The sequence below is a fragment of the Natrinema sp. 74 genome, assembly GCF_046097095.1.
Classification (GTDB): Archaea; Halobacteriota; Halobacteria; order Halobacteriales; family Natrialbaceae; genus Natrinema.
This window is the reverse complement of sequence record NZ_CP175698.1, coordinates 2,462,674-2,515,081: the sequence shown is the minus strand read 5'-3', so window position 1 is coordinate 2,515,081 and position 52,408 is coordinate 2,462,674. Positions and strand designations below refer to the sequence as shown.

Below are 52,408 nucleotides of genomic sequence, written 5' to 3'. Positions count from 1 at the left end.
CGACGGCCGACGGGACGCGCGCCGACGATCCCGTCGAACTGGCCGAAGCGATGGTCGACGGCGGCGCGGCGGCGATCTCGGTGCTTACGGAGCCGACCCACTTCGACGGCTCGCCCGAGGCGCTGACCCGGATTCGCGAGGCCGTCGACGTCCCCGTGTTGCGCAAGGACTTCGTCCTCGACGAAGCGGGGATGGACGTGGTTGACGCCGACCTTCTGTTGTTGATCGCGCGGTTCGTCGACGATCTCGAGGCACTCGTCACGGCGGCCCGCGAACGCGGCTTTCAGCCGCTGGTCGAGGTCCACGACCACGAAGAACTCGAGACCGCGCTCGAAGCCGGTGCCGAGATCATCGGGGTCAACAACCGGGACCTGGCACGACTCGAGGTCGACCTCGAAACCTTCGAGTCGGTGGCTCCCCACGTGCCGGACGACGTGACGCTGATCGCCGAGAGCGGGATCTCGTCGCCGGCCGACGTGCGGCGGATGCGCGAGGCGGACGCCGACGCGTTGCTGGTCGGCAGCGCCATCATGGACCACGGCGCGGGCGACAGCGACGTGACCGAGAACGCGCGTCGGCTCGTGCAAGCGGAATCGACCGACGCGACGGAGACGGAGCAGACATGAGCGACCACGACGGAGACACCCAGACATGAGCACGGAACGCGAACGCGACGACCACGACTCCGGGCGCACGGGCACGTTCGGCGACTACGGCGGCCAGTACGTCCCGGAGGCCCTGATGCCGGCTCTACAGGAACTCGAGGACGCCTACGAGCGATACGTCCTCGCAAACGAGGACGGCTTTATGGACGAGTTCCGCGAGCGGCTGCACGATTTCGGCGGCCGGCCGACGCCGCTTCAGCGCGCAGACCGGCTGAGCGAGCGCTACGACCGCGAGATCTACCTCAAACGCGAGGACCTCGTCCACGGCGGCGCACACAAGCTGAACAACGCACTCGGGCAGGTGCTGCTCGCAAAGTACATGGGCAAAGAGCGGGTCATCGCGGAAACCGGCGCGGGACAACACGGCACCGCGACCGCGATGGCCGCGGCCCACCTCGACATGCCCTGTGAGATCTACATGGGTCGGACGGACGTCAACCGCCAGCGGCCCAACGTCTACCGGATGCGGATGAACGGGGCCGAGGTAAACCCGGTTGAGGCCGGCAGCGGCACCCTGAAAGAGGCGATCAACGAAACGTTTCGCGACTGGGCGACCACCGTCGAGCGGACCCACTACGTGATCGGCTCGGTCGTCGGTCCCCACCCGTTCCCGAAGATGGTTCGGGACTTCCAGTCGGTCATCGGCGACGAGATCCGCGAGCAGGTTCGGGAGAAAGCCGACCGATTGCCCGATAGCGTCGTCGCCTGCGCGGGCGGCGGCTCGAACACGATGGGAACCTTCCACGCGTTCGTCGAGGACGAGGAGAGCGCGGAGCCACGCTCCGCGGATGACTCGAGCGGGCACAGCCCGCGAGAGCACGTGGATCTCTACGCGGTCGAAGCGGGCGGCTCGAGCCTCGAGATCGACGAGCAGGCCGGGGTCGCGCCGAACTCGGCGACGCTCTCGACGGGCACCGACGGCGTCCTCCACGGTGCGATGACGAAGCTCCTCCAGAGCGGCGACGGCCAGATCATGGAGTCCCACAGCGTCAGCGCGGGGCTCGACTACGCCGGCGTCGGCCCGGAGCTCTCGCATCTCGTCGAGACCGGCCGCGTGACGCCTGCGAGCGTCGACGACGAGGACGCGCTCGACGGCTTCCACCGGCTCTCCCGGCTCGAGGGGATCATTCCCGCGCTCGAGTCGAGTCACGCCTTAGGGTACCTAGAAGAGTCCCACGAGGAACTCGGCGACCTCGTCGTCGTCAACGTCTCCGGACGCGGTGACAAAGACCTCGAAACGGTGCTTGAGGAGACCGAGAAGCGCGATCTCGAGGCCGCACCCGAGGTAGAGGTGTTCGACCAGTGAGCGACGACGACCGACCGGCCAGCGGCGAAGCCGACGGATACGACAGTGACGTCGAAGCCGCCGTCCGCGAGAACCACCCCGCGCTGATCACCTACATCACGGCCGGCGACCCCTCTCTCGAGGACACGAAGGCCTACGTCGAGGCCCTCGACCGCGGCGGCTCGGACCTGATCGAACTCGGCCTCCCCTTCTCGGAACCGGTCGCCGAGGGATCGACGATTCAGGCTGCGATTACGCGCGCGCTCGAGGCCGGGACGACCCCCAAGGGCTTCTTCGAGATGGTCGACGACCTCGAGACCGAGGCACCGCTGCTGGTGATGACGTACTACAACATGATCCTGCAGTATGGATCGGAACCGGACGTGCGGCCGTTCGTCGAGCGCGCCGCCGAGGCCGGGCTCTCGGGGATCATCGTCCCCGACCTCCCCGCCGAGGAGGCCGACCCGCTGCGGGAGGCCTGCGACGACCACGGACTCGATCTCGTCTTCATCATCGCGCCGACGACCGAGGGCGAGCGCCTCGAGGCCATCATGTCGCAGGTCTCGGGCTTTGCCTACGTCCAGGCCCGCCTCGGAACGACGGGGGCGCGCGCGAACGTCTCGACGGCGACCCACGACAGCCTCGCGCGCCTCTCGGAGTACGACGTGCCCAAGGCCGTCGGCTTCGGCGTCAGCGAGGGCGATCATGCCGCCGAAATCGTCGAGGCGGGCGCGGACGGCGTCATCGTCGGCAGCGCGCTCGTGGATATCATCGCAGAGCACAGCTCAGCGGACTCCGGGACGGAGTCCCAGCACAGTGCCTCGAGCGACGAGCCGAGCGACGCGGTCGACGTGCTCGAGGCCAAAGCCCGCGAACTCAAACGCGGCGCGCGCCGCGGGGCCGCAGATGGGGGCGACGCCGACGCGGAAGACGCACCGGAACCAGAACAGCCATAACCGCAAGCTTGCTACACACCCGCAATGACTACAGGAATTGACGCACGACTCGAACGGATCGGGACAGACGGATCGTACGTAATCGTCCCAATGGATCACGGGATCACCATGGGTCCCGTCCAGGGGCTGAAAGACATCGAATCGACGATCGACGGCGTAACCAGCGGCGGGGCCGACGCGGTCCTCACGCAGAAGGGGATCGCGCCCCGCGTCCACGATAACAAAAACGAACAGGGCTACATCGTCCACCTCAACGGCTCGACGACGATCGGCCCCGACGAGAGCGATAAGCGCATGACCGGCACCGTCGAGGAGGCGATCCGGGTCGGCGCCGATGCCGTCTCCTTCCACATCAACGTCGGCTCCGACTACGAACCGGATCAGCTCACTCAGCTCTCGGAGGTCACCGAGAAAGCCACACGGTTCGGGATGCCGGTCCTCGCGATGGCCTACGCCCGCGGCCCCGGCGTCGACTCCGAGGACCCCGAGGCGCTCGGCCACGCGGTCCGGTTCGCCGAGGAACTGGGGGCAGACATCGTCAAGACGGGCTACAGCGGCGACGCCGACAGCTTCCAGCACGTCGTCGAATCAACCCGGCTGCCGGTGGTCATCGCCGGCGGCTCGAGAGGGTCCGACCGTGAGACCATCGAGATGGTCCGCGGCGTGATGGACGCCGGCGGTGCCGGTGTCTCGATGGGCCGGTCGATCTTCCAGCACGAAGACCCAGAAGCAATCGCGCGAGCGGTCTCCGGGGTCGTCCACGACGATCTCACGGTCGACGAGGCGCTGACCGAAGCCGGACTGGCACTCGAGGTCTAAGGTCGCCGCCGTCGGAGTTCCTGTTTCTCGAAAGATTCCGTCGCCCGTCAGCGCCACGTACCACCGCTCAGTGGCAGTGCGTATCGAGGTGTACGTCGCGGTCGGCGTAGCCGGGGCCGAGTTCGACGGTAGCGTGATCGACGCCGTGGCTCGCGAGTTCGTCGTGAACGCGCTGTAGGACTGCTTCTGCCTCCGCCATCGTCTCGACGCCGGTTTCGACGTGCATCGTCGCGACCGTGATCTGGCTACAGATCTGCCACGCGTGGAAGTCGTCGACTCGCTCGACACCCTCGATGTCGATCACGTGGTCCCGGATTGCGTCGCTCTCGAGGGGCGTCTTGAGGAAGAAGATCTCGCCGCTGCCGCGCAACACCGTCACCGCAGACCAGGCCACGACGGCGGCGATCAGCGCCGCAGTGAACGGGTCGATGACGCGGATTCCGGTCACCTCGATGGCGATCACGGAGACGATGACGGCGACCGAGCCGCCGGCGTCGCCCAGGAGGTGATAGAACGCGCCCTTCTCGTTGAGGCTCATCGCGTCGCCCTGCAGGACGAGCACCGAGACGACGTTGACCGCGAGCCCACCCGCCGCGATGGCGAGTGTCGGCCCCGTTCCGATGGAAATAGCGGCCGGCTCGAGGAACCGTTGGTACGATTCCCAGAGGATGAAGCCGACCATCGGCAGGAGCAGGAGGCCGTTGAGGAAGGCCGCGAAGGGCTCGAGGCGATGGAGGCCGTACGACCAGCGGTCGCCCTCGCCGTAGCGTTCGGCGACGTAGGAGGCGGCAAAGGCCATCACGTACGCGAGCGCGTCGAACAGCATGTGGACGGCGTCGCTGATGAGCGCGACCGAACCAAACGCCAGCCCGCCGGCCAGTTCCACGAAGAACCCGACGACGTTGATGAGCGAGACGGCGGCGAGCTTGCGGCTGCTCGTCGATCCGTCGCCGTGACCGTGACCGCCGTGGTCGTGGCCGTGGCCGTCGTGTGAGTCGTCGCGGGCGTGTGCCGACTCAGTGTGTCCCATCGTTGTTCGAACTCGGTGCGGCCTGCTTATTAATTCGGCTGCTACAAAACGGCATGTATACTAGCAACCTTAACAAAAATATCGAGTTAAATTGTTAATTTGTGTCGTGCAGTCAGGCATGGCATGTGAGCTGTCGGCCATCGGAAGACCTTCGGTCGCAGTCTCCCATCTCGAGTCCGTGACCGACGGCGAGGAGTACACGCTAGCGGACGAAATCACCGCCCGCGCGCGGATCCACGCCCGCGAGGTCGTCGACGAGTGCGAGTTGGTTGTCGATCTCGCGGCCCTCGAGTGGGAGGTCTCGACGCGGGCGCGCCGCCGGGCGGGGGCGTGTCGCTGGGACGCTGGCCGCGAGGTGGCGACGATCGTGCTCACCCGGCGGGCCTACGAGCGATACGAGTGGCCGACGTTCGCGGGCGTCGTCCGCCACGAACTTGTCCACGCCTGGGAGTTCCAGCGGTTCGGCGAGTCAGGCCACGGGGACCGATTTCGCGAGCGAGCCGCAGCGCTCGAGGCACCGCGGTACTGCGAGGCGTTCGCCGAGCCGCGGTACGTCCTCCGGTGTCTCGCCGACGACTGCGACTGGCGGGCGAAACGCCACCGCGCCTCGAGACCGGTGAAAGCGCCCGATCAGTACCGTTGCGGGGGATGTGGCGGCTCGTACGAGGTCGAACACGCGGCCAGCGGCCGGACGTGGACGACGGCGAGCGGCTACGGTGGGGTGAAGGCAGCACTCGGCGAGGAGTGGTAGCGAGACAGCACCGAGCAGATCGGAATTGAGTCGAGCGCGCAACACTTATTCGCCTTACCCTTCCTGTTTCGGGTATGGGAATACTCGATCAGATGCTGGGGACGTCGGGTCCCGGCGAGCAGGGGATCGAAGGACAATCGTACACGCTGCCAAAGGAGACACACGACTTCGTGTACCCCGTCGCGGTCCACCGGGAGGAACTCGAGGCGTTCGCCGAACTGCTCGAGGCGGAAGCGACCGCCCCGCCACTCGAGGAGGCAGGCGACCCGCGGGCGGTCTTCGACGGAATGGTGGACGGTCAGGCGGACGAGATCGATACCGACGACCTCACCGAGCGACTGCGACGGCCCAGACAGGCGGCCGAGCCGGTGATCGAGACTTGGCGCGACGGGTTCGACCAAGACATCGGCGTAGTGTACGCCCGCACTGACACCGCCGACCACTTGCTCGCGTTCGTCAAGCTCTGTCGGCAACGCGACGAGGACGACGACGATCCGTTCGAACTGCCCGAGAACGTCCCCCATGCGGCGGCGCTGCTCAAGCGAGTCACGGAAGCGACCGACAGCAAGTACCGCGCTGTCGTGCACACGGATATCCTGCCGAATAGGAGGTAACCGCGTCCGTACTCGATCGGCTCAGACGATCGTCTCGAAGGACTCGAGCGACGCGAGTTCGTAGGTCGGTTCGTGGTCGCGCGGGCCGTCGTCGCGCCCGGTGTCTACCCAGGCCGAGTCCAGCCCCATCGCGTTGGCCCCCGCGATATCGGCGTGTAAGGAATCGCCGACGTGGATGGCCGCGTCGGACGCGACTCCGAGGTCGGCGAGCGCGCGCTCGAACGGTGCCGCGCTGGGTTTCGGATGAATGCCGTCGCTCGGCTCGGTGAACACCCGCGCATCGAACGCATCGCCGATGCCGAGGGCCTCGAGTTTCTCCGTTTGCGTTTGCCGACCGCCGTTCGTGATGAGCCCGACTCGACCCAGGTCGCGGGCGCACTCGAGCGCCGCCTTCGCGCCGGGCCGGAACGCGACGGCGGTCGGATCCTGCCGCTCGAGATACTCCCGGGCGAGCGTCGGCGCGACACCTGCATCGACGCCGGCGCGGCCTGCGACCTCGGTAAAGAGGTGCTCGTAGAACTCGCGGTCCGTCTCGGCGGTCGGCAGGTCCGGCACGGCGGCCCGCAAATCGGCGGGCGTACAGAACGGCTCGCAGTCGGCACCGTCGAAGGTAGACGCGAGCAGCCCCGCGGCGTCCTGAGTCGATTCGCAGATCGTCATATCGAGATCGAAACAGATCGCGTCGTAGGCGGCCATCCGGTGTGCGTATGCGGGCAGGCGTTCTCAACGTTTCGCCGACTAGGTGAATGCTGTGTGGACGCGATCCGTATTAAAACCGTGAACGTCCCCGAAAGCCCCGACGTGCTCGGCGAGTTGCGGCTCGCCGAGCGCGTCGCCCCTTTCAGTCCCGCCCGGCGATGGTTCGACGAGCGGCCGATGTCCGGCGGTCGACCGGCCGAGGTAGAGTTCGACTCGAGCCGGCCCCGCCGATTCCACAGTAGTTATTTTCGTTGACACGCCTCTCGAGGTATGGACGTCGTCAAGCGAGTTCACGTCGTGCCGCTGGGCTACGAGTTCGATCGTATTCTCGAGCCGATTCGGGACCAGCGGGCCGACCTCGTGTATCTGCTCGAGGACGACAGCGCGAGCGGTCACAGACACGGCAAACGCGGGCAAAGCGAGGAGAGCGTCGACGGACACGAAACGCGAAACGCGACGGCGGCCGCCGACTACCACGCGGCGTTGCGCGACGAACTCGAGTCGATCGTTCCCGAGGTTCGGACGTGGGAGTGCGATCTGACGAACGTCTACGCGGTCCTCGGCGACGTGACGACGATCGCCGCCAGACACGGGGACGATCAGGTGTACGTCAATGTCTCCGGCGCGGGCACGATCCCGGCGATCGGCGCGACGATCGCGTGCATGGATGTTTCGACGAACGCACAGGCCTACTACGTCGAGCCGTCGTCGTACGCCCACGACGGGACGTCCGAACCCGTTTCTGTCGGCGTCGACGAGATCGAGGAGGTGCCGACCTATCCGATCGAGTCGCCGACGCGCGATCAGGTCGCTATCATGGAGTTTCTCGCCGACCCCGACGCGTGGGACGGCTACCACGAGGATCGGACCGCGCCGCCGAAGAAGAAAGACCTGATCGAGTACGCGCGGGACCGCGACCTCTCGTTTATGGCCGATCGCCGCTCGCCCGACGACCGCTCCGGCGAGGATAAGGGGGCGTTTCGCGTCCTCGATACGCACGTCCTCGAGCCGCTCTCCGAAGACGGCTACGTCACGATCGAGTCCGTCGGCCGCCGGCGCGTGGTCGAACTGACCGAGCGCGGCGAGAACGCCTACCGAGCGTTTCGCCACAAGCTCGGCGACGAGGCGAACTACGTCCGATAGACGGAGCGGGCAGTGTGGTAGACGGAGCGGGCGGTGTGGCGATCACTCCTCGATGCGGAGCGACGCGTACAGCCGCGTGCCCAGCCGCGCGAACTCGAGGTCGGCCTCGAGGCGCGCGACGTGATCGCGAAGTGCCGTCGCTTCCAGCCCCGGAAATGTGCGGTCTGTGCGGGAGTCGAGGTGGCTGCTCGCGCGAGCGAGCAGGAAGGGCGCGACGTCAGCGAGGCGCGAGCCCGGGAGCTGGGGGCCAGCGTTGCGGCCGCGCTCGACCGCAGCCAGGATCTCGCGGGCCACGACGAGCCGGCGTCGCAGCGAGCGAACGTCGGCGGCGTCGGCCGGCGAGCCCAGGTGTTCCGCCAGTAGCTCGTCAGCCGCGATGACGCGATCCGGTTCGACGTCGAACGCGGCCGCGAACTCCTCGCGGTCGGGCTCACCGATGCGGGTGCGACGACACGCGAGCCGAACGGCCCCGAGCACGGCCGCCGATCGACCGTACTCCAAGGTCGTCAGTTCGCCCGCGTGATCGAACGCCGCTCGAGCGACGTCGGCCGCGGAGTCCACCGCCAGCCGGCGAGTGGCACAGTCGATCGTCGGTTCACCATCGGTCTCGAGGTGACGCTGACCCATATCAGATGGATCGAACGGCAACATGTTATCAACTTCTGAGAAAGTATTGTTGCTATCGATACTATCGTGAGTATCATGGCCATCATTTCCACGGTGACGAGTCGGACGGGGAGCGATCGCCGGTGAGTCACAGCGGACGGCTACCCGCGCTTGCTCGGCCACCCCCTCCCCTGCCTGATCCGCCACGTTCAAGCCGGTTCCCTTCGACGGTCGATTTATGACGCGATCTGTCTGGGTAAAAGCCGACGACGCCGTCGGCGACTGGGACGACCGCCGGGCGCGAATCACCGCCGCGCTCGAGGCGGGTGCAGACTGGGTACTGGTCGACGAGGACGACGTTTCCCGCGTCCGGGAACTCGGCGATATCAACGTCGCGGCGTTTCGGACCGACGGCGACGTGACGCTAGTCGACGACATCGACGATGCCGAGGGCGGAAGCGACGACGGTGAGCCGGCCACACAGGCCGACGCGGTCGTCGTCGGCAAGGGCGGCGAGGGCGACGCGACGATCGATCTTCCGGATGACTTCTCCGGCTCGGCCGACCTCTCGACGCTGCGACGGGACGGCGACTTCGACCGCGGCGCGTACGTCCGCATCCTCGGCAAAGAGTACGAGCGCTTCGCCGAGACCGCCGCCGAGGACGCCGACCACACCATCGTCGTCGGCGAAGACTGGACGATCATCCCCCTCGAGAACCTGATCGCCCGAATCGGCGAGGAGACAGACCTCGTCGCGGGCGTTACCAGCGCCGACGAGGCCAAAACGGCGTTCGAGACCCTCGAGATCGGGGCCGACGCCGTCCTCCTCGATTCGGACGACCCCGACGAGATCCGCAAGACGGTCGAGGTCCGCGACGAGGCCGCACGCGAACGCCTCGACCTCGAGTACGCCGAGGTGCTCGACGTCGAACGAGCCGGCAGCGCCGACCGGGTCTGCGTCGATACGGGCAGCATGCTCGAACACGACGAGGGGATGCTCGTCGGCTCGATGAGCCGCGGGCTGGTCTTCGTCCACGCCGAGACCGCCGAATCGCCGTACGTCGCCTCCCGGCCGTTCCGGGTCAATGCGGGCGCGGTCCACGCCTACGTCCGCACGCCCGACGGCGGGACGAAGTACCTCGCCGAACTCCAGAGCGGCGACGAGGTCCAGATCGTCGACCTCGAGGGTACTACCCGCGAGGCCATCGTTGGCCGGGTCAAGATCGAACAGCGACCCATGTTCCGGATCGCCCTCGAGACCGAAAGCGGCGACCGCGTCGAGACGCTCCTCCAGAACGCCGAGACGATCAAGGTGGCGTCCGCGGAGGGACGCAAGGCGGTGACCGACTTAGAGGCCGGCGACGAGATCATGCTGTACTACGAGGACACGGCCCGGCACTTCGGCGAGGCCGTCGAAGAAAGCATCATCGAAAAGTAACGGCGGCGCTTCGTCGTTCCGTCAGACCTCGGTCGTCTCCGTCTCGGCGTCTTCTGCGGGTTCGAGGCGCGTCGTACACCAGTGACAGAACTCGAGGTCCTCGTCGACTTCCTTGCCACACTCGGGACAGGTCAGTCCCTCAGCGGCGTCGGCCCCGCGTGGTGGGTACCCGAGCGCGCGAACGGTCGAATCGACCGCGGCGAACAGAGCGATAAACGAGAGGAGAAACTGCGCCATCGCGTCGGTCTCCTCGGCCATGATCGTCGCCTGTTCTATGGCTTGCTCGTAGTTCGTTATCGGACCGGTGTTCGCGAGCTGCTCGAGCGGAAGAAAGAGGGCGCTTGCCAAAATGAAGAGGCCGGCGAAGGCGGCGGCACGGAGCCAGTCCCGGACGAGGACGTGTCCGGCACCCGGCATGATCACCGAAAGGCCGGCGGCAAGGAGCGCACGGATCCATGTCATTGTCTGTGGTGTTGGTAGGAGTCCCCTGCCCTTAACGTTCCGATTCTCGGTACTTTCGACTCAGTCGAGCGTCGCCACCAGCTCCGCGAGCGTCTCGAGGTCGTACTGTCCGGGCGCGGTCGCCTCGGCGGGGTCGACAGGCGCGTAGCCGATCTTCGAGCCATACACCGGCGCGACTGCGCGCGTGTGGCTGCCAACTTCGCCCATCGCCATCGTCGCGACGGTGTCGCCGTGGGCCGTCAGCCGTTCGGTCGCCGACAGCAGTGCGAGCGTGTCCGCCTTCGATTCCGCGGTCACCGCCAGCTTCGCCACGTCGGCGTACTTGCTCGCCTCGGTCAACGTGCGGACCAGTTCCGGCCGCGGCGGCGTCCCCTCAAAGTCGTGGGCCGACGCGACGATCGAGACGTCGCGCTCGCGAGCCGTTTCGAGCAGCCCCTCGGCCTCCCCCTCGAGGATCGACTCGAGTTCGACGTCGACCGCCTCGACGCCTTCGAGCGCGGTCGCGTCGGAAAGCGCCTCGAGCCGCCCCTCGTCGCTCGCTTCGCCGCCCTCCCAGTCGGCGCGATTCGTCGCGAGGATCGGGAGGTCGCCGTCGTAGGCCTCGAGCGCGGACAGGGGTTCGTCCGCCAGGTCCATTCGAAATTCGATCGCGTCGGCGTGCTCGCGGGCCGCGGGTTCGTCCGCGAGCGTAGCCGTCGCCGCCGCCAGCACGAACGAGTCGAAATGCAGTCCCATCGCTATCGACTGCGAACGAGCGCGGCAAAAACGATATCGTTTCGACGGGTAGTTGCGTGCTGATTGGGCGGTTACGCCATTCCGATGGTCTCCTCGGCCTCGAGGAGCTCGTGATACCGGTTGCGAATGGTGACTTCGGAGATGTCGGCCACGTCGGAGACGGCGGCCTGTGTGGTCTTCTCGTTGGTCAGCAAGGCGGCGGCGTAGACAGCGGCGGCCGCGAGGCCGACCGGCGATTTCCCGCTGTGAACGCCCTTCTCCTTTGCGTTCTGGAGTAGGCTTCGCGCGCGGTGTTCGGCCTCGTCGGAGAGTTCAAGTCCAGAGGCGAAACGAGGCACGTAGCTCTCGGGGTCGGCCGGCTGGACCTCGAGCCCGAGTTCCCGCACGACGTAGCGGTAGGTGCGTGCGATCTCGTTTTTCTCGACGCGGGAGACGTCGGCGATCTCGTCGAGCGAGCGGGGGACGCCGGCCTGACGGGCGGCGGCGTAGACACAGGAGGTCGAGACGCCCTCGATCGAGCGACCGGGGAGGAGGTCTTCGTCTAACGCGCGCCGGTAGATGACCGACGCGGTCTCGCGGACGTTCGTCGGGAGGCCGAGCGCGGAGGCCATCCGGTCGATCTCGCCCAGCGCCTGTTTGAGGTTGCGCTCCTTGGAGTCGCGGGTGCGGAACCGTTCGTTCCACTTACGCAGGCGCTGCATCTTCTCGCGCTGGCGCGAACCAAGCGAGTTGCCGTACGCGTCCTTGTTGCGCCAGTCGATGTTGGTCGAAAGCCCCTTGTCGTGCATCGTGTTGGTCGTGGGCGCTCCCACGCGGGACTTCTCGTTTTTCTCGGCGGCGTCGAACGCACGCCACTCGGGACCGCGATCAACCGAGTCCTCCTCAACGACGAGGCCACAGTCCTCACAGACCGTTTCGCCGTGTTCGTCATCGACGACAAGCTGGCCCGCGCACTCGGGGCAAACGAGATCCTGCTCCTCGCTCTCGGTTTCCTGTTCGCTCGTTTCGGGTTCGCTACGTCGTACTCTCGTGTTCGATGATGCGTTAGTCATGCGATGGCGAATGCTCCCGGCCGAACTGACCGCAAAAGCCCGGACGGAGTCGTTACCTTTCACGTTCAGACACTCGAGGTTTAATGGTTTCGAAATCGTGCCCAGAACGCCCTCGAAACCGGATAATTCGACCGAAAGAGTATGATAGATAGTACCAGTAACGCGCCGAAACTACTCCGAAACGGAGCCTCCAAATTTGCTCGGTTCAAACGGTCGACATGGAGATCGCAGTCGGAAGCACGAACCCGGTCAAGATCGAGGCGGTCGAACGGACGCTCGAGCGATACGAGCCGGCCGTGGTCGCCGTCGGCGTCGACTCCGGCGTGAGCGAGCAACCGCGGTCGGTCGCGGAGACCGTCTCCGGTGCCGAGAACCGCGCCCGCCGAGCACTCGCGGCAACGGACGCCGACTACGGCGTCGGCCTCGAGGGCGGTGTCGCCCGGCTCGAGGGCGTGCCGGGTCTATCCCTGATCATGTGGGGGGCCACGACCGACGGCGACCGCGTAGAGCGGGGCGGCGGGCCGACGCTTCGACTCCCCGACGAGGTCGCCGACCGGGTCGCCGACGGTGCGGAGCTGGGGCCGATGATGGACGACCTGCTCGGAACGGCGGGGGTCGCCGAGGCCGAAGGGGCCGCGGGCGTGCTCACGGCCGGTCTGACGGACCGAACACGAGCGCTCGGCGAAGCCGTCGCCTGTTCGTTCGGTCCGTTCGTAACGGACACATACGAGGGTGGGCCGTGATCCGTCCGAACTACCCCGATCGCGATCAGTTCGGAGAGGCCGGGTGTCCCCATGACCGTCAGCGGCTGGAAACGATCTCGTCCCACCGATTGTCAGCGCTTCGAACGTTTTAACCGCACGTACCAACGAATGCTTTCCGCTCGATTATTGGCCGATTACTTTCCACCGAAACCGCAAGCAGGAGTCGGGTTAACCGCGCGTACCAAACCCCCTAAGGGCGTTCCTGTCCACCAAATGAGCATGAGCACTGCAATGGCCCCCGACCTCACGAGCAAACAACAGCGGATTCTGCAGTACCTCCGCGAGAACGCGGCGACGAAGACGTACTTCAAATCCCGCCTCATCGGCCAGGAACTCGGGATGACGGCGAAAGAGGTCGGCTCGAATATCACCGCGCTTCAGGAGGGCGAATACGATGTCGAGATCGAAAAATGGGGTTACTCCTCGAGTACGACCTGGAAAGTCAACGTTTAGACCGAAGCGCAGTCAGCGACCTGTCTGGTCGGTTACCATCGTCTCGACAGTGCCGGCGATACGCAACGGACGCCAAACGCTCATTTCCTCGCAGCGCGATGAAAGCGATAGATGACGCCGCCAGTAGTCTTCGACATGGACGGAATCATCCTCGAGGGAGCGCGGACTCATCCGCAGGTCTACGCCGACGCCGCCGACGCCGCCCTCGCCGACCTCGGGGCCGAGCCGACCTCGTCCCAGCGTCGCGATTTCAGACGCCACGAGCACGACCTGATTCGAGAGCACTGTGACGACCTCGAAATCGATCTCTCGCAATTCTGGGAACTAAAAGAGACGTACGCCTCCGAGGGAACCCACGACCGGCTTCGGACCGGCGAACGCGAGACGTACGATGACGTCGAGGCGATCCACGACCTTGGCGAGCGGACGACGATCGGCCTCGTCACGAACAACCGCCACGAGACCGCAGCATTCGTCGCCGACCACTTCGGGTTCGACTTCGAGGTCGTCCGCGGCCGCGATCCCACGTTCGAGGGCTACGAGCGGCGCAAGCCCGACCCCTACTACATCGAGGACGCCCTCTCGGAACTCGGCACCAGCAACGGAATCTACGTCGGCGATTCCCCAAAAGACGTGACGGCCGGCGACGCGGCGGGCCTCGAGACCGCGTTCGTCCGGCGGCCCCACAACCGCGACCTCGAGCGGCCGGCCGACGCGACCTACGACCTCGAGTCGCTGTGGGAGCTATTGGACATCATCGAATCGGCCTGACTCGGCGAGTAATACGTTCTTGCCCACGGAAACAGGGGGTTACCCTTCGTAGGAGAGGAACCGGTCTGCGTTCCGCGCGAGCGTCCGCGCCCGGTCGCCGAAGGAGTCTGCGTGACGAACGACCAGCACGAGGACGGTCTCGGGGCGCTCGACCGCGTAGCCGTCATCGCGCGAGAGTAGGCCAGCCTCCTCGAGTTCGCCCGCGTACTTGCTGACCGTCGGCGGCGAGACGTCGAGCGCCGTCGCGAGGTCGCCCGCCGTCGCATCCGGCTCGAGGAGGAGTTCGATTAGCATTCCGCGGGGGGTCTCCCGGCGGAGATAGCCAAGCGCCCGTTTCTCGAACTCGTCGAAGCGGCCGGCCGTGACGAAGCGCTTGTAGTCGCCGTCGCGGTAGCGCTCGATGGCGTCGGCCTCCTCGAGCCGCCGGAGGTGATGTTGGGTCTCGCCGGTGCCGAGTTGGAGGTCGTCGCGGATCTTCGAGAAGTGGGCACCGGGTGTCGTCGAGAGATAGCCCGCGATCGCGTCGCGCGCGTCGCTTTCTCCCGCGTCAGCCGCGGCTGAATCCGAGAGGCCGACCAGCGGGGACGCAGTGCCGAGAGCGGCGAATCGGCGCAGCGTCGCTCGTTTATCATCGTCGACCCCATCGGGCGATGTCATAACTACCTACGGACCAAAGGGGACGACCCGTAAAACAGGTTTCGCTCCGCTTCGTTCATCGAAGGCCATCAGTTAAAAAACGACCATCTTCAGCGAGCGTCGGTAGTAACGATTCCCCGTGGCAAGGGCCAGCGCCCGCCGAACGTCGGTCGAAGTCGCGACGAGAAGCGGACAGCGGCTCTTCGACGCAGTCTCGAGACGGCAGCTCAGTCGCTCGAAGACGAGCCGTCCGCGTCGTCGGCCGGCATCTCGGTACCGCCGTCGGCCTGCCCCTGGAAGTCCTGATCCATCTCCTCAATGACCTCGTCGGGGTCGGAGATCTCAGCGGGGTCTTTGCCTTCCTTGATCGCCTGTGCCTCTTGTTCCATCGCTTCGACATCCATATCTGCCTCCTGATCGATCTCGCCGATGATCTCGGCGATGTCGTCCAGCCCGATCAGTTCGCGAGTCTCCTCGTCGAACTCGCGACTCTCGAGTTCCTGACCGTCCTCCTCAACATCGCTACCCGAGAGGTGCTTGCCGTAGCGGCCGACCAGCGAGGTAAGTTCCTGAGGCATGACGAACGTCGTCGAGTCGCCCTGCCCGATGTCGGCCAGCGTCTCCATCCCTTTGTCGATGACCGCGCGTTCGCCCATCGATTCGGCAGAGCGAGCACGCAGGACGGTCGAGATCGCGTCACCCTGTGCCTCTAAGATCTGGCTCTGCTTTTCACCCTGAGCGCGGATGATCTCACTCTGTTTGTCACCTTCCGCCTTCTCGACGGCGCTGCGGCGTTCACCCTGGGCCTCGAGGATCATGGCGCGGCGTTTCCGCTCGGCGGAGGTCTGTTGCTCCATCGCGCGCTGGACGTCCTTCGAGGGGTTGACCTCGCGGACTTCGACGGACTCGACGCGGATGCCCCACTCGTCGGTGGGCTCGTCGAGTTCCTGGCGGATGCGGGCGTTGATCTCCTGGCGTTTGTTGAGCGTGTCGTCGAGTTCCATGTCGCCCAGCACGGCCCGCAGGGTGGTCTGGGCGAGGTTCGAGACGGCGCGTTTGTAGTCGTCGACCTGCAGGAACGCCTTCTTGGCGTCCATCACCTTGATGTAGACGACGGCGTCGGCGGTCACCGGCGAGTTGTCCCGCGTGATCGCTTCCTGTCGGGGCACGTCTAGCGTCTGCGTTCGCATGTCGAAGGCGGCTGTATTCGAGACGAACGGCGGGACGAGATTGAACCCCGGCTCGAGCAGTTTGCGGTACTCGCCGAAGACGGTCAGGGCGCGTTTCTCGTAGGCGTCGACGATTTCGACTGCGCTGAGTAACGCGGCGACGACGACGACGAGGATGAGTGCACCGACGACCAGCAGGATGTCACCGGTGGATTGCAGTGGGAATAGTTGTGCGACCATATTTCGGGGTTACGGCGGTGGAGGGAAAAGCGTTCCCTTATTTCGCCAACATTTATGGCCGCTTGTAGACTCAGCCGGAGCGCTCCGTCTCGGTCTCGCGGTCGGTCCCCGGCGGCGGTTCGTCGAACTCGTCGCCCCCGTCCGCTGCCTCCCGGTCGGGGGTTTCGCCGGCCGCCTGCTCACGGGCGAGTGCACGATCGATTTCGTCCTCCCCGATCGAATCGAGCGATTCGACGGTGAGCACGTTGCCGCCGCCTGGATCGAGGACAATGATCTCCTCGCCCTCCTCGATCGTTCCGTCGGTCGTCCGCGCGCTGTAGTGAGGCGCGAAGCCGCCCTCGTCGAGTTTGACCTCGCCGTCGCGGGTCGTGACGGTCTCAGTGACGTAGCCCGTCACACCGGCGAGCGAGTCCGAGTCCGTGGTTCTGGCAGTGCCTTTCCCGCCGTAGAAGTCGAACTCCCGGTAGACGTAGGCCGCAGCGACCCCGATCGCGAGCGTCAGCGCTGCCAGCACGAACGGGCTCGCCGCGGGCGGAAAGAGTGCGCCGACGAGTCCGGCACCGACCAGCGCGATCCCAATAACGATGAGGTGTGCCCCGGGCGAAACGGCCTCGAGAACCATCAGTGCGAGTCCCACGACCAGCAACAGCAACGGCGCGTTCCCCACGAGGGATTCGACCATGTGCGGCGGTTGGGTCTCGTCCGAATTAAATGTTTACTGCGTACCAGAAACGGTCGGTTCGGAGGGGTGAGCGAATCGCGGGTCAACCGACCGGTGTGGTCACCCCAGCGGAATTGAAATCAGCCGGACGAAGACGAGCACCATCGCGATCGCGCCCAGGATGACGAACAGCACGTTCTCGAGGTCGGGATCGCCCGGTTCGATCGGCGTCGAGTTGGCTTCGGGAACGTACTCGTCGCCGTCGTCCGTCTCGGTTGGTTCGTCGGTCTCGCTCGAGTCGGAGAGATCGATCGGGATACGGTCCCAGCCGTCGTCGCGGCCCTCGGTGTCCACAGTCGGCCGGTCGGAGCCGCCCCACTCGTCGTCGCTCGAGTCGGCAACTGGGCCAGCGTCCGGGTCCGTCGCCGACGACGAACCCCATCGGTCGTCGGTGTCGTCGCGTCCGGACGAATCGTCTGCCATATCCGCCAGTAACGGCCCCGCCGTCAAAAATCCGTGGCTCGACGAGGCGGTCGGGCTCGTCTCGAATCAGGCTCGCTCGGGCCGGTCTCCGATGTCGCCGCCGTAGACGACGCCGCGTTCGGCATCGAGGGTGACGGTCTCGCCGTCCTCGAGCCCCGAGAAGGTCTCCAGAGCCGCGTCGCTGATCATCGGGAGCCCCAGTTCGCGGGCGACCAGCGCCGGATACCCGGTCATCCCCCGCTGGGCGTCGACGATGCCACCGAGTCGAGTGGCGTCGCCCGCGAACTCCTCGTCGAAGTCGGCCGGCAGCGCGACGATCGCGCCGTCGGGCACGCTCGAGAGGTCACCGTCGGCGAGCCGGACGATTGGGCCGGTCGTCCGACCTTCGACGACGACGCGGCCAGTCGTCAGCGCCTCCGCGGCGACGTGGACCTTCAACATGTTCGTCGTGTTCGCGCCCTCGAGGTCGGTCATCATGCCACAGAGAACGACGACGGTGTCACCGCTCTCGGCGACACCGGCGTCCAGCGCCGAGTGGACGGCTTTCTCGACGACTGCGTCGGCCCCTCGATCCGAGACGGGCGCGTACAGCGGCGTCACGCCCCACGTCAGTGCGAGCCGGCGGCGCACCGACTGACTCGGCGTCGAGGCGACGACCGGAACGCCAGGGCGGTACTTCGCCGTCTTCAACGCGGTGTAGCCGGACTCCGTCGCGGCGACGACGGCGTCGGCGTCGATGTCACGCGCCAGAAACCGCGCCGAGCGAGCCAGCGCGTCGGTCCGCGCCTCGCCCGACGCCGGGACGCGCTGCTCGAGCAACTCATCGTACTCCCCGGAGCGTTCGACCTCGCGGATGATACTGTCCATTGCGTCGACGACAGCGACGGGATGGTCGCCGACGGCGGTCTCGGCCGACAGCATGACCGCGTCGGTGCCGTCGAGGACGGCGTTGGCCACGTCGGACGCCTCGGCTCGAGTCGGTCGGCGGGCGTGGACCATCGAGTCAAGCATCTCCGTCGCCGTGATGACCGGTCGGCCGGCCTCGCGGCACTTGCGGATGATTCGCTTTTGAATCATCGGCACGTCCTCCATCGGGCACTCGACGCCCAGATCCCCGCGAGCGACCATCACGCCGTAGGCGGCGTCGATGAGTTCGTCCAAGTTCGCCACCGCGCCGGCGCGCTCAATCTTCGCGATGACCGGAATCTCCGCGCCCGCGTCCTCGATAACCTCGCTGACCTCGTAGACGTCCTCCGCATCGCGGACGAAACTCGCCGCGACGAAGTCGACATCTTTCTCGGCGGCTAACTCGAGGTTCCGGCGATCCGACTCGGTGACGACGTCGAGATCGAGATCGACGCCGGGGACGTTCACGCCCTTGCGGCCGCCCAGTTCGCCGCCGGTGTCGACACGCGCGCGAACCGCGTCGCCCTCGTTCTCGAGTACGGTGGTCTCGATCAGGCCGTCGTCGAGCAGGATTCGATCGCCCGCCTCGACGGCATCGATCGACAGGGAAAGGCCGATCGTCTCTGGCGTCGCCTCGTCGCCCTCGACGAACCGGATTTCCGAGTCCGTCTCCACGGAGACTGTCTCGCCCTCAGGCAGCGGCGCGGTCCGGATCTCCGGGCCCTGCAGGTCGAGCATGATCGCGACCGGCTCTGCGCGTTCCTCGTCGACCGCACGGACGCGATCGATCACGTCGGCCCGGTCCTCGCGGCTCCCGTGGCTCGCGTTCAGCCGCGCGACGGCCATTCCGGCGGCGGCGAGCTCTCGGATCGACTCCCGGTCGTTCGACGCCGGGCCCAGCGTACAGACGATCTTCGCGTTTCTCATGTCAGGGGATAGCGCCAGCACCGCCTAAAAGATAAGCACTCGCCCGCGCTCGAAGACCGGTCCCGAAGTATCGTCCGCGATCCCGTCCCGCGGTCGCGACCACCGACTGCCACCCGTCCTCCCGTCGCTTGCCACGCCAACCGTTTTGCCCGGGTCGATCTTTCCGTCCGACATGCCCACTTACGTAACGCTCGTCGACCTCGACGACCGCGACGTCCAGAACGCTCAGGAACTGGCGTCGATCTGGGGCGAGATCAAGACGGAGTTCGAACAGCACAATGCGGACCTGATCGACTCCTACGCCGCCCTCGGGCAACACGATTTTCTGATCCTCTTCGAGGCGGGCGACCGCGAGGCCGCGTTCAAATCGGCCCTGACGCTACGCCGCCACGGCCTCGAGGGCGAGACGATGGAGATCGTCGACACCGACGACTTCTCCGAGCTGGTCGACGAGGTCTGAGCCGCCCGCTCGTCACCACAGCCCGGCGGCGTTACCGAGCGCCACGACGGAGAACAGCGACAGGGCAAGGAGTAACAGCGCCATCACTTCCGGGGAGGCGAGGTCATCCCACAGCCGAACCAACGAGTCCAATTCGGGGTCTCGTCCGACGATACTACGAACGCGCCCATCACTCTGTGCCATGAGACAGTAACGCACGACTAGACTAATAGAAGTATCTGCGAGCGATTGACAGATCGCGTCGAACGGCGGGCGAGCGTCGACACCGCTTGCAGCGATTCGAGTCGCCGACAGTCCCGAGTGGGGTGCGGTTATCGAATCTTCTCGCCGACCGCGGCGTCGCCGTGGGTCGTCAGCAGATCGGCCTCCTCGCCGGCCGCGAGGATCATGCCGTTGGATTCGACGCCGAACAGTTCCGCTTTCTCCATGTTCGCGAGTAGCACGCACTTTTCGCCAGGCAGTTCGTCGAGATCGTGGAGTTGCTTGATCCCCGCGACGACCTGCCGGGTCTCGAAGCCGATGTCGACCTCGAGGCGCGCGAGGTCGTCCGCACCCTCGATGCCGTCGGCCGACTCGATCCGGCCGACGCGAACGTCGAGGTCCTGGAAATCGTCGAAGCTGATCCGCTCGTCGGAGAGCGACTCGAGGTCGTCGGTGTCCGTCATACCCTCGGCTTCGTCCGCGCCGGTGTCGTCGTTTTCGGTTTCGCCGTCGTCCGACTCGTCACCGTCGTCGGAGGCGGCTTCGACGCGCTCCTCGAGCTTTTCGGTGAGTTCCGCGACGCGCTCGTCCTCGATCTTCCCGAAGAGTTCGCCAGGTTCCTCGAAGGTCCGCGGCGGGGCCTCGAGTGCGTCCTCGAGGTGGGCGTCCGCGACCGCGCCGTCCTCGCCGAGTTGCTCCCAGAGGGCCTGTGCCTTGTCGGGCGTGATCGGCTCCAAGAGGACGCCGACGGCCTTGGCGATCTGGACGCAGTCGCGGATGACCTGTGCCGCTTTCTCGGGCTCGTCGTCGGTGAGCTTCCAGGGCTCGTTGCGCTGGATGTACTCGTTGCCGAACTGGGCCAGCTGGGTGGCGGCCTGCCCGATCCCGCGGAGATCGTAGTCGTTGACGCTCTCGCGGACGTCGCCGATCGCGCCCTCGATGCGCTCGCGGACCGCCGCGGAGACGTCCGCGTCCGGCGTCCCCTCGTAGTTGCGATAGGCAAAGAGCAGCGAGCGGTACCAGAAGTTGCCCACGGTGCCGACGAGTTCTCCGTTGACCCGCTCCTGGAAGGCCTCCCACGAGAAGTCGACGTCCTGTTGGAGGCCGCCGGTCGTCGTCAGGTAGTACCGCAAGAGATCTGGGTGAAAGCCCTCGTCTAAGTACTCCTTGGCCCAGATCGCGCGATTCCGGCTGGTCGACAGTCCCTTCCCGTTGATCGTGATGAAGCCGGTCGCGGCGATCCCGCGCGGTTTGTTATAGCCCGCGCCCTCGAGCATCGCCGGCCAGAAGATCGTGTGATGCTGGATGATGTCCCGGCCGATGATGTGCATGATCTCGCCGTCGCCCTTCCAGACCTGCTCCCAGTCGAACTCGTCGGTCCCGACGCGTTCGGAGTACTGCTTCGAACTCGCGATATACTCGATCGGTGCGTCGACCCAGACGTAGAGGACGAGATCGTCGCCATCACCGTCCTCGCCGGGGTAATCGATCCCCCAGTCCATGTCGCGGGTGATACACCAGTCCTGCAGGCCGTCCTCAATCCACTGGCGGGGCTGGTTGCGCGCGTTCGAGGTCCCCTCGAGGCCGTCCAAAAAGTCGGTGAGAAAGTCCGCAAATTCCGAGACCTCGAAGAACTTGTGGGTCCGCTCGCGGTACTCGGCGGAATTGCCCGTGATCGTGCTCGTCGGGTCCTCGACCTCGCCGGGCTCTAAGTGGCGCTGACAGCCTTCGTCGCATTCGTCGCCGCGGGCCTTCGCGCCGCAGTAGGGGCAAGTGCCCTCGACGTAGCGGTCGGGAAGGTACTGGTCGGCCTCGGGATCGTAGGCCACCTGAATCTCCTTTTCGTAAATATACCCTTCTTCGTCTAACGTGCGGACGATCTCCTGAGTCAGTTCGGTGTTGGTCTCGTCGTGAGTGTGGCCGTAGTTGTCGAACTCGACGTTAAACTGCGGGAACGTCTCTTCGTACTGCTCGTGCCACTCCAGTGCGAACTCTTCGGGATCGACGCCCTGCTGGTCGGCGTTGACGGCGACCGGGGTGCCGTGCATGTCCGATCCGCAGACGTAGGCCGTTTCTTGGCCGATCGTCTCGAGCGCTCGGCTGAAGGCGTCTGCACCGATGTACCCCCGCAGGTGACCGATGTGCAGGTCGCCGTTGGCGTATGGCAACCCGCAGGTCACGACGGCGGGATTCTCCGTCGGGAACTCGTCGTGGCTCATGATCGTCACGTTGCGCTCGCGGGCGTAAAACCCGCCGGTTTCGATCGTCCGACCGCGAGTATCCGATCGTCGCAACGAAAGCCAATCCGTGCGATGGCACGCGCGGCGACGCGCTGTCGCTGTCGAGACGATCTCCCGTGTCATCGCCGAGCAAAGAGCGGCAGTCAATCGACGGAGTCATCGAATTCGGGGATCGGCGCTGCCGAATCGCGTTCCGCCCCTCCCGTCGATACGCGGTCCGTAGTCAGTCCTGACTCGCCCGCTTGAAGAAGGCGATCGCGGCACCGAGAAGCGTCAGGTTCTGGAGGAACGAGGTGAGTTCCTCGTCACGCGAGTCCGAGTCGACGGCCCAGAAGTCGTGCATGACGGGCGTGACGCCGATAAAGAACGCGGCGATGCTGCCCGCGGACAGTTTCGGCCGTTTCCAGAATCCGATTCCGAGGCTTCCGCCGAGGAGGAGCCCGCTCGAGAGCGGGACGAGCCTGTCAGCGGCCGGAACGCCCTTGGCGTCTGCGTACGCGATACGACCATCGAGATTCGTCAGGTTACGGATGGCGAGTACCGCGAGGCCGCCCGCGAAGAGGACCCTCCCGAGCCGCGACGGCGTGCTCGTCTCCGTATCGTCGTCTTGTGACATCACTCGAGTCGAGGTTCCTCGGTGAATTAACCCTCACTCTTACCAACGGTCCTGCCGCTACCTCGGTCGGTACTATCGACGGCCACGTCGACTCGAGAGCGACGGCGTTGCTCGCTCTAATCGTCGCTTGCGACGGGCACGCTCGCACGTACCTCGAGCCGATCGAGATCGCCGATGAAGGAGGCCAGCATCTCGCGGGTGACGTGGGGCATACAGACGACGCGTAGTTCGCCGGTCGCGGTTCTCGAGATGCGCCAGCCCTCAGCCCGGAGCGCGTCGAACGTCGATCGGGGCACGTCGGCCGCGACCAGCGGCAGGGTCGGGTCGGCGACCCGATAGCCGCGCTTCTCGAAGGCGTCGGCGAGCCACTCGGCGTTGTTCTGCGAGCGGACGTACTGGCGGCGGTAGCCCTCGGACCACAGTTCTTCCATCGCCGCGACGGCACTCGCCACGCCCGCACCCGATCGCGTCCCGGTCAGGGTCGCCTGGGAGGTCGACTCGAGGTAGGGTGTATCGACGGCGAGTTCGTCGAGCAGGGACGGCTCGCGGACGAGCAGCCCGCCGGCGGGGACCGCGGCCTGGCCCATCTTGTGGGGGTCGATCGCCATCGTGTCGACCGCGGCGTGACCGAAGTGCCACTCGTAGTCGGTAAAGGGGAGGACGAAGCCGCCCCAGGCGGCGTCAACGTGGCACATCGCGCCGACCGACCGAGCGATCTCGCCGAGTTCCGGAATCGGATCGACGCGGCCGTACTCGGTCGTCCCCGCGACGCCGATTACCGCGGCGGTGTCGTCGTCGACCGACGCCCGAACGGCCTCGAGGTCCGCGCGATGGCGGTCGTCGGTCGGAACGATGCGCAGTTCGACGCCGAGCAGGTCGGCGGCCTTCTGGAAACTGAAGTGGCCCGATTCGGGCATGACGACGTTCGGCGTTCGGCTATCGGCCCGTTCGCGGGCGATCCGAACGGCCTGAATGTTGGCTTCCGTCCCGCCGCTCGTGATGTAGCCCGTAGGGTCGTCCATGCCAGCGATCTCGCCGAGGAGGGCGACGGCGTCGTCCTCGAGCGCTGATACGTTCGGGTAGGTGCCAGGGTCACCGGGGTTCGTCGCGAGAAACCGTTCGGCCGCGTCGCGCGCCGCCGGGTGGGGTTCCGTACACATCGACGAGAGAACCCGGTCGAACGCTTGCGGCTCGATTTGCATATCACGTATGTAAACGGTCAACGGTTTATTTGTTGCGTTTGACGATGTTTCTCGAGGGAGGGGTTTGGAGTCACGGATCGAACGTGACGTTCGGTGATGCCGAGCGGACCACCCGCGCTCCGTCGAAAGCGTGCCTTCAAGTCCGCCGCCGCGCAACGACGACGCATGAACCCAGGCGACCGCGTCCGCGTCGATCGCGCAGACCGCACGTACGAAGGCGTGTTGCTCCCCTCGAGCACGGGCGACCACCTCGTGGTGAAACTCGAGGGTGGCTACAACGTCGGCATCGACCGCGAGGAAGCCGACGTATCGGTCCTCGCAGAGGACGTCTACGAGATCGACGGGACGGACTCGACGGGGGCGGAGAACGAGGCAGCCAGTTCGGAGATCGAGTTCGACGACGACCTGCCGACGATCTCGCTGCTCTCGACCGGCGGGACGATCGCCTCGACGGTCGACTACCGCACGGGCGCGGTGACGGCCCAGTTCGATGCCGAGGACGTCCTGCGGGCGGTGCCGGATCTCGCTGGTCGGGCGAACTACCGCGGTCGCGTCGTCGCCAACATCCTCTCGGAGAACATGGAGCCACCGCTCTGGCAGGACCTCGCGCAGGCGGTGTACGAGGAGATCGAGGCCGGTGCCGACGGGGTCGTCGTCATGCACGGCACCGACACGATGCAGTTCTCCGCGTCGGCGCTTTCGTTCATGCTTGAGACGCCGGTGCCGGTCGTCTTCACCGGGTCCCAGCGCTCGGCTGACCGGCCGTCCTCGGACAACGTGATGAACGCCGTCTCGGCCGTCGAGGCCGCCAAAAGCGACTGCGCGGAAGTGCTGGTTTGTATGCACGCCTCCGAATCGGACGACCGCTGTGCGCTCCACCGCGGGACGCGCGTGCGAAAGAACCACACCTCTCGCCGCGACGCCTTCGAGACGGTCGGTGCGGAGCCGCTGGGCGAAGTCGACTACGAGACCAGCGGCGACGAGACGGTCTCGTTCCGGCGCGACTATCGAGAGCGCGGCGCGGTCGATCCGGCGATCGAATCCAACCTCGAGGCCGACGTGGAACTCCTGAAGTTCACGCCCGGGATGGACCCCGCGTTCCTCGAGACGGTCGAGGGCAGCGATGGCCTCGTCATCGAGGGTACCGGCCTCGGCCACGTCCACACCGACCTCATCCCACGGATCGCGGACCTGATCGAGGACGGGACGACGGTCGTGATGACCAGCCAGTGTCTCGAGGGCCGGGTCTGCGACCGGGTCTACGATACGGGTCGTGATCTGCTCGAGGCGGGCGTCGTCGAGGCCGGCGACACGCTGCCAGGGACGGCGAAGGTCAAGCTGATGTGGGCGCTCGCAAACAGCGAGAACGTCGAGGAGGCGATGGGGACGTCGCTGGCCGGCGAGATTCAGGAACGGTCGGTTCCCTGGGAGTAGGACGAATTCGTCTCGAGGAGATCGGCTGGACCTGAAACGGTGGCTCGGGTGTGAGTGGGGCGACGGTGTTCTGCTATCGTGGCGGCATGGGATTTCCACGCCCTCCCCAACCGATTTCTGCTCACGGGTGCTTCGCACCCGTCGCATGGTTCGCGGGACCGGCGGTCCCGCGCTAACACTCACGTCTCGCAGCGTTCGCTCATCCACCTGAAGACACGACGCGTCTTCTGAGCCATTCGCTCGCAGGCTCGCGAAAACCTCGCACGGCTTCGTCTTGTGATTCACTTTGGTCATCATTCGACAGCGCGCGCCACCGTATGGCTGTTCACCGGTCTGTAGCTGACGGCGTGTCTCCGTCTCGAGAGCCTGCGAAGTTCTTTCCCGCGCGGTCGTGTTACCAACGACCGTTCGACGAACGATGTCATCCGACGCCGATCCCGCCATCGAGATCCGCCGTGCCACCCACGACGATTACGAGGCCGTCGCCGACTTCACGAGCGACATCTGGCCCGAACGCGGCGGCGACTACATCCCGCGGATCTACCACGACTGGCTCGAGGACGAGCACAGGCAGGGAAAGAAAACGTTCCTCGCGGAAGTCGACGGCGACGCCGCGGGAATCGTGCAGGGGGTCATGCTCTCCGAGGACGAGGCCTGGTTTCAGGGGATGCGCGTCGCGGCCGACCACCGCCGGCAAGGCATTAGCAGCAGGCTGAACGAGGCGACCTTCGAGTGGGCCCGCGAGCAGGGCGCGACCGTCGGCCGGGTGATGATCTTTTCGTGGAACGCGGACTCGCTTGGCGCGGCGCGATCGAGCGGCTACGAGCCGATCACCGAGTTCCGCTTCGCCCACCGAGGGCCCGATGCGGCCGCTTCGGGGCCGTCTCGGGTCTCGAACGATCCCATCGCAGCCTGGCGATACTGGACCCACAGCAACGCGCGCGCCCACCTGACCGGACTGGGACTCGCCCCCGAGGAATCGTGGGCCGTCCGCGAACTCACCGGAGACGATTTCGAGCGGCTGGGCGAGAAGACGGCCGTCTTCGCGGTCGAACGCGACGACGGGCTCGCGGGCGTCGGCTACAGAACGCGAACCGTCGAGCGACCGGCCGACGAAACCGAGTCGGGCGAACCGGAAACGTGGGCCGAGTACGGCCTCGGCGCGTGGGACGACGTCGACGCCGCGCGCTCGCTGTTCGCCGCGGTCGCCAGGGACGCGGCCGCGCTCGAGGCCGACGCGACTCGCATCGCGATTCCCGAGACCGCCCGGTTCGTCACCGACGCCGCCGCGACGGGGGCCGCGATCGCCGAAGAGCCGGACATCGTACTCGGGATCGATCTCACCACGTACTGACGCACCTCACTCCGCGGCCAGTCGTCGCAGCCGCTCGAGGCGGCGCTCCGTCGCGGGGTGGGTCGCGAAGAGACCGCCACCGCCGTCGCGCTCCGGATCCAGCGTCGGCAGGACAGACATGGCGTCCACGGACTCGGCGTGTCTCCGCAGATCCTCCGGCGGGGGCTCCGCGGTTGACGAATCGAGTCGCTCGAGCGCGGCCGCGAGCGCGCCCGGATCGCCGGTCGCGGCGACGGCCGCCCGGTCGGCCGCGAACTCCCGCCCGCGAGAGAACAGCCCAACGCCGAGGCTCGAACTGAGAGTCAGCAGGTGGCCGACCGCCAGCCAGGGAAGGACGCGCGGGTCGAAGTCGTCATCGTCGTCCATCATCGCAACGAACTCCTCAGACGCGACCAGCGGGACGAGCACCCACGTCAGCAGCCGCAGGTCGTCGTTCGCGACGTGGGCGAGCTCGTGGGCGAGCACCGCCTCGAGTTCCGCGTCGGACACCGCCTTGAGCAGGCCCGCGGAGACGACGACGACCGGCTCGCCGCCGCTCGAGGTGGTACACGCGATCGGGGTGGCCGCAGGGTGGCGTCGCAGGTCTGGCACCGGCAGATCGAACTGCGCTGCGAGCCGCGACGCCGACGATTCGACGCGACCGCTCCCGTCGGAATCGATCGACACCGTCTCTCGGAGCAGCCGACGGCGGCTCCGACGGACCGCGCGCCGCATGCCGGCGGCCCACGTAAGCAACGTGAGAGCCGTTCCGAAGAGGAATGCACCGACGAGCGTCCACGGACCGGGATCGATCACAGCGCCGACCGCGGCAACGACGATGCCGCCGATCGCAGCGCCGCCGATGATCACCAGAACTAGCCCGAGAGCGGCCAGCGTTCCGAGCCCGATCACGCAGGCACCGATCGCCCGTCCCGCGAGTCCAATTGTGGTCCGTACTCGCACGGCTACCGGTTTCAATCGGAGACAGTTAATCGATTCGACGGCTCGTCGACGGACCGTCGGTCGAACCATCGCGGTGGTGCGCCGTGTTACCCGCCGCTGACCGGCGGAAACAGCGCCAGTTCGTCGCCCTCCTCGAGCACCGTCTCCATCCCCTCCTCTTCGACGAGCACGTTCGTGCCGTTGCGAAGCACGTTGATCTGCGATCGCAGTTCGCCGTCGCCGTCGAGGATTCGGCCCTCGAGGTCGGGTCGGTCCGCGACGAGTTGCTCGAGCGCGTCGCCGACGGTGTCGCCGGCCCCGGCGTCGACGGCCACGTGTTTGTTGCCCGCGCGTTCGGCGAGGTCGGCAAACAGTTTCCACTCCGTGGGCATACGTGGCGCTATCGGTGCCGACGGCAAGTAGCTACCGCTCCCGCGGCCGTTCCGGCTCGCGTTCGGAGTCGCGGTCGGCGTCCGACTCGCCGAGAGCGTTCGAACCCGGTCTCCGACCGGTCGTAGCGCCCTCATCCTCGGTTCGCGCCACGGCCAGCGTCCGCTCGGTTACCCGTCGCAGCGCATCGGGCCGCCCGAGAACGTATGCGGTGTCGCCGACCGCCAGTCGAACGTCGCCGGCCGGCAGCACCAGCGCCTCGTCGCCGTCGTCCCGGTGCTCGCGCTCGAGGGCCAGCACCAAGACCGGCAGCGCGTCGATCGCCACGCCGGTGAGCGGATCGTCTGCCTCGACGGCGACGGTCGTCACCGTCTCGTCGGCCGCCCAGAGCAGTGAAACGAGGGCACGTTCGGCATCGGGGCTATCCGGCAGCGTCACGAGCCGATACTCTCGATCGGGCTCGAGATTGCGGGCGTCGTCGGCGTCCAGCGCGACCGTCGCCACGTCGTCGGCGGTCGCGCGCAGTTCGCCGCTGGCGACTCGACGAGCGGTGCCGCCCTCCTCGTCGCGCGTCCAGACGCGCACCGCATCGCCCGGGCTGGCGTCGGCCGCGGGATCGGCCTCGAGCGCAACGGCAACGGTGCCCGGCGCGAGCGTCGGGCCGATCCCAGCCTGTCGGCCGCCGACGGCGAGGTAGTCGATCGTCCCGTCCGCCTGTAGATCCACGTCGACGTGGCCGATCCCGAAGTCGCGCTCGAGGCGGGCGATCAGCCGCTCGCGGAGCTGATCGACGGTGAGCCGGCGCGGGAAGAGCAGGGTTTGGCCGGCGATCTCCGCCTTGACCGTCTCGTCGACGGGGTCGTAGCCGTCGATATCGTCGATCTCCGCGGGGAGGTCGACGGTGATCATCCGGCCGGCAGACCGAACGAGCTGGCCGACTTCGGTGATCGTCCGCGGCGTCGCGACCATGAACACGTCCCGGGCGAGAAAGTCGCCCAGCCGCCGCCCGGCGTCGGCGGCGATCGCACTGGCGACGAACGTCCCGACGGTATAGACCGCGGTTTTCGGCTCGAGTAGCCCCGTATCATTGAGAATCGCCTGCTGTAGCGCGGTCTGGGTGTTCAACAGGAGCGCGACGACCGTGACTCCGACGAGAACGGCGACCCCGTCCGCGATTCCGGTGGCGCTGTACCAGCGGTACGTGACGGCCGCGACGGCCGCCGCGCCGGCCGAGAGCACGGCCAAGCCGACGATTCGGACGAGTGCCGCCACTGGCGTTTCCATCGGGAGCGCCTGTGCGAGAGCGAGAGCGGTCATCTCGCGATCGCCTCCGCAAATGTCTCGGTCGCTTCCTCCGGACCCACGACGAAGGCCTCGTCGCCGGCCTCGAGACGGCGCTCGATGCCGGGGCCGAACACCCAGCCGTGGCGGCGGCCGCCGGTCTCGCTGCCCTGGCGTCGCACCGCGAGGACCGTCACGTCGGCTGCCGCGGGCGCGGCGACATCGTCCGCCTCGGCGCTCGCGCTGGCCGCGCCGACGGTGAGCCGCCGAACGGCGTACCCCTCGCGTTTGACCAGCGAAAACGCCTCGAACTCGCGGCTCGTCCCGCGAGACCGGACGACGAGTCGCGGCGAGCTGGCCTCGAGCAGGGCCTTCACGTCCCGGCGCGCGACGGCGAGAGTGACCCGTCCAGACCCGCCAGCGGTCGCCGCGTTCGGTTTCGGCTCGGGGACGACGGCCTCGACGTCTTCACCGCCGTCGGTGGCCGCGCGGTCGTCGTCCGCGGGCGCTTCAAGGGTCGGCGCGGGCTGCTCGTCGTCGATCTCGCTTCGGACGCTCAGCACCGTGCCGGTGATCGAGCGTTCGTCGGTTCGAACGGTCACCTCGTCGCCACGGGCAAGCCCCGTCGGGACCAGCGTCGTGAGGGAGACGGCGCGCTGGCTTCCGGAAATGCGCCGCGAGAGGCTTCCCGACGGCGGTGCCGCCGCGATCGTCGCCCGAGCGCGCTCGTTGATCGTGACGTCGACGTCCGCGAGGTCGTGGTCGGTTCGCAGCCGCTCCTCGAGGCGGCCCTCGAGTTCCGAGAGCGGCAGATCGGCGGGGAATCGCCACGAACCGGCCGAGAGGCGGCCGCGGATGTCGGACGACAGCGGCGGATACCCCTCCATGTCGCGGATGTCTCCGGTCGGCCGGACGGTGACTTGACCGACCGCACCGACGAGTTCGACCACGTCGGCCGAGAGCGTCCGTTGTCGGAGGCGGGTAAAGGAGAGCCGGCGAGGGAGTTCGGCCCCGAGTTTGTCGCCCTGGTTGTGGGCGTAGAGCGCGAGCATAAGGACGACCAGCACGGCGACGAGCAGTCGTGGTGACTGGGAGATCGTGGGTTCGACAAGACCGAGCAGCCCGCCTTGCACGCTGGCGATCGACAGCGCGAGGACAACGACACCGAAGCCGGGCAGCGTGACGCCCGTGAAGTACCGCACGAGAAACCCGAGCGATCCGGCGACGAACGCGGGGACGATACCGGTCAAGAGGCCGAGATAGAGGCCGAGCAGTACTTCGACCGGGAGCGACGACATTGTCAGTCAGTGGCTGGGAATCGTTAAATGTGCACCGACGGACCGCCGCGGCGGACGCCGATCGGCGGGACGAGAAGCCGACCGCGGCGCGACGCGACACGTGCCGCCGGACGCCGGGGGCGAATTTTTGCTCGCTGGCGTCGTATAGTCCGGTATGGTGATCTCGATCCAGTACTACGACCTGGTCCTCCTCGGGATTCTGGCGAGCCTGGTACTTGGGTTTGCCGCCGGAGCCCTGACGACGATCTCGACGGCGATTACGGTGCCGGCGGCGGCGCTCATCGGCATCGCGCTGATTTACCAGACGATCTTCCTGCGCGGGCCGGTGAGCTCGACCAGCGACCTCTCCGAGGAGGCCCACGAGATCGAACTGCCGAAGTGATCACCCACACACCGTCGGTGCGCGAGCGACCGCCAGCCGAACCCGGTCGACGCACTGAGGTTTATGCGAACACTCGCCGTAGCGTCCGTATGCTCTCCCGTGTTCTCGTCCCGATGGACGGCTCCGAGCTGGCCGAGCACGCACTCGAGTACGCGCTCGAGAACCACCCCGACGCGTCGGTGACCGTCCTCACCGTCGTCGGCGAGCCGTCGGTCATGATGGGCGAGGCGATGAGTATCGCTTTCGAGGACGACATCGAGGCGGCCGCGGAGGACCGTGCCGAGTCGGTTCTCGAGCGCGCCAGCGAAGTGGCCGCCGAGCACGATGCCGAGATCGACACCGTCGTCGCGGTCGGCCGGCCCGCACGGGCGATCGTCCGCCGGGCCGACGACTACGACGCGGTCGTGATGGGGAGTCACGGCGGCGATATGGTCGATCGGCTGTTCGTCGGAAACGTCGCCGACACCGTGTTCAAACGGTCGTCCGTGCCGGTGACCGTCGTCCGCTGACCGCACTCGAGCGTGTCTCCGGCGGCCGGGGTAGTCCGGGGTGGACCGACGCGACACGGAGACGTTTAACTAACGCCGCCGCTCAGCGGAGTGTATGGTCGGCGGCCGGTCGCTTCGAGAACGACTGCCGGAGAACTGGCGACGAGTGTTTACGACGCGGGCCACCGTAATTCTCGTCTTGCTCGTCGCGCTCCTCTCGGTCGCAACCGCGATTCTCAATATCTGGACGCCCGACCCCGGTCCGCTGCACAAACACGTTCCCGAAGCGATTCAAAGCGCCGCCGCCTTCACCGGGGCACTCACCGGATTCGCGATGGTCGGCAGTGCGCTCGCCCTCCGACGCGGACTCCGCGCCGGGTGGTGGGCGACGTTACTGTTACTTCCGGTGACTGCGGGACAAGGACTCCTCCAGTCGAGTCGATACTCGCTACCGCTGGTCGTCCTCTCCGTCGTTTCGATCCCGGCACTCCTGTTGACGCGCGGTCGGTTCGACAAAGCGCTCTCGCTGACCACGACCCAGATCGCTGCCGGGACATCCCTCATCGGCGTTCAGCTCTACGGCACTATCGGCGGCTACGCCCTCCGGGAGCACTTCGACGAGATCGACACCATCCTCGACGCGTTCTACTTCACGCTGATCACCTCGAGCACGGTCGGATACGGCGACGTGACGCCGAACTCGGGGTCGGTCCAGGGGATGCTGTTTACGATGTCCGTGCTCGTGTTGGGCGTCGCCAGTTTCGGTATCGCCATCGGGGCGCTCGTCGGCCCGCTGATCCAAGACCGCATCTCGCGAACCCTCGGAAAGATGACCGAATCACAGCTCCACCTGCTCGACGAGCACATTCTCGTGCTCGGCTACGGCGAACTGACGGAACCGATCGTCGACGAACTCGCGGACAGCGGCCGCTCGTTCGTCGTCGTCACCACCGACCGCGAGGCCGCGACGGCGTTGTCCGACCGCGACGTACAGGTCATCACCGCCGATCCGAGCGACGAAGAACCGCTCAAGCGCGCGAAGATCGACCGCGCAGCCGCGATCCTCGTCGCGACGAACCACGACGCCGAAGACGCGCTGACGGTCCTCACCGCGCGCGAACTCGCACCGACGACTCGCATCGTCGCGGCCGCGACCGACCGCGAGAACAGCAAGAAACTCGAGCGCGCCGGCGCGGACTCGGTGATCAGCCCGGCGCAACTCGGGGGGCACCTGCTCGTCCAGTCGGCGCTTGGCAGCGACGAGACCGCGCTGGTCGACCGCATCCTCGAGAGCGAGTGATCGCGGCTACCGGTGGCGGCCCCGGTGGACGATCGCCACGTCGGTCTCGAGGTCCCGAAGCTTGTGAAACGTCGGCGGCGAGACGAATCGCGAGGCGGCCGACCGATCGGTGCTCGAGCCGACGAAACAGACGTCGTGCCGGGGCGCGGCCCGCGAAAGGTATGCCTCGACCGACGCGGTGGCGACGTGGGTCTCGAAGGGACCCGAGAAGGCGTCGACGAGGGCGGTCAGTGTGTTCTCGGCCCGCCGGCGCTGAGATTCGCTGTCGATACAGGTACAGACGCTGACCGCGCGGCCAGGCTCGGTCACTCGGATGGCGAAATCGAGCATCGCGCGGGCGGTGTCGCCGGCACCCCGAACCGCGACGAGGCCGTGTCGCCACCGCCGGCGCTCCTCGCTCGAGCGAAACGCGATGACGTCGATCTCGCTCTCGAAGAGCCCCCTGATGAACGACGAGAGCGCGCCGCGGTCGTCCTCGGCGTAGGGAGTGACGATGAGATCGCAGTTCTGTTGACGCGCGGTCTGGAGGACCAACCCGGCCGAGAGCCCGCCATCGGAGCGCCGTTCCGATGAGGACCGCGAACCGAACGGTCGCTCACCGCCGTCGGCGGCGACGACGACCTCGCAGGGGACGTCGTATGCCGACTCGAGGTCAGTCGCGAGTGACTCGAGGCGGTCGGCGGCGTCGCTCGCCGCGCGTTCGGCGGCGGCCGCGACGTCCTCACCGCCGTCGGTGCTGGCCTGTGCGTCGACCGCGTCGCCGGCCTGTTCCGAGGAGGCGTCCGCAGCAGACCCACCACCATCCTGTCCGACGGCCGCCTCGTCGATGGCGTCGACGAGGACGACCTTCCCGGCGTCGTGTGCGCCGGCGATCGACGCGGCGAAGCGAGCGACCGTCTCGTCGCCGTTGCCCATCGGCACGAGGACGTGGTCGTCGCTGCTGGTCGTCCCGTAGAGATAGCGGGCGCGCTGCTCGTAGAAGTGACGCCGCCAGAGGACGAACGCGGCCGCGACGAACGAACTCGAGACGACGATCCCGAGAACGTAGGCGAACTGTGCGTTACCGGTCACGAGCACAAGCAGCGCGGTCGAAAATGCCGTCGGCTCCTCGAGATCGAGCGCCCAGGTGCAGGCCCCGGTGAGGAAGACGCCGAGGGCGGCACTGGACGCCCCGATCGTCTCGGCGGGGAGCCCGATCATGGTCGTAAACGCAAGCGCGAGCCAGCCACAGAGCGCCCCGACGGTCATCCCGCCGACGAACGTCCCCGGCGTCGAGTACTTCCCCTCGGGATCGGCAAAGAGCGTGTATGTCCCAGAGGCCAGCGGGGGAAACAGCAGGAACGAGACCGCCGTCGTCACGTCCGCAAACCACGTCACCGCCCCGATCAAAAGCGGCACGAACACCAATACCGAGAGGTGCAGGAGGTTGCCCGTGTGCTCGATCCATCGGCGGAAGGCGTCGAGTTCGCGTCGCTCCAGTCGTCGGAGCCGTCTCACGAGCGCGCGAACGCGCGCCCGTACTTCCTCGCGCATCTCTCTTCCTCAACGGAGGTCCAGCGCACCCAAAACTGTTCGGCTTTGCAGGGGGCGTCGGCACGCTCCCGAGACTACTCCGGCGTGCCCTCGAGGATGTCGACCCCGCTCGAGGCCCCGATCCGGTCGGCTCCCGCCTCGAGCATGGCCACGGCGTCGTCGTAGCTCCTGATGCCGCCGCTGGCCTTGACCGGGAGGTACTCGCACAGGAGTTCGACGTCGTCGACGGTCGCGCCCCTGTTGGCGAAGCCGGTTGACGTCTTCACCATCGCGGCGTCGGCCGCGACGGCGGCCTCACAGGCCCGGCGCTTTTCCTCGTCGGAAAGCAGTGCGGTCTCGAGGATGACCTTCACCGGGATCGGCACCGCGGCGACCAGTTCGGCGAGTTCGGCCCTGACGACGTCGTCTTCGCCGGCCTGCAGGCGGCCGACGTTGATCACGACGTCGAGTTCGTCCGCGCCGGCCTGCCAGGCGGTCACGCCCTCGCGGCGCTTGATCTCGTGGCTGTGCTGGCCGTGAGGGAAGCCGACGACGGTCGCGAGGGTCACGTCGGGGGCGTAGTCGGCCGCCTCCGCGACGGCAGAGGGCGGGATGCAGGCGTTCATCCCGTACTCCCGGGCCTCGTCGAGGACCGTCCGCACGTCGGCCGGGGTCGTCTCGGGTCCGAGGACGGTGTGGTCGATCAGGGGAGCGAGTTCGCTGCGGTCCATACGCGGGCCGACTCGGCGACGGGTGAAAAGCCGCCCGGTCAGTTCACGACTCGGCGGCCGAGACTCGAGGCACGATCGACGGACCCCCGCTTTTGTTCAGTTCCCCGCCGCTAGCTGTCAATCACGGTCCAGCAGGTATCCGGTACATCGAGTCGAATTATCGTCTGGAAGTCGGCTCCAGCGAGGCGTACGAAATCGACCGGGTGCAGGACCACTCGAGCGTGGCCACCAAACGCGGACCCATTTGCGAGCCATGTTTCGCCTACTGCCACCGAGAGATAACCATCTCACACGACGACAGTAGCGCGTCCGACTATCGATAGCGCCCACGCTCGAGTCGGTCCGCCACCGGAAGACTCACGCTCGGCGGAAACGATGAGCGACGACGTAGTCGTCTTCGACCTCACATCGTCGCCGACGGTCGACTTTGGAGTCGCGCAACTGTTGGAGGCCCTCCAGCGAAAACTCGAGTCGTGCGGAACGGACCTCCGGGTTGCGGGAGCGGACGCCGAGGTCATGAACCTGTTCGAGGCGACGGGACTTGCAGCGAACGTTGGCGGTGTGACGCCCGAGGGCCGGTCGACGACGTCATCGACCGCTGGAGAGCGGAGCGATCGTCCTAACGAGTGGAATCGAGATTCGCATCGATACCGCGGTGGTCAGCATGGACTGCCGGCGTATTGGTGATCACCGCGGTACCGAGCAACCGAAGATGTCGATAGTCCAACTCTACCCTCTTGTATGCCTGTTGACGGTGACTGTGTCATAAACGACAAAAAGAGAGGCCGGAATAAGGAGAACCCACCCAGCGTAAGAGAGAGGCGGAGACTCGAGCAACGCAAGAGACCCCCCAACGAAGAGCGCAACACCGGAGATGATGCGTGTGACGATTCGTGTGAGCGTCAGGCCGTGATAAAAGTATTCGAATAACGGATCAACGAAGACATTCCTAAGAATATATGACAGGATGGATTCCATATGACGACCTATTTGAGTTAGAAAATAAAAGTTTGACGGTTAGCCAAAAATACTACTGCATTAGGTCCTGGTAGAAATTATCAGAATTTCTTACCTATTCTAGATTGTTCCGACCGAGCCTTCGTCTTGGTGCAGGCGTAGAGGTCAACTGCACGCACAATAGCGTCTCTTCGGTAGGGCTCTTTCAACCGCGCTTGGACGTTCTCGACGTCACATAGTCGAAACATCACCCGCGCTTCCCACCGGTCGTCGACGCCATATTTCGCACACATGCGACCAGCGCGCTCGTTGCTCGCCGATTCCACGCTCCGCTGCCTCAAGGCCTTTGCTCCAGCTTCGACTGTGCGGCGAGTCACATCATATGCTTCCTGTACGGCGTCGTAGACCATCTCGGCGACGTGGTTCGATCGAAGCGAGACGGACCCGTACTCAGACACAACTAACTTGAGAATCCGCTTCAGCGCTTGTCGCACGCTATCGACATGACGGCCGTGTTCCTCGGCGATATTCTGAGGCGATAACTGCCCACCGACAGTGACCAGCGTCTCGAGAACCTCCCACTCGACGAGCGATAACCCATCTGAGAGGTGTTTCACGATCACGCTTTCCTGCGCAACGATGGTCTGGGCTTCCTCGAGAATGACGTTCTCAGACAGATTATCCTACGGAACGTTGTTGCAGTGGTGAACGTCGAACTCGTCGCTGAATACTTTCTGCGGATCGTTCTCGACGCAGGCAACCGGCTGGTGGATGTAGGCGGTCAAATCGTCGTCACCGACGCGACATCGAACGACTCGTAGCCGAGCCTGGTGTGGTGAACGGCGACCGTCATACCGACTCTCCCCGTCACGATCAGTATCCGTACATAACGACCGAGTACAGTCTACTGGCCGCCCATTTGTTTTTATACGAGAACGTGTAATTTCTTGCGTATGTCATTGACTGCTGCTGCTCTGCTTGGGGCATTGATCGCATTATCAGCCGCTTTTGGAGGGATAAGCGGGTTTGTTGGAGTACGCCGAGCACTCTCGACATAACGTACAAGCAAATGCTCAGTACCGTTTGAGGGTGTACCACCGTCGGTAGAACCTCCCACTTCTTGAGCGCGCGGCGAACCTCGTCATCGTCATCGGTTGCCTGATGGGCTGGCTGGGCGTCTGAGTCTCGACATCGTACAGCCGGTTCGCACGGACGAATCCGTCCGTCATCGTTCCACCTCTCCACCGTCGGTGCGTACTGGCGCAACCCGCTCTGCACCAGTCCGCTGTATTCGACGGGGACACCCGCATTCGTAACCTGCTTCGGAGTGGCCGTCAGTGAGACGGGTGTAGCGACACCCACACTCGGGACACTGGAATTCCCGGTCTGTCGTCGGTGTCGGTAGAGTGTTCAATCGTTGTCGGGATATTATTAGATCAATTTCGAGACTATTTTCGGCGCTCACGCGGACCACCCCATTTCCTTCGAAGAATCGCCAGACTACGGCAACCGGGTAGTAAAATCCGCTATGATTTGGTTTCGCGACCCCTGTTATTCCACCTTTCGAAGTCGGAAATGACTGACAGGGGCAGATCAGACTGTCGTTTTAGCTTCTTACAAGAGAAAGACGGGTCGGGATTGAGCAAACCCGAAGGTTGCGATGTTCGACGAATCCATGACTGAACGAGCGAAGCGACGCGAAGGAGTGGACTCGTCGGGATGTATGATTCCGCTCGAGTCGTACAGTTTGGTTCGTATCTCTCATGGTTGTGGTATGTTACGGCAGGTTCTCTCGTCGGACTTCCATCTTCTCGCGCTCGGTGCGGGCGTCGTAGTGTTCGTACAGGACCTCGAGCGACACGTCCATGCGCTCGCTGACGACCTCCGGCGTCGTCTCCTGGTTGAGGTGGTGCGTGATCGCTCCCCGGCGGATCGCGTGGGGAGATCGCGCCGACGGACACTGTGAGGGATTCCCGTCGCTCCCTCGAGCGTCGCATGAACGCGGCGTCTCGCCGTGCGGACACTCCCCGTAGGTGCAAGGGTGCAGCGCTCGAATTACCCACTTATAGATCGTGTTACCCGTCGGTCGCGTCCCCTGTCGCGTCGTGAACAGCGGCTGACGGCCGTGGTCGTCGGTCACCGTCGGTCGGTCCGGGTTGTCACGATACGCGGTGAGAACCGCGAACCACTTCGGCCCGAGATAGACCCAACGGTTCCCGTCGTCGCCGTTCTTCAGCGTCGTCCCGTTCTCGGGCCGGTGCTCTACACGGATCGCGTGGTCATCCGGCTCGAGGTCGTCCACGTCGATCGACTGCGCGGCGCTTCGGCGCATCCCCGTCCGCCAGAGCAGCGCGAGCAGCGCGTGATCCCGCGAGCCGTAGTGATGCCGGTCGAAGTACTCGAGCGCCGTCTTCGCCCGCTGTGCGTTCAAAAAGACGTCCTTGGACTGCGCCCCGTCGGGGAGGTCCGGAGCGTGAAGCTTCTCCGCGAGCCCTTCGTCGACGGCCTCGATATCCGCCCACCACCGGAGCGCCTGCCGAACACTACTCAGTTGTTTCTGCAGGGTGATCGGGGCGACATCAGTACGCCGCCAGTCGACGAAGTCCGAAAGTTCGCGCCCATCGAGCGTATTCAGGTTCTCGATGTCCCGCTCGTCACACCACTCGAGGAAGACCGACAGACGGTGCTTCGCGTTCCGAAACGAGGTCTCACGGACACCAGGCCGGTGATGGCGGAGGAACCGATCGACTCCCTCCTCCGGGGAAAGCGGCTGTAAGCCGTCGCTCATGCCAGATCACCGTCCCCAGAGCCGTCGGTCGCGGCGAGCCCGATCTCGCACGCGTCCGCGAGCCGCTCGAGGCGCTGGAGTAACAGCCCGCGCCCATCGTCCGTAAGCAGGTATTCGTTCGTGCGCTTATCGAGCGCGGACTTCTCGACGAGCCCGCGTTCAACGAGCGTATCGAGGTTCGGGTACAGCCGTCCGTGATTCACCGTCCCGTGCTGGGGCTCGAGCCGGCGTTTGATCGCGAGCCCATAGCAAGTCTCGTTGTCGCGCTCGAGTCGGGCGATCGCTTCCAGGGCGTCGCGCTGGAACCCGGTGAGATCGCCCCAAGTCGAACCGCCGTCGGCCACGAGTCGCTGGTCGGAAATAGTCGATGCTGCTGGTCGTTCGGGGCTTTCAAGACCCCATGAATTGTCGTCGTACATGGCTTGCGTACCATCTCTACGCGAGCCGCGCGGACCCGGTGCCATCAACACCGGCCCGCATTTTCCAAACGGACCCAACGGACAGTCGGGTCCACGTGAAACTCGCGTTACCGAACCAATCTCTACCCTATGGTAATAAAACCATTCACTGACCAGTTTCACTTCTGAGTGTGTTCGGTAGTGATAGCAACGCACACCGGGGCATGTAAACCATAAGTCTTCGATTCGCCGGTAATGAGACACCGGGGGGAATGGATGCAGTTGCCGACCGATGACTACATCCTCGAAGCCCTCGACTCCGGGCTCGGACTTACTCCTGCAGTAATTGCTTGGAACATCGACAAGGGAAGAACGACGGTCCAAAAGCGACTCAACCCGCTCGCTTCTGCAGGGCTGATCGAACGAGTTGACGAGAAAGGTTACTACAGAATCACTGACGACGGTCGCGCTTATCTCGAGGGAGATCTCGATGCGGACGACCTCGAGCCCGACGAGGACTGACCGACTCACGCTTTCTCAGCCCCCTCGAGTCCGGTCCGCCGAATGATCGGCTCGACCCAGCTGGGGAGTTCGTCGTCAGTGCGCTGCCCCTTCCGATTGAGAACCATCACGAGGACCGCAGTGTCGTCGTTCACGCCGAACACCCAGTGACGGCCGCCGTCGACGCGGATATCTACACGCGCGCAATTGGTCGGTGCCCCGGTGATCTCGACCAACGCGCTTCCGGCCGACGTCTCGGTTTCGAAACTGCCCAGTGAATCGCTTGGTTCAGGCGGTGCTTTGGTTGTACTCTCGGACATACTCGACTCGAGGCACGTCGGTACCATATTCCTACAGCGGTACTGGCCGGAAAACGTCGATATTCGCTCTACGCCGCGAAAACAGCAGAGAGACAGGCTGTATCTCGTGGCCGGAAATTGGCCGGAAACTGGCCGGAAAAGAAAATCGCGTTAGCAGTGTACTCGAGGCTTCTAAATAGAGGACGGACCTAAAAATCGATAAGTAAGCCTGTCCACTACGCGGAGAGTATCATCATGCGGAAAGGCAGCCGGATTCAGGCAGAGACACTAGAATTCTGACCGCCTCCCTGTCCAGATCTCATCTAAACAGTGTCCAGACGGACAATCCAGGTCTATCCCCGTAGACTATTGATGAATACGTTCAACGTGCCGGCGACGCTTACGAGGAGTCCGGCATAAACTCCTACAAAGGCTATCAAACGAAAGAGTTGCGAGTTTCGTCCAGATATCCCGAGTATAACTACCGATAGCTGAAATACCAAAAAGCATAATAATAGTATTACTAGTCTGTCCTTCTTGTCCATTATTTCTTCATATTTAGAGCTTCACGTATCGGTCACTTGGATTTTGCGGAATGACCCATTTGTCGTTCCTTCCCAGTGGCAAATTTAGGCCTACCCCAATTCCGCTGTTAGATCCTGTAAAGGTTACTCCGTTACCACCTATTCCAAAAGTCCAAGTATGCGTATATTTCCCGCCAATAGTTGCCTCCGAATCCCTCTCCTTTGTTAATTGAAGACCTAAGCTTCCGTGCATCTTAGTGTCCCCTGCACCTCGTTCATCAGCTTCACCATCCCCTATCCGGGCACCAATTGCGTTGGTTGGCGCATCAAATAAAGGTCGGTTCTTTATTGACGCAGTTGCCGGGGACGTGGATCCGTCGTCCCACTCGTTTTTCACTATCAGTGTAGGGGAACCTGGTTCGAAACTCCATGTACTGTCCTCCCATCCTATCATTGCACCATCCCATGGAATCGCTGCGTCTACGTCGTTGGATCGTCCATCAAGAGTCCAGCCCAGGATGGCATGGTAAAGACTTCCTGACTTGTGCCACGCAGTAAATTGGGAGAGTGTTTCATTTTGGATCCAGACATCACTTGTCGATACACCACCACTCCCAAATGAACCATCAGATGCAGGACTGTAGGTATCTGACGTGGAAGCGTAGTTGATGTCGTGCTTCTCAAGGAGTGAGTGAGCTTTTTGCTTTTTTCCGTTTCTTAGTAGTTTCTGAACTCGTTCATCAATCCCAATATCGCGTGCTGCAGGTTTTGGATCTTCCTGGTCTGCGGTTACTGGACTAGTGCTGAATACCGTAATTGATCCAAGCGATGCGATTGTCTGGCGCCTTGACAGATTCATTACAACAATCTATTGGTAATATCCATCAATAAGTTTTGTGTTAAGTTAGGATTCTGTCTATCAAGGAGTGGGATTGCACCCTCCGTCGATTACCGTCGCGATCATGCCGCCGAGCATGAACGGTATCGAAATCAGAACTGACGGTACTGCTGTATTGAACAGCCGTTTCACTCGCCACTATGAACGTAGAGACCGTATCGGCAACTACTGCTAAGGTTCAGGAACGAAGTAGTTCTTCCCGCGACCTGATCCGGTCGACTCGAGCAGGCCGTACTTGTCCACCAGCGTCGAGAGGTAGCGTCGCCGAGTACGGTTCGGTTTCGGATCCGCAACTCGTTCTTCGTAGGTCGCGTGCAGTTCGGTCACGCTGATTTCGCCGGCGGCCGAGACGATATCGTACAGAAGCCGTTTGTGTGTCCCCAGCGAGTCGACGTGATCCTGTTGGAGATCGCGACGCGCCTCGTCGTGCACCGCATCAATATCCTCGAGCGTGATTTGCGATCGGTCCGAGCGATTGACCCGCCGAGTTGCTTTCTCGAGTAGCTTGATCGCTTTGCGAGCGTCGCCCGCTGCAAGGTCCGCGGTGTACTCGATGGCATCCCGCCCAATCACGCCGGGACGGAGTCCGGCGTCGATCCGCGCCAGGAGAATATCGGTTAATTCCGTGTGCGTATATTTGCGGAGTCGAATCAGTTCGGCGCTCGAGAACCGTGATTTGACCCGTCCGTTCAGGCGATGGTTCGCGAAGAAGTCGTCCTCGTCGATCGTGATCGCGACGATCGTCACGTTCGGGAGATCGCCGATCCCTAATAGAAGCGTCTCGTCCTCGAGCGCGTCGACCTCGTCGAGAATCACGACGATATGGTCGTCGGTGTCTCGGAACGCGTCGATGAACGTGCTGGTCGCGGTCCCGTCCCTCGAGAGGTGGGTGCCGATTCCTGAGTCCTGGGCAAGTCCGTGAAGTACCTCGGTTTTCGACGAGCCGGACATGCAGTTCCAATACGCCCGGCGCACCCCGAACGATTCCTCGCGGAGCTTTCGAACGACGTATTTTGCAAGGGTCGTTTTTCCTGACCCCGATGGGCCGAATATGAGACTGTGTTCCCCACCGACGCCGTGCGTCAGTGGTTCCAATGCAGTGGCGAGCTGGCTGATTTGCCCGTCCCGGTGCTCGAGGTCCTGGGGGACGTAGGTCGTCTCGAGGGCTCGAGCGTTCGTAATCATATAGGTGAATAAGAAAGTAAGGTAATAAAACTGGTAGCCGAAGACGTGTATATGTCTAAAAGTTTTAAGTTCGGATTCTACTAGGTGACATCTATAATGGCGAATTCCAGGGACATTCAAGGAGAGCTATTCGAGATCGAATTAAACGAATTCGGTGACTTCATTGCTGATCTCTGGGAGTATCGCGGATATGTGGTTCGTATCGCGGCAGCGAAATGGGCCGCTTGCTGATTGTGTAAGACCACATTGAACAGATGTTCTAACTGCCAATTTCTACAAAGAACCGGACACAGTTATTCAATAACGAGGAGGGCTACTGCGGACACAAGGGTGAGAACTGTCAGTAGAAGACCAAGAATATAATATGGGTTTCCAAAAGTTGGATCCGTGGCAAATAAAAACAAAATGAAAGCTGAACTAAAAACGATGACCTTCAGCGCCTGTGGTTCAGGATTATACATCTTGCCCAAATATTCTCTGAATTGGCTCAACATTATTCATAGTACTGGGGTATAGATGATAAATCTTGGGTGTGATTAAACTGCAGACTTTTGAATGTGTGGTATATCCTCACTGAGGGTCAATACCTGGAACACCAATAGCATTAGGGAGGAAAAAGACAATCTCAACGCCTTCTCCTTCCGCATTATTATCAAGTATCTGCCACCCTGTAGCTAGAAGGATGGCAGCACATTCGGAAATTATAAAGGCAGGTGCATTTACTGGTCCGCCAGTGAGAAGCGCGGCCACTTGAGCGATACCTGCCCCAGCGAGCATAGCATCAATAACATCATTGGTAAGACAATGGTCCAACTTGATAGTATGTTTCACTCCGTTCCATTGAACAGAATTGGAGTAACTACTCACCCCAGGGCAGGCATCAGCAGTCGTGACAGATAGGGGTTGTTGCTGGGGCTGGGGCTGTGTCACAACTTGACCGTCCTCAATCGTGAAATCAACCTCACCATTTCGTTTACTCTCATTCATCCCCTCAACAGCCTCTTGGATGTATTCTTCGTCTTTCTCACCGTTGTACTCTATGTATCCATCTCCATTAATTACGTACCCCTCACTGCCAGATCTCGTCGTTTGAGCACTTCCGACACCCGTTGCAAATAACGATGCCACACTCAAACCGCTGATACCGGTCGCTGCTCTTAATACTTTTCTACGGGACGCCTCATCGGCAAATTCATCTCTTTCCATCTGCAATTACCAGTATATAGGACAGATATAAATAAGTTATTTGTTGCTATTATTATACATTAAAATAGAGCTTGGACTGCTTATAGAAGATGTTTGTCTCTGTAGAGCCTACTCAATCGCAATTGGATCGAATATGGCGAAGTACAGGTGATCCAACCAGCACGGGTTGCATGTCGACAGAATCCGATCTCCGATTTTGCACATCGAGGGTGAGCCGGGTTGTGTAAAATCGGCCTCGAACCAGGTCACACATCGTGCCGATCGTGCCGACCATCGGCCAGATCTGGTGCTCTTTATATGGGCTCGAAGTTCAAGTCACCGCAAATCTCTAGGATTCCGAGGGGGTTGTGCAAATCACGATGCGAATCCAAAAGACCGAGGCTCGAGAGCGAAAATGGGAGTACCTGAAAGAAGCAACGGGTGAGAGTACGGTTTCGGGTGCGCTCGACGCGGCTGCCGACTACTACCTCAAGATGCGCGGGGAAACGACCGCGCAGCCGAACGGGCGCGTGCCGGAGTTGATCCGCCGCGCCGACCAGGAGGGATCGCTTACCGCCGCGGAGATTGCGGAGATTCTCGATGTCGACGAGCTGCCGCTCGAGTACCAGTCGACATGGACCGTCGGTGAATAGCGGCGCGAATCGACCCAATGCTTATTCCGAGTTCTCGCCTACGATGGAGTATGAGTACTGGCCGCGAGATTCGGCTCATCGAAGAAGACGACGGTGGCTGGTCCGCCGTCGACGAAGAAACCAGCGTCGCCAGTCATGGAGCTACGCGATCGGAAGCGCTTGAGAATCTCGACGAAGCGATCGCACTTCATCGAGGAGAGGTCGGTGAACCGGTCACCGACGACGATCTCCGCGAGTGGGGCATCGACCCTGACGATGTCTCCGACGAGGTCGGTACGCCGGACGCACCCTGGTTCGACGAGGACTGAAATGCCGCGTCGGCAGTTCACTGGCGAGGAAGTTGCGAAAGTGCTGATCAATATGGGATATGCTCCTGTCGATCGAACCGGGAGCCACCTCAAACTCCGCTACGAGCATCCAAAGACCGGCGAGGTTCGGAACGTCACGATCCCACTCGGCGGGGAGATACGAACCGGAACGCTTCGGAACATCGCCGATCAATGCGGTGCGAACGACTTCGACTCCTGGTGTCGGTGGGTCGACGAACATCGGTGAATCCCACTTCGCGACTCACTTCTCTCCGATTTCCTCGACGAGCTCGAGTGACCACTGGCCATCGTCGACATGACGGATATGGATGTGGTGTTCACCGTCGATCTCGCCGTCCTCATCGAGTAGTCCCTCGACGCGGAGGTCGTCCTTCGGCAGCGTGACGCCCGCCGAATTCTGATCTAACATCCGGAGTTTGTTCAACGCCATGCAGCGGGCGGCAACCCGCCTTGGTATAAAGTTTGCTGAACCTAGGTTTTACTTATTTTTTCGACAGACGGGGTTGCCGACCGACCGTATGGCACTTAGTTTGCCTCAAAACGCGGTACCGAGCGCGGTGCGGCGCGAAGATGGAATAGACCTCATTGACAGTGTGCTTGCACCGCTGTTCGTCCTTGCAACGTTCTCGGTCGCAGCGGTCGGGACGTTCTCGTTGAACGATCCGTTCAACGTCGGGTTTGCGGGTGTCCTCTACAGTTCCCATGGCACCGAGGTCACCTACGGATTCATCGTCTCGATGCTCACCGTCGGGACCGCATGGGTCACGAACGGCCAGACGACGATTGACGATTACACCGACATGGAGACCGTCGTCCTCCTGTTGATGATTATTCTGAACATCCTCTCAGCGCTCGTGCCCGCAGTTGCAGTGGCCGTCGCCGGGATGTGGCCACTCGGCTGGTTCATGGTGTTCCTCAACGGAGCCGGGTTCTACCTCATCGCGTACAAGTAGGGGATTCAGGATATGAGACAACGTATTTCGACGGCGCTGATGACGCTGGTCGTGCTCGGGTCGCTGGGCGGGTTCGCGGCGATCGGCACTGCACAGACCGCGGACGTCCCGACTAATAAGACGGTCACGCTCACGAACGACACCGAACCGGTCACCGTCTCGGTCGGGTGGAACGACTCGATCTCCGATCCGGCCAACACCTCGGCGACGGTCACGTTCTATAACGAAACCGAATATGCGACCGACCCGGCGACCGCGACGATCGCCCTCGAGGACACGATCGCGGCCGACGCGGACAACACGACCGAGCGCGAGTACAACCAGTCCGACGGGAACCTCACGCTCGGCAGTGAATACCGCGTCGTCGTCTCGGGGAATGCCTCGGCAATCGACAGCGCGAGCATTTCGGATAGCTCTGGGTTCCTCGGCGGGGTGCCGGGCGTGTCGGGAGACAGCGGCGGACTGCTCGTTGGCCTCGCCGTGGTCGGGCTCGCGGTGATCGGAGCGGCCGTCTGGACGATGCGGGACTAAGCGGTGAGATTATGATTTTCGGAATATCACACATCAGAGTTGCTGAGGCGTGCAAACAGCGGGACGTGGGGGTGTCCGTCTGATGGCGGCCCATCGGCCCACAGCCCATCGCGCGTTTTCGATCCTGTTCGTCGCGCTTCTGGTCGGATCGGTCGTGGCTCCGATCGGGGCGACGCAACCGGCGGCCGCTGAGTCCATGTCGTTCGAGGGAACCTGCAACAGCCCTGCTCAGTACGTCCTTTTCATCTCTTGCCCTCATGCGTCTTGGGCTGTTGATGATGACCCGTCGTCAGACGAGGTTGTCCTGCACAGTATCGCGGTGTCAGAGTCTGAGTCTCTGGAATCTCAGTATCAAGTCCAGAGCAACTATCTCGAGGACACGGCGACGATAGCCTCGCTCGAGGCGCGGCATGCGATCGCGACCGCGTACGAAAACGGCAACACGTCAACAGAGGCCTATCAGAAGGCTGTAGCGGCGATCCGTGACTACTACGCTGTCCAACAGATCAATCACGTTGAACGGCTATCAAAGGCGATGGTTCAGTTTAGTTACATCCAGAACACAACTCGAAGTTCGTCAATATCTGACGACTTCCTGAGTTCGAGCGCCTATACCGACTCTGGCAACAACTACAATGTACAGAAGGTTAGCGTGCTGGATCAGCGTCAAAATGTCAGTTTCGAGCTAACGAACGGGACGACCCATAACATCTCGAGCCTCGTTCTGCGATACAACTACGGCTCTGATGGGACGTGGAGCGGCACGGAGACCAAGCCGATTGCTGCCTCGGAGTTCTCCTACAACAACAGTTCAGACGAGTTTAGATTTACAGCGGACACATCCTACTCTTTCGGGGTATATTCTGACGTTCAAATTATCGTCATGAACGCTGGTGGCGATCTCGAATCTCAGCGTGTGTTCGACTTCCGGGATTGGTATGAGCACTGGCAAGAGATTCAAGAACAGTCGGACAATGTGGCGGCGAATTATGACATGCAGTTTGTCGAGGATCTGTATGCTGAGATGGATGCGGGCAACGTCGAGCCGTCTCAGATTCGTGGCGCTGAGGGTCACGCGCGGTACCTGAGCGGCGATTCGAACGTGACGAGTGAAAGATTCAAGGTGTCTGTCATGTCGATGCTCGGTACCAGTAACCCGGACCTCAATCAGACATCAAATATGGTAGTCTCGTATACGGGTTACACTAAGCAAAACTACACTGAAGTTAACGGGACTCGGACAGTCTCCTATGGGGGGCACGTCTCTAACCGGACGTATGAGGGTTTGCTGTACGCTGATGAGGTGCCAGCAAATGGGTTCGTGAGTGGAGAGACGTATAACGTCTCGTCACTGAATGGGACAGTATCGTTCTATGATGCGGCCAATGGCCGATACGTCCAATTCTTGAAGGGGAACGTGACGATTGAGGCTATGTATGACCGGTCCGGAAACAAGGTGCAGTCTGTGTCGTGGCAGAAACCGCAGTACGGCACCTACAACGCGAGTGAATTCGCCGCGTACATGACCAAGGTAGAGCGCGTCCAACTCCAGACCGACGACGGCGGGCTTGGGTTTGGGCTACCGAACTTCGGCTTACCCGGCGGCGGCTCGTTTGTCGGACTGGCGATTATCGGCGTCGCTGTGCTGGTCGTCGTCGGGTTCGTGACCGACCGCATTCCGGGGGGCAACTGACCATGCGACGACTATTCGTCATCGCGACGGTCGCAGTGCTCGCGATGGGCATGGGTGTTGGACCAGCGGCCGCACAGAGCAACCAAAGCGCGGGGAATCAGACAGTCGCACAGGCTCCCGACGACGCCGTCCAGACGATCGACAACCAAACCCGAATCGTCGATTGGTCGTACTCGCCCGGTCGGTTCACACTCGAGATCGAGGCCGACGAGCCGACGACAATCAGCCTCACCGAGTCGGGCGCGTTCGAGGAGGGGACGACCTCGTTCAACTACGCCGAGCGCGAGCTCGACGCTGGCACCCAGACGGTGAACTTCATCGTCTCGCCGCGACAGGGCGAGACGGGCGCGGCCGTCGCGATCGCGACGCAGAAATCGCTCGACCAGGGCACGGGCGCGATCGTCTCGACGGGGATGGTCCAGCGTAACCCGTTCCGTCACTTCGGCGGCGAGTCCGGGTTGTTCTCTGGCGTCGCGATGACCGTCGGTTGTGCGGCGCTCGGTGCGTGGTACGTCGTGCACTCCGAAGATAGCGGGGTGGTCGAAGCATGAGCGATCTGAGCGGCACGTTCAGCAACTGGAGCGACCGCGTGACCTACATCGTCGCCGAGGCACAGCTACTCGTGTTCGCAGTGCTGTTCTCGGTCGGTGTGGCGATCCTCTGGATTCGGCCGTCGGTGCCGGGTATCCCGCCGATTGTCTTCGGCTGGTTCGCCGCGGCGATCCTCTTAGGGCCGCCGCTGGTGGCGATCTTCATCACCGGCGCGCGGAAACTCCGGAACCGGCGGATGGTCGACGTGTACCACATCAACGGTGTCGACGACACCCGGCGGAAGCTCTACGTCGCTCCCGAAGTTTGGGCCGAGAAAACCGTCGAGGGACCGTCGCCGTACGTCTGCAATGACGGCGACGCCTTCGAAGTCCGCGAGTTTACCTACCACGAGGATACCGACCAACTCGTCGTGCGGGGCTGCTACTTCAGCCAGTTGGCCGACTCGAAACTCGTTACCATCAAAGCGATGCTCGAGGACGTACACGGCGACCTCGTCGACGCCTTTCTCGAGTACAATCGACTCCGCGGCCGTATCTCCAAAATGGGTCTCGAGATCCAGCGCGATGTAGTGAACGAGGAAGCGGAAGCCGACGAGCGCGGGCTGATGAACCCGCGGACGGCTGTGAAGGATCGTTTCGAGGCGGCGAAAGACGACGCGGAAGCCCGCGACATTGACGAAATCAAGGACATCACCCAGTACGTCGACGACTACACTGACCACCACGGCCCTCGGACACCCGTCGAGACAGAGAACCAAGCAGCAACTGACGGAGGAACGGACCGATGAGCGACGAGCAAGACAACTACACGGTCGGCGGCTTTCGGGAGTACCAGGGCGGGAATCACGAACGCGATCCCGACGAGGTGCTTCCGCACTCAGGATTCGTTCGCGACGAACAGATCGATCGCCAGCTCGCCGTCCGGGCGATCCACCACGATCCCGACCGGTGGGACTCCAAGCCCGCCGCGGACTACCTCTCCGTGCAAAAGAACCGCGACATCCTCAAAGCCGAAGGTGGCCACACGGCGCGTCAGGCCCTCGAGAACGGCGACACGGTCACACTCAAACACTACATCGGCGACCCGAGTCAGCAAGCTGATCTCGCCGGTATCAAGGCTGTCACGCGGCTTCAGGAGATCGTCGCCGGTCCCGCGCCCGTGATCGTCATTCTCGGGGAGATGGGTGCGGGGAAGTCGGACTTCGCCGGCCTCCTGGGGCAGCTCCGCCAGCGGTGGGTCGACGGCGATCTCCTCGTCGGCTCAAATATCCGCACGCTCAACCGTAATGACGACTGGGTTCGCGACGACGGCACCGTCGAAGACGGCTGGATTCCCCACTATCCCCTCCTCGAGGAATGGGTTGCCCAGGACGGCAACCCTGTCGAGAACGCCCAACGCCCAAAGCTATTCGTCGGCGACGAGTTCTCGAGCGCGGCCAGTGGCACCGGCGAAAACGGTCACCTCGTTCGGAAACTGATGGGGCCGTTGGTGTTCAAGATCCGCAAGTACGGCGGGGCGTTGATCTACATCGGCCACGACGAATCGTCGATTCACCCGATGCTCTGGCGCGTTGGCACGATCATCAAGAAGGTCAGCAAGAAGCGCGCGGTCGTCGCCGATCGCGTCTCCGGCGGGAAACTCGTCGACGTCGATCCCCGTCCCCTCGAGGGCATCCCGCCGACTGACTGGAACATGGCCACAGAAGAGGCGTCGGACTGGTCGTGGACTGCACCCAACGGCGAAGAGGTCGACGAGGACGCTCTCGAGAAAGACGACGTGAAGCAGGTCGCGATGTGGACGATCAAAACCTGCGTCGACGAGGGCATGTCGCCCAATCAGGCGTCGACGTACGTCCCGTTCAGCAACACGACAGTCTACAACTGGTTGGAAGACTACAACGAGGGCGACAGCGAGAAACGCGACTGGGTTGAAAGCGTCGAGCAGGTGATCGCATGACGGCAGCGAGGTTCCAACCTTCCAATTTCCGCCAACCCCCCTTTAGAACGGTTCGAAGCCCATGGCATGCGCCGCTCCCTACCGGGAGCAGCGCGACCGATGGGCGCGCGGTACGGGTCCGGCGGAGGAGTATATATAGTGGCGCGCGATGCGCGTGGTGCGCGTGAACCGCTCGAAGCGCGCCAACCACTTCGGGACGGCCGTCGAGAAACGGATGGCCGAAAAGCGTCGCTTCGATCTCGAGCGGGCCAGCTGGCACGACGCGAAGTTCGGGAACGGCACGCCCGTCGAAATCAAATCGACGATGCACGAGCACGCCGACGGCCAGCCCGGGAACTGGAAGGTCTATCGGGAGTATCACGAGAACCTCCGGCGGCACGACGGCTGGTACTGTTTCGTCGTCTACCAGCCACATGGGCGCGCTGGCTGTACGGTCCTCCGTGATAAGATGGTTCGCTCAGGCGAGCTTCCGTTACTTCGGTGGCACGGCGGTGGCGATCACCGCGGAACCGAACAGGCGAAGATCCCCATCAAGTCCATTTTTTAGCAGAACAATGCGGGGTAGATCGCCATTGAATGGGGTAGAAGGAAAAGGGGATACCGGTGGCAGTGTACTATTGGTCGGCTGGTTCGGCAAGTTCTAGAAAGTGATTCACGGTGACGCTCTGTTCGCCCGGGTCGGTCACTTGCCGGGTGTAATCAAGTGAAAAGAGGTACTCGCCTTCGTCAAGCGTGCGTGTGAGGGTTGTCTCGGTAATTCCTGTTCGACTATATTCGGAGACGATGGAGACATCGCGATCACCGGCCGCGTAGGCGTCATAGGCCTCACGCTCAAAAACGAGGCAATCAACCTCCGTGTCACCTTCGACTTCAGCCTCGTAGTGCAGAACCTTACCACTCGCCTGTGGCGAATTTGTAAGCGCGGTGGCCGAGAATTGACCGGGATGAAGCGTGTAGGTGCCTTCCCTGCTCTGATCCCGAAACGCCCTCCGAGGATCATTCGGATAGCGGTCAGCATGATCGGGAATCCCGTCGCCGTCCGTGTCAGACTCTGTTGTCGCTGGCGAGGATTGGCGAGTACCTACACACCCACTCCCGATTCCCGCCAGTGCAACCACAACTGCCCGTCGAGACTGCTGCATATCTATGTAGGCAGACTCACGGTCAAAGACCTTTTCTGTTTGACATCAACTATGAACATCAGTAGAAATTAGAATAAATAGTAGAGTTAGGCAGTAGTACCCCCGATTTCGGTCTCAACCTCGAACGTCACTGCTCGAGTCAAGAGTGGCTCGGCGATCTCCCGGCGCTGCTTGAGGGTGAGATCGTCGCGCTTGAGGACGCGGCGGGCAGCCTCCACGAATTTCGGAACGTCGTCGCAGGCACTGACCACAGCTTTCGTCTTGGTGCAGTCGTAGAAGGCAGCTGCACGTTCGATCGCATCTTGTCGATACGCGTAGTCGCCGTCGGTTCTAATTCGCATACTCGTACACACGACCCCCGAAATCCTCGTTTTTTCGACTCACTGAACGGCCCATTTCGGCCCAAAACCGGCGGAATCTGTCGACCAGTCGGAGAAGAACGGCGGTTCAAGCGACGGATCGACTCGAGATATGCACACGAGGTGTCGCGACTCGTGTGCATATTCGGGAATCGTATTTCTGTCGACGTGCAACCCCGAAGAGCCACTGGAGAAGATACTGTTCTACAGCCGGTAAAATGATGGTCCATCAATCAAATTCCTCTTGAATAGAATGGGATGGCTTGGTTCTGGAGTGAGGGTGTTGCGCAATACGGTAGACAAAATTCGAACAGGAGAGAGATGGTATGATGAGAATATTGCTCAGGACATGTTAGCTGAAGTGGAATCTGCAAAAGAGGGGGATCCCCCTGGCGAATATGGATCGCGGACCTCTAATTGGGAAGAAGCA

Annotated in this window: 63 protein-coding genes (2 of these 63 running past the window's edge); 30 read left to right on the top strand and 33 right to left on the bottom strand. The window is 63.5% G+C overall.

What is annotated here, in order from left to right; all coding sequences use genetic code 11:
* The 4 genes in view from trpC to ACJ70B_RS12480 are tightly spaced (at most 25 nt apart) and all read left to right on the top strand, a layout consistent with a single transcriptional unit that may run on beyond the window.
* Window positions 1–626: the 3' portion of an indole-3-glycerol phosphate synthase gene (gene trpC / locus ACJ70B_RS12495; RefSeq protein ID WP_408957322.1), read on the top strand. It extends 175 nt beyond the left edge of the window; 626 of the gene's 801 nt are visible here — the last part of the coding sequence; its start codon lies beyond the left edge, outside the window; it ends in the stop codon at window positions 624–626.
* A 25-nt stretch (window positions 627–651) separates the two neighbouring features.
* Window positions 652–1,971, top strand: coding sequence for a tryptophan synthase subunit beta (trpB, locus tag ACJ70B_RS12490; RefSeq protein WP_408957321.1), 1,320 nt, complete (start codon window positions 652–654; stop codon window positions 1,969–1,971).
* On the top strand, window positions 1,968–2,906 hold the full coding sequence (trpA, locus tag ACJ70B_RS12485; protein WP_408957320.1) for a tryptophan synthase subunit alpha: 939 nt from the start codon (window positions 1,968–1,970) through the stop codon (window positions 2,904–2,906). The genes trpB and trpA overlap by 4 nt, the downstream gene beginning before the upstream one ends.
* Window positions 2,907–2,930: 24 nt before the next feature.
* Window positions 2,931–3,725, top strand: a complete 795-nt coding sequence (locus tag ACJ70B_RS12480) for a 2-amino-3,7-dideoxy-D-threo-hept-6-ulosonate synthase (RefSeq protein WP_408957319.1) — start codon at window positions 2,931–2,933, stop codon at window positions 3,723–3,725.
* Between the two features lie 67 nt (window positions 3,726–3,792).
* On the opposite strand, the gene ACJ70B_RS12475 is transcribed toward ACJ70B_RS12480, so the two are convergent.
* Window positions 3,793–4,755 (bottom strand): cation diffusion facilitator family transporter, encoded by a 963-nt coding sequence (locus ACJ70B_RS12475; RefSeq protein WP_408957318.1) that lies wholly within the window; start codon window positions 4,753–4,755, stop codon window positions 3,793–3,795.
* 178 nt (window positions 4,756–4,933) lie between these two features.
* On the opposite strand from ACJ70B_RS12475, the gene ACJ70B_RS12470 reads away from it, so the two are divergent.
* Entirely contained in the window at window positions 4,934–5,506 is a 573-nt protein-coding gene (locus ACJ70B_RS12470) for a SprT-like domain-containing protein (protein ID WP_408957317.1), read from the top strand.
* A gap of 74 nt (window positions 5,507–5,580) precedes the next feature.
* Window positions 5,581–6,120, top strand: a complete 540-nt coding sequence (locus ACJ70B_RS12465) for a hypothetical protein (protein WP_408957316.1) — start codon at window positions 5,581–5,583, stop codon at window positions 6,118–6,120.
* Between the two features lie 21 nt (window positions 6,121–6,141).
* Here ACJ70B_RS12465 and ACJ70B_RS12460 read toward each other — a convergent pair whose 3' ends face one another.
* Window positions 6,142–6,816, bottom strand: a complete 675-nt coding sequence (locus tag ACJ70B_RS12460; protein ID WP_408957315.1) for an HAD family hydrolase — start codon at window positions 6,814–6,816, stop codon at window positions 6,142–6,144.
* Between the two features lie 273 nt (window positions 6,817–7,089).
* Here ACJ70B_RS12460 and ACJ70B_RS12455 point away from each other — a divergent pair, with 273 nt between their 5' ends.
* Window positions 7,090–7,962 (top strand): DUF6293 family protein, encoded by an 873-nt coding sequence (locus ACJ70B_RS12455; protein ID WP_408957314.1) that lies wholly within the window; start codon window positions 7,090–7,092, stop codon window positions 7,960–7,962.
* A gap of 42 nt (window positions 7,963–8,004) precedes the next feature.
* Here the strand turns inward: ACJ70B_RS12455 and ACJ70B_RS12450 are convergent, their stop codons facing one another.
* A complete protein-coding gene (locus ACJ70B_RS12450; RefSeq protein WP_408957313.1) occupies window positions 8,005–8,589 on the bottom strand; it encodes a hypothetical protein in 585 nt (194 codons plus the stop codon).
* A gap of 217 nt (window positions 8,590–8,806) precedes the next feature.
* On the opposite strand from ACJ70B_RS12450, the gene ACJ70B_RS12445 reads away from it, so the two are divergent.
* Window positions 8,807–10,006 (top strand): 3-dehydroquinate synthase II, encoded by a 1,200-nt coding sequence (locus ACJ70B_RS12445; RefSeq protein ID WP_408957312.1) that lies wholly within the window; start codon window positions 8,807–8,809, stop codon window positions 10,004–10,006.
* A 21-nt stretch (window positions 10,007–10,027) separates the two neighbouring features.
* On the opposite strand, the gene ACJ70B_RS12440 is transcribed toward ACJ70B_RS12445, so the two are convergent.
* The 3 genes from ACJ70B_RS12440 to ACJ70B_RS12430 form a co-directional block, all read right to left on the bottom strand.
* Window positions 10,028–10,468, bottom strand: a complete 441-nt coding sequence (locus ACJ70B_RS12440) for a zinc ribbon domain-containing protein (protein WP_408957311.1) — start codon at window positions 10,466–10,468, stop codon at window positions 10,028–10,030.
* A 60-nt stretch (window positions 10,469–10,528) separates the two neighbouring features.
* On the bottom strand, window positions 10,529–11,203 hold the full coding sequence (locus ACJ70B_RS12435) for a type I 3-dehydroquinate dehydratase (RefSeq protein WP_408957310.1): 675 nt from the start codon (window positions 11,201–11,203) through the stop codon (window positions 10,529–10,531).
* A gap of 71 nt (window positions 11,204–11,274) precedes the next feature.
* Window positions 11,275–12,255 carry a transcription initiation factor IIB gene (locus ACJ70B_RS12430; protein WP_408957309.1) on the bottom strand — a complete coding sequence of 327 codons (981 nt, stop codon included), beginning with the start codon at window positions 12,253–12,255 and terminating at the stop codon, window positions 11,275–11,277.
* Window positions 12,256–12,473: 218 nt separating this feature from the next.
* Here ACJ70B_RS12430 and ACJ70B_RS12425 point away from each other — a divergent pair, with 218 nt between their 5' ends.
* From ACJ70B_RS12425 to ACJ70B_RS12415, 3 genes are all read left to right on the top strand, one after another.
* The gene (locus ACJ70B_RS12425; RefSeq protein WP_408957308.1) at window positions 12,474–12,998 is read left to right on the top strand and encodes a DUF84 family protein; all 525 of its coding nucleotides are present in this window, start codon (window positions 12,474–12,476) and stop codon (window positions 12,996–12,998) included.
* Window positions 12,999–13,250: 252 nt separating this feature from the next.
* The gene (locus ACJ70B_RS12420; protein ID WP_408960108.1) at window positions 13,251–13,472 is read left to right on the top strand and encodes a hypothetical protein; all 222 of its coding nucleotides are present in this window, start codon (window positions 13,251–13,253) and stop codon (window positions 13,470–13,472) included.
* A 111-nt stretch (window positions 13,473–13,583) separates the two neighbouring features.
* The gene (locus ACJ70B_RS12415) at window positions 13,584–14,243 is read left to right on the top strand and encodes an HAD family hydrolase (RefSeq protein ID WP_408957307.1); all 660 of its coding nucleotides are present in this window, start codon (window positions 13,584–13,586) and stop codon (window positions 14,241–14,243) included.
* A gap of 39 nt (window positions 14,244–14,282) precedes the next feature.
* On the opposite strand, the gene ACJ70B_RS12410 is transcribed toward ACJ70B_RS12415, so the two are convergent.
* The 5 genes from ACJ70B_RS12410 to pyk form a co-directional block, all read right to left on the bottom strand.
* On the bottom strand, window positions 14,283–14,900 hold the full coding sequence (locus ACJ70B_RS12410; RefSeq protein WP_408957306.1) for a winged helix-turn-helix transcriptional regulator: 618 nt from the start codon (window positions 14,898–14,900) through the stop codon (window positions 14,283–14,285).
* Between the two features lie 206 nt (window positions 14,901–15,106).
* Complete coding sequence (locus ACJ70B_RS12405) at window positions 15,107–16,288, bottom strand: SPFH domain-containing protein (RefSeq protein WP_408957305.1); 1,182 nt, start codon at window positions 16,286–16,288, stop codon at window positions 15,107–15,109.
* 70 nt (window positions 16,289–16,358) lie between these two features.
* Window positions 16,359–16,970 carry an NfeD family protein gene (locus tag ACJ70B_RS12400; RefSeq protein ID WP_408957304.1) on the bottom strand — a complete coding sequence of 204 codons (612 nt, stop codon included), beginning with the start codon at window positions 16,968–16,970 and terminating at the stop codon, window positions 16,359–16,361.
* A 99-nt stretch (window positions 16,971–17,069) separates the two neighbouring features.
* Entirely contained in the window at window positions 17,070–17,432 is a 363-nt protein-coding gene (locus tag ACJ70B_RS12395) for a hypothetical protein (RefSeq protein WP_408957303.1), read from the bottom strand.
* A gap of 66 nt (window positions 17,433–17,498) precedes the next feature.
* A complete protein-coding gene (gene pyk / locus ACJ70B_RS12390) occupies window positions 17,499–19,265 on the bottom strand; it encodes a pyruvate kinase (RefSeq protein WP_408957302.1) in 1,767 nt (588 codons plus the stop codon).
* Window positions 19,266–19,437: 172 nt separating this feature from the next.
* Here pyk and ACJ70B_RS12385 point away from each other — a divergent pair, with 172 nt between their 5' ends.
* Window positions 19,438–19,725 carry a GYD domain-containing protein gene (locus tag ACJ70B_RS12385; protein ID WP_408957301.1) on the top strand — a complete coding sequence of 96 codons (288 nt, stop codon included), beginning with the start codon at window positions 19,438–19,440 and terminating at the stop codon, window positions 19,723–19,725.
* A 12-nt stretch (window positions 19,726–19,737) separates the two neighbouring features.
* Here ACJ70B_RS12385 and ACJ70B_RS12380 read toward each other — a convergent pair whose 3' ends face one another.
* The 4 genes from ACJ70B_RS12380 to mfnA form a co-directional block, all read right to left on the bottom strand.
* Window positions 19,738–19,908: a hypothetical protein gene (locus tag ACJ70B_RS12380; protein WP_408957300.1), complete on the bottom strand. Its 171-nt coding sequence runs from the start codon at window positions 19,906–19,908 to the stop codon at window positions 19,738–19,740.
* Window positions 19,909–20,036: 128 nt separating this feature from the next.
* Window positions 20,037–22,145, bottom strand: coding sequence for a methionine--tRNA ligase (gene metG / locus ACJ70B_RS12375; RefSeq protein ID WP_408957299.1), 2,109 nt, complete (start codon window positions 22,143–22,145; stop codon window positions 20,037–20,039).
* Between the two features lie 244 nt (window positions 22,146–22,389).
* Window positions 22,390–22,782: a DoxX family protein gene (locus ACJ70B_RS12370; protein WP_408957298.1), complete on the bottom strand. Its 393-nt coding sequence runs from the start codon at window positions 22,780–22,782 to the stop codon at window positions 22,390–22,392.
* A 116-nt stretch (window positions 22,783–22,898) separates the two neighbouring features.
* On the bottom strand, window positions 22,899–23,984 hold the full coding sequence (gene mfnA / locus ACJ70B_RS12365) for a tyrosine decarboxylase MfnA (RefSeq protein ID WP_408957297.1): 1,086 nt from the start codon (window positions 23,982–23,984) through the stop codon (window positions 22,899–22,901).
* Between the two features lie 165 nt (window positions 23,985–24,149).
* On the opposite strand from mfnA, the gene gatD reads away from it, so the two are divergent.
* Both gatD and ACJ70B_RS12355 read left to right on the top strand, forming a co-directional pair.
* Complete coding sequence (gene gatD / locus ACJ70B_RS12360; RefSeq protein WP_408957296.1) at window positions 24,150–25,418, top strand: Glu-tRNA(Gln) amidotransferase subunit GatD; 1,269 nt, start codon at window positions 24,150–24,152, stop codon at window positions 25,416–25,418.
* Window positions 25,419–25,836: 418 nt separating this feature from the next.
* Window positions 25,837–26,772: an N-acetyltransferase family protein gene (locus ACJ70B_RS12355; RefSeq protein WP_408957295.1), complete on the top strand. Its 936-nt coding sequence runs from the start codon at window positions 25,837–25,839 to the stop codon at window positions 26,770–26,772.
* Window positions 26,773–26,778: 6 nt separating this feature from the next.
* On the opposite strand, the gene ACJ70B_RS12350 is transcribed toward ACJ70B_RS12355, so the two are convergent.
* The 4 genes from ACJ70B_RS12350 to ACJ70B_RS12335 form a co-directional block, all read right to left on the bottom strand.
* Window positions 26,779–27,714: a M48 family metallopeptidase gene (locus ACJ70B_RS12350; protein WP_408957294.1), complete on the bottom strand. Its 936-nt coding sequence runs from the start codon at window positions 27,712–27,714 to the stop codon at window positions 26,779–26,781.
* A gap of 86 nt (window positions 27,715–27,800) precedes the next feature.
* Window positions 27,801–28,085, bottom strand: coding sequence for a ubiquitin-like small modifier protein 1 (locus ACJ70B_RS12345; protein WP_408957293.1), 285 nt, complete (start codon window positions 28,083–28,085; stop codon window positions 27,801–27,803).
* Window positions 28,086–28,116: 31 nt separating this feature from the next.
* A complete protein-coding gene (locus ACJ70B_RS12340; protein WP_408957292.1) occupies window positions 28,117–29,400 on the bottom strand; it encodes a TrkA C-terminal domain-containing protein in 1,284 nt (427 codons plus the stop codon).
* On the bottom strand, window positions 29,397–30,662 hold the full coding sequence (locus tag ACJ70B_RS12335; protein ID WP_408957291.1) for a potassium transporter TrkA: 1,266 nt from the start codon (window positions 30,660–30,662) through the stop codon (window positions 29,397–29,399). The genes ACJ70B_RS12340 and ACJ70B_RS12335 overlap by 4 nt, the downstream gene beginning before the upstream one ends.
* A gap of 154 nt (window positions 30,663–30,816) precedes the next feature.
* Between ACJ70B_RS12335 and ACJ70B_RS12330 the strand changes: the two genes are divergently transcribed.
* From ACJ70B_RS12330 to ACJ70B_RS12320, 3 genes are all read left to right on the top strand, one after another.
* The gene (locus ACJ70B_RS12330) at window positions 30,817–31,044 is read left to right on the top strand and encodes a hypothetical protein (protein ID WP_408957290.1); all 228 of its coding nucleotides are present in this window, start codon (window positions 30,817–30,819) and stop codon (window positions 31,042–31,044) included.
* Between the two features lie 89 nt (window positions 31,045–31,133).
* The gene (locus tag ACJ70B_RS12325) at window positions 31,134–31,553 is read left to right on the top strand and encodes a universal stress protein (protein ID WP_408957289.1); all 420 of its coding nucleotides are present in this window, start codon (window positions 31,134–31,136) and stop codon (window positions 31,551–31,553) included.
* A gap of 94 nt (window positions 31,554–31,647) precedes the next feature.
* Window positions 31,648–32,832, top strand: a complete 1,185-nt coding sequence (locus ACJ70B_RS12320) for an NAD-binding protein (protein ID WP_408957288.1) — start codon at window positions 31,648–31,650, stop codon at window positions 32,830–32,832.
* A gap of 6 nt (window positions 32,833–32,838) precedes the next feature.
* Here ACJ70B_RS12320 and ACJ70B_RS12315 read toward each other — a convergent pair whose 3' ends face one another.
* Window positions 32,839–34,365: an HPP family protein gene (locus ACJ70B_RS12315; protein WP_408957287.1), complete on the bottom strand. Its 1,527-nt coding sequence runs from the start codon at window positions 34,363–34,365 to the stop codon at window positions 32,839–32,841.
* Window positions 34,366–34,439: 74 nt separating this feature from the next.
* Window positions 34,440–35,075: a deoxyribose-phosphate aldolase gene (deoC, locus tag ACJ70B_RS12310; protein WP_408957286.1), complete on the bottom strand. Its 636-nt coding sequence runs from the start codon at window positions 35,073–35,075 to the stop codon at window positions 34,440–34,442.
* A 375-nt stretch (window positions 35,076–35,450) separates the two neighbouring features.
* Here deoC and ACJ70B_RS12305 point away from each other — a divergent pair, with 375 nt between their 5' ends.
* Complete coding sequence (locus ACJ70B_RS12305) at window positions 35,451–35,762, top strand: STAS domain-containing protein (RefSeq protein WP_408957285.1); 312 nt, start codon at window positions 35,451–35,453, stop codon at window positions 35,760–35,762.
* A 42-nt stretch (window positions 35,763–35,804) separates the two neighbouring features.
* On the opposite strand, the gene ACJ70B_RS12300 is transcribed toward ACJ70B_RS12305, so the two are convergent.
* The 4 genes from ACJ70B_RS12300 to ACJ70B_RS12285 all read right to left on the bottom strand — a co-directional run bounded on the left by ACJ70B_RS12300 (window position 35,805) and on the right by ACJ70B_RS12285 (window position 39,239).
* Window positions 35,805–36,053, bottom strand: a complete 249-nt coding sequence (locus ACJ70B_RS12300; protein ID WP_408957284.1) for a hypothetical protein — start codon at window positions 36,051–36,053, stop codon at window positions 35,805–35,807.
* 80 nt (window positions 36,054–36,133) lie between these two features.
* A complete protein-coding gene (locus ACJ70B_RS12295; RefSeq protein WP_408957283.1) occupies window positions 36,134–36,655 on the bottom strand; it encodes a hypothetical protein in 522 nt (173 codons plus the stop codon).
* 1,154 nt (window positions 36,656–37,809) lie between these two features.
* Window positions 37,810–38,820, bottom strand: coding sequence for a tyrosine-type recombinase/integrase (locus ACJ70B_RS12290; RefSeq protein ID WP_408957282.1), 1,011 nt, complete (start codon window positions 38,818–38,820; stop codon window positions 37,810–37,812).
* Window positions 38,817–39,239, bottom strand: coding sequence for a helix-turn-helix transcriptional regulator (locus tag ACJ70B_RS12285; protein ID WP_408957281.1), 423 nt, complete (start codon window positions 39,237–39,239; stop codon window positions 38,817–38,819). Before ACJ70B_RS12285 ends, ACJ70B_RS12290 begins: the two co-directional genes overlap by 4 nt.
* A gap of 234 nt (window positions 39,240–39,473) precedes the next feature.
* On the opposite strand from ACJ70B_RS12285, the gene ACJ70B_RS12280 reads away from it, so the two are divergent.
* Window positions 39,474–39,740 (top strand): winged helix-turn-helix domain-containing protein, encoded by a 267-nt coding sequence (locus ACJ70B_RS12280; RefSeq protein ID WP_408957280.1) that lies wholly within the window; start codon window positions 39,474–39,476, stop codon window positions 39,738–39,740.
* A gap of 5 nt (window positions 39,741–39,745) precedes the next feature.
* Here the strand turns inward: ACJ70B_RS12280 and ACJ70B_RS12275 are convergent, their stop codons facing one another.
* From ACJ70B_RS12275 to ACJ70B_RS12255, 5 genes are all read right to left on the bottom strand, one after another.
* The gene (locus ACJ70B_RS12275; protein ID WP_408957279.1) at window positions 39,746–40,039 is read right to left on the bottom strand and encodes a hypothetical protein; all 294 of its coding nucleotides are present in this window, start codon (window positions 40,037–40,039) and stop codon (window positions 39,746–39,748) included.
* A gap of 537 nt (window positions 40,040–40,576) precedes the next feature.
* On the bottom strand, window positions 40,577–41,401 hold the full coding sequence (locus tag ACJ70B_RS12270) for a hypothetical protein (RefSeq protein ID WP_408957278.1): 825 nt from the start codon (window positions 41,399–41,401) through the stop codon (window positions 40,577–40,579).
* 210 nt (window positions 41,402–41,611) lie between these two features.
* The gene (locus tag ACJ70B_RS12265; RefSeq protein WP_408957277.1) at window positions 41,612–42,625 is read right to left on the bottom strand and encodes a Cdc6/Cdc18 family protein; all 1,014 of its coding nucleotides are present in this window, start codon (window positions 42,623–42,625) and stop codon (window positions 41,612–41,614) included.
* A 293-nt stretch (window positions 42,626–42,918) separates the two neighbouring features.
* A complete protein-coding gene (locus ACJ70B_RS12260) occupies window positions 42,919–43,119 on the bottom strand; it encodes a hypothetical protein (RefSeq protein WP_408957276.1) in 201 nt (66 codons plus the stop codon).
* A 76-nt stretch (window positions 43,120–43,195) separates the two neighbouring features.
* Complete coding sequence (locus ACJ70B_RS12255) at window positions 43,196–43,831, bottom strand: hypothetical protein (RefSeq protein ID WP_408957275.1); 636 nt, start codon at window positions 43,829–43,831, stop codon at window positions 43,196–43,198.
* Between the two features lie 359 nt (window positions 43,832–44,190).
* On the opposite strand from ACJ70B_RS12255, the gene ACJ70B_RS12250 reads away from it, so the two are divergent.
* Genes ACJ70B_RS12250 through ACJ70B_RS12240 form a run of 3 tightly spaced genes read left to right on the top strand, consistent with a single transcriptional unit; the run spans window position 44,191 to window position 45,018 of the window.
* Window positions 44,191–44,463 (top strand): hypothetical protein, encoded by a 273-nt coding sequence (locus tag ACJ70B_RS12250; RefSeq protein ID WP_408957274.1) that lies wholly within the window; start codon window positions 44,191–44,193, stop codon window positions 44,461–44,463.
* Between the two features lie 50 nt (window positions 44,464–44,513).
* Complete coding sequence (locus tag ACJ70B_RS12245) at window positions 44,514–44,771, top strand: type II toxin-antitoxin system HicB family antitoxin (protein WP_408957273.1); 258 nt, start codon at window positions 44,514–44,516, stop codon at window positions 44,769–44,771.
* Window position 44,772: 1 nt separating this feature from the next.
* Window positions 44,773–45,018, top strand: coding sequence for a type II toxin-antitoxin system HicA family toxin (locus ACJ70B_RS12240; RefSeq protein WP_408957272.1), 246 nt, complete (start codon window positions 44,773–44,775; stop codon window positions 45,016–45,018).
* A 15-nt stretch (window positions 45,019–45,033) separates the two neighbouring features.
* Here ACJ70B_RS12240 and ACJ70B_RS12235 read toward each other — a convergent pair whose 3' ends face one another.
* Window positions 45,034–45,222: a hypothetical protein gene (locus ACJ70B_RS12235; protein ID WP_408957271.1), complete on the bottom strand. Its 189-nt coding sequence runs from the start codon at window positions 45,220–45,222 to the stop codon at window positions 45,034–45,036.
* An 88-nt stretch (window positions 45,223–45,310) separates the two neighbouring features.
* Between ACJ70B_RS12235 and ACJ70B_RS12230 the strand changes: the two genes are divergently transcribed.
* The 7 genes from ACJ70B_RS12230 to ACJ70B_RS12200 all read left to right on the top strand — a co-directional run bounded on the left by ACJ70B_RS12230 (window position 45,311) and on the right by ACJ70B_RS12200 (window position 51,024).
* Entirely contained in the window at window positions 45,311–45,745 is a 435-nt protein-coding gene (locus ACJ70B_RS12230) for a hypothetical protein (RefSeq protein ID WP_408957270.1), read from the top strand.
* A 12-nt stretch (window positions 45,746–45,757) separates the two neighbouring features.
* On the top strand, window positions 45,758–46,276 hold the full coding sequence (locus tag ACJ70B_RS12225; RefSeq protein WP_408957269.1) for a hypothetical protein: 519 nt from the start codon (window positions 45,758–45,760) through the stop codon (window positions 46,274–46,276).
* A gap of 82 nt (window positions 46,277–46,358) precedes the next feature.
* On the top strand, window positions 46,359–47,969 hold the full coding sequence (locus ACJ70B_RS12220; RefSeq protein WP_408957268.1) for a hypothetical protein: 1,611 nt from the start codon (window positions 46,359–46,361) through the stop codon (window positions 47,967–47,969).
* Between the two features lie 2 nt (window positions 47,970–47,971).
* Window positions 47,972–48,520 (top strand): hypothetical protein, encoded by a 549-nt coding sequence (locus ACJ70B_RS12215; protein WP_408957267.1) that lies wholly within the window; start codon window positions 47,972–47,974, stop codon window positions 48,518–48,520.
* Complete coding sequence (locus ACJ70B_RS12210; protein WP_408957266.1) at window positions 48,517–49,308, top strand: hypothetical protein; 792 nt, start codon at window positions 48,517–48,519, stop codon at window positions 49,306–49,308. Before ACJ70B_RS12215 ends, ACJ70B_RS12210 begins: the two co-directional genes overlap by 4 nt.
* A complete protein-coding gene (locus ACJ70B_RS12205) occupies window positions 49,305–50,477 on the top strand; it encodes a hypothetical protein (RefSeq protein WP_408957265.1) in 1,173 nt (390 codons plus the stop codon). The genes ACJ70B_RS12210 and ACJ70B_RS12205 overlap by 4 nt, the downstream gene beginning before the upstream one ends.
* Window positions 50,478–50,640: 163 nt before the next feature.
* Complete coding sequence (locus ACJ70B_RS12200) at window positions 50,641–51,024, top strand: hypothetical protein (RefSeq protein WP_408957264.1); 384 nt, start codon at window positions 50,641–50,643, stop codon at window positions 51,022–51,024.
* A 67-nt stretch (window positions 51,025–51,091) separates the two neighbouring features.
* On the opposite strand, the gene ACJ70B_RS12195 is transcribed toward ACJ70B_RS12200, so the two are convergent.
* Together ACJ70B_RS12195 and ACJ70B_RS12190 are read right to left on the bottom strand one after the other, a co-directional pair.
* Window positions 51,092–51,619 (bottom strand): hypothetical protein, encoded by a 528-nt coding sequence (locus tag ACJ70B_RS12195; protein WP_408957263.1) that lies wholly within the window; start codon window positions 51,617–51,619, stop codon window positions 51,092–51,094.
* Window positions 51,620–51,705: 86 nt separating this feature from the next.
* Window positions 51,706–51,960, bottom strand: coding sequence for a hypothetical protein (locus ACJ70B_RS12190; protein ID WP_408957262.1), 255 nt, complete (start codon window positions 51,958–51,960; stop codon window positions 51,706–51,708).
* Between the two features lie 271 nt (window positions 51,961–52,231).
* Here ACJ70B_RS12190 and ACJ70B_RS12185 point away from each other — a divergent pair, with 271 nt between their 5' ends.
* Window positions 52,232–52,408, top strand: the 5' portion of a protein-coding gene (locus tag ACJ70B_RS12185; RefSeq protein ID WP_408957261.1) for a hypothetical protein. It continues 534 nt past the right edge of the window; 177 of the gene's 711 nt are visible here — the first part of the coding sequence; the start codon lies at window positions 52,232–52,234; the stop codon falls past the right edge of the window.

What these genes read in the sequence shown, in the direction of transcription:
- ACJ70B_RS12460 (WP_408957315.1), bottom strand. Translation starts at nt 6,816, where the DNA reads ATGGCCGCCTACGACGCGATCTGTTTCGATCTCGATATGACGATCTGC.
- ACJ70B_RS12410 (WP_408957306.1), bottom strand. Translation starts at nt 14,900, where the DNA reads ATGACATCGCCCGATGGGGTCGACGATGATAAACGAGCGACGCTGCGC.
- ACJ70B_RS12195 (WP_408957263.1), bottom strand. Translation starts at nt 51,619, where the DNA reads ATGCAGCAGTCTCGACGGGCAGTTGTGGTTGCACTGGCGGGAATCGGG.
- ACJ70B_RS12445 (WP_408957312.1), top strand. Translation starts at nt 8,807, where the DNA reads ATGACGCGATCTGTCTGGGTAAAAGCCGACGACGCCGTCGGCGACTGG.
- metG (WP_408957299.1), bottom strand. Translation starts at nt 22,145, where the DNA reads ATGAGCCACGACGAGTTCCCGACGGAGAATCCCGCCGTCGTGACCTGC.
- ACJ70B_RS12335 (WP_408957291.1), bottom strand. Translation starts at nt 30,662, where the DNA reads ATGTCGTCGCTCCCGGTCGAAGTACTGCTCGGCCTCTATCTCGGCCTC.
- ACJ70B_RS12245 (WP_408957273.1), top strand. Translation starts at nt 44,514, where the DNA reads ATGAGTACTGGCCGCGAGATTCGGCTCATCGAAGAAGACGACGGTGGC.
- ACJ70B_RS12340 (WP_408957292.1), bottom strand. Translation starts at nt 29,400, where the DNA reads ATGACCGCTCTCGCTCTCGCACAGGCGCTCCCGATGGAAACGCCAGTG.
- ACJ70B_RS12330 (WP_408957290.1), top strand. Translation starts at nt 30,817, where the DNA reads ATGGTGATCTCGATCCAGTACTACGACCTGGTCCTCCTCGGGATTCTG.
- ACJ70B_RS12420 (WP_408960108.1), top strand. Translation starts at nt 13,251, where the DNA reads ATGGCCCCCGACCTCACGAGCAAACAACAGCGGATTCTGCAGTACCTC.
- ACJ70B_RS12370 (WP_408957298.1), bottom strand. Translation starts at nt 22,782, where the DNA reads ATGTCACAAGACGACGATACGGAGACGAGCACGCCGTCGCGGCTCGGG.
- ACJ70B_RS12255 (WP_408957275.1), bottom strand. Translation starts at nt 43,831, where the DNA reads ATGGAAAGAGATGAATTTGCCGATGAGGCGTCCCGTAGAAAAGTATTA.
- ACJ70B_RS12325 (WP_408957289.1), top strand. Translation starts at nt 31,134, where the DNA reads ATGCTCTCCCGTGTTCTCGTCCCGATGGACGGCTCCGAGCTGGCCGAG.
- ACJ70B_RS12265 (WP_408957277.1), bottom strand. Translation starts at nt 42,625, where the DNA reads ATGATTACGAACGCTCGAGCCCTCGAGACGACCTACGTCCCCCAGGAC.
- ACJ70B_RS12430 (WP_408957309.1), bottom strand. Translation starts at nt 12,255, where the DNA reads ATGACTAACGCATCATCGAACACGAGAGTACGACGTAGCGAACCCGAA.
- ACJ70B_RS12190 (WP_408957262.1), bottom strand. Translation starts at nt 51,960, where the DNA reads ATGCGAATTAGAACCGACGGCGACTACGCGTATCGACAAGATGCGATC.
- ACJ70B_RS12395 (WP_408957303.1), bottom strand. Translation starts at nt 17,432, where the DNA reads ATGGCAGACGATTCGTCCGGACGCGACGACACCGACGACCGATGGGGT.
- ACJ70B_RS12355 (WP_408957295.1), top strand. Translation starts at nt 25,837, where the DNA reads ATGTCATCCGACGCCGATCCCGCCATCGAGATCCGCCGTGCCACCCAC.
- ACJ70B_RS12480 (WP_408957319.1), top strand. Translation starts at nt 2,931, where the DNA reads ATGACTACAGGAATTGACGCACGACTCGAACGGATCGGGACAGACGGA.
- ACJ70B_RS12415 (WP_408957307.1), top strand. Translation starts at nt 13,584, where the DNA reads ATGACGCCGCCAGTAGTCTTCGACATGGACGGAATCATCCTCGAGGGA.
- ACJ70B_RS12345 (WP_408957293.1), bottom strand. Translation starts at nt 28,085, where the DNA reads ATGCCCACGGAGTGGAAACTGTTTGCCGACCTCGCCGAACGCGCGGGC.
- ACJ70B_RS12475 (WP_408957318.1), bottom strand. Translation starts at nt 4,755, where the DNA reads ATGGGACACACTGAGTCGGCACACGCCCGCGACGACTCACACGACGGC.
- ACJ70B_RS12240 (WP_408957272.1), top strand. Translation starts at nt 44,773, where the DNA reads ATGCCGCGTCGGCAGTTCACTGGCGAGGAAGTTGCGAAAGTGCTGATC.
- ACJ70B_RS12455 (WP_408957314.1), top strand. Translation starts at nt 7,090, where the DNA reads ATGGACGTCGTCAAGCGAGTTCACGTCGTGCCGCTGGGCTACGAGTTC.
- ACJ70B_RS12315 (WP_408957287.1), bottom strand. Translation starts at nt 34,365, where the DNA reads ATGCGCGAGGAAGTACGGGCGCGCGTTCGCGCGCTCGTGAGACGGCTC.
- ACJ70B_RS12270 (WP_408957278.1), bottom strand. Translation starts at nt 41,401, where the DNA reads ATGAATCTGTCAAGGCGCCAGACAATCGCATCGCTTGGATCAATTACG.
- pyk (WP_408957302.1), bottom strand. Translation starts at nt 19,265, where the DNA reads ATGAGAAACGCGAAGATCGTCTGTACGCTGGGCCCGGCGTCGAACGAC.
- ACJ70B_RS12235 (WP_408957271.1), bottom strand. Translation starts at nt 45,222, where the DNA reads ATGGCGTTGAACAAACTCCGGATGTTAGATCAGAATTCGGCGGGCGTC.
- ACJ70B_RS12275 (WP_408957279.1), bottom strand. Translation starts at nt 40,039, where the DNA reads ATGTCCGAGAGTACAACCAAAGCACCGCCTGAACCAAGCGATTCACTG.
- ACJ70B_RS12300 (WP_408957284.1), bottom strand. Translation starts at nt 36,053, where the DNA reads ATGGAATCCATCCTGTCATATATTCTTAGGAATGTCTTCGTTGATCCG.
- ACJ70B_RS12285 (WP_408957281.1), bottom strand. Translation starts at nt 39,239, where the DNA reads ATGTACGACGACAATTCATGGGGTCTTGAAAGCCCCGAACGACCAGCA.
- ACJ70B_RS12260 (WP_408957276.1), bottom strand. Translation starts at nt 43,119, where the DNA reads ATGTTGAGCCAATTCAGAGAATATTTGGGCAAGATGTATAATCCTGAA.
- ACJ70B_RS12435 (WP_408957310.1), bottom strand. Translation starts at nt 11,203, where the DNA reads ATGGGACTGCATTTCGACTCGTTCGTGCTGGCGGCGGCGACGGCTACG.
- ACJ70B_RS12385 (WP_408957301.1), top strand. Translation starts at nt 19,438, where the DNA reads ATGCCCACTTACGTAACGCTCGTCGACCTCGACGACCGCGACGTCCAG.
- trpB (WP_408957321.1), top strand. Translation starts at nt 652, where the DNA reads ATGAGCACGGAACGCGAACGCGACGACCACGACTCCGGGCGCACGGGC.
- ACJ70B_RS12400 (WP_408957304.1), bottom strand. Translation starts at nt 16,970, where the DNA reads ATGGTCGAATCCCTCGTGGGGAACGCGCCGTTGCTGTTGCTGGTCGTG.
- ACJ70B_RS12215 (WP_408957267.1), top strand. Translation starts at nt 47,972, where the DNA reads ATGCGACGACTATTCGTCATCGCGACGGTCGCAGTGCTCGCGATGGGC.
- ACJ70B_RS12225 (WP_408957269.1), top strand. Translation starts at nt 45,758, where the DNA reads ATGAGACAACGTATTTCGACGGCGCTGATGACGCTGGTCGTGCTCGGG.
- ACJ70B_RS12280 (WP_408957280.1), top strand. Translation starts at nt 39,474, where the DNA reads ATGAGACACCGGGGGGAATGGATGCAGTTGCCGACCGATGACTACATC.
- ACJ70B_RS12220 (WP_408957268.1), top strand. Translation starts at nt 46,359, where the DNA reads ATGGCGGCCCATCGGCCCACAGCCCATCGCGCGTTTTCGATCCTGTTC.
- ACJ70B_RS12230 (WP_408957270.1), top strand. Translation starts at nt 45,311, where the DNA reads ATGGCACTTAGTTTGCCTCAAAACGCGGTACCGAGCGCGGTGCGGCGC.
- ACJ70B_RS12290 (WP_408957282.1), bottom strand. Translation starts at nt 38,820, where the DNA reads ATGAGCGACGGCTTACAGCCGCTTTCCCCGGAGGAGGGAGTCGATCGG.
- ACJ70B_RS12380 (WP_408957300.1), bottom strand. Translation starts at nt 19,908, where the DNA reads ATGGCACAGAGTGATGGGCGCGTTCGTAGTATCGTCGGACGAGACCCC.
- ACJ70B_RS12425 (WP_408957308.1), top strand. Translation starts at nt 12,474, where the DNA reads ATGGAGATCGCAGTCGGAAGCACGAACCCGGTCAAGATCGAGGCGGTC.
- ACJ70B_RS12210 (WP_408957266.1), top strand. Translation starts at nt 48,517, where the DNA reads ATGAGCGATCTGAGCGGCACGTTCAGCAACTGGAGCGACCGCGTGACC.
- ACJ70B_RS12250 (WP_408957274.1), top strand. Translation starts at nt 44,191, where the DNA reads ATGCGAATCCAAAAGACCGAGGCTCGAGAGCGAAAATGGGAGTACCTG.
- ACJ70B_RS12205 (WP_408957265.1), top strand. Translation starts at nt 49,305, where the DNA reads ATGAGCGACGAGCAAGACAACTACACGGTCGGCGGCTTTCGGGAGTAC.
- ACJ70B_RS12440 (WP_408957311.1), bottom strand. Translation starts at nt 10,468, where the DNA reads ATGACATGGATCCGTGCGCTCCTTGCCGCCGGCCTTTCGGTGATCATG.
- ACJ70B_RS12450 (WP_408957313.1), bottom strand. Translation starts at nt 8,589, where the DNA reads ATGGGTCAGCGTCACCTCGAGACCGATGGTGAACCGACGATCGACTGT.
- mfnA (WP_408957297.1), bottom strand. Translation starts at nt 23,984, where the DNA reads ATGCAAATCGAGCCGCAAGCGTTCGACCGGGTTCTCTCGTCGATGTGT.
- ACJ70B_RS12305 (WP_408957285.1), top strand. Translation starts at nt 35,451, where the DNA reads ATGAGCGACGACGTAGTCGTCTTCGACCTCACATCGTCGCCGACGGTC.
- ACJ70B_RS12320 (WP_408957288.1), top strand. Translation starts at nt 31,648, where the DNA reads ATGGTCGGCGGCCGGTCGCTTCGAGAACGACTGCCGGAGAACTGGCGA.
- ACJ70B_RS12405 (WP_408957305.1), bottom strand. Translation starts at nt 16,288, where the DNA reads ATGGTCGCACAACTATTCCCACTGCAATCCACCGGTGACATCCTGCTG.
- gatD (WP_408957296.1), top strand. Translation starts at nt 24,150, where the DNA reads ATGAACCCAGGCGACCGCGTCCGCGTCGATCGCGCAGACCGCACGTAC.
- deoC (WP_408957286.1), bottom strand. Translation starts at nt 35,075, where the DNA reads ATGGACCGCAGCGAACTCGCTCCCCTGATCGACCACACCGTCCTCGGA.
- ACJ70B_RS12465 (WP_408957316.1), top strand. Translation starts at nt 5,581, where the DNA reads ATGGGAATACTCGATCAGATGCTGGGGACGTCGGGTCCCGGCGAGCAG.